We start from the raw sequence: 56,153 nt of genomic DNA on the forward strand, positions 1-56,153 counted from the left end.
CCCAGACGATGGAGCAAGTTCGCGTAACGATGAACATCGTCGAGTAGTTCGGAGAAACTGCGCTGCACCGGCTCCCGCCACCGCGCGCCGTCGGGGAGGACGGTGAGCCCGAGGCGATCCGGCCACTTGCGGGCCGCGCGGGTGAGCAACGCATAGGTGGACTCCGGAAGCCCCCGATCGCGCAGCGGCACGGACTCGATCGTCGCGAGATCCGTGGGCGCCGCGTAATGCGGCCACAGCAGGTCGGTGGTCATCGGGCGTACCTCACCACCGTGCGCTGGCGCCCCAAGTCGATGGTCCCGTCGTCTGTGAAGACGGTGGCTTCGATGAGGTCGCCGTCCTGCAGATAGTTCGAATTCTTGGCCTGGCCCGCGAAGAAGAGCTTCCATTTGACTGCGGGCGGCAGCAGGGAGGAGAGGAGTGCGATCGGCTTCGGTGGGGCGCTCAGTGCCGTCCCGACCGGTGTTCCGGTCAGCAGCAAGTCCCCGGCATCGAGGCGTTGAAACCGGGTCAGCGCCTGCAAAGTCTCGGTCGGCTGGTAGATCATGTCGGCAACGGTCATGTTCTGGCGCGGCTCGCCGTTGACCCAGAGCCGCAGGCGCAGGTCGGTGAACCGCTTCAGTTCGTCGCCGTCCAGCAGTACCAGCGCGGGGCCGACCGGGGTGAACGTCGGGTATGACTTGGCCTCGTAGAACTGCGTTTTGGGAAGCTGGATGTCGCGCGCGGAGATGTCATTGGTGACAACCAGTCCGGCAACGTAATCGGCGAGAGTGTCTGCGGTGATCGCCGTCCCGACCGGGATGTCGCGGGCGAGGACGAGCCCGATCTCCACCTCGTAGTCCAGCAGGCGGACATGGGCAGGACGGATCACGTCGTCGTTGGGGCCGCTGATCGACCCGGAGGACTTCCGAAAGAAGGTCAACGGAATGGTGTCGGGGTTCATCCCGGCGTCCTCGACGTGCGAGGCGAAGTTCGTCATCTGTGCGACCACCCGGCAGGGGGCGGTGACCGGGGAGAGCAACGAGAGAGTCTCGACGGCCACGGTGCCCTCGCTGGACGCCGCTGCCTCGACGGCCGGCCGGTCGGCCAGCAGTTGGGCAGTGGTGGTGGCCTCGGTGTCTACCCGTGTTGCACCAGTGGGTGTGACGACCCACCAGGCATCGACGGTGCGGAGGACGGAGATTGTCATGAGCTGGCAACTTTCAGAAGGCCGCGGAGGCGGTGGAGGTCGAATTCGTTGTCGGCGCGCAGCGCATTGACAATGGCGCGCAATTCCTGGAGTGATTCCCGACCGGGGTTCAATCCGAGGAAGTCTTTGGTGGCGGGCGGCCCCCACTGGGCCAGTCCGGACGCGGTCATCGGTGCCCAGCCCGCGTCGAGTGTGCTGTCGAAAAGATCGCCGTCGCTGAAGTGCTCGACCATGAATCCGTCGGGGTCGCGCCAGTAGTCGAAGATTTGGCTGCCCTGGATGTGCCGGCCGATGCCCCAGGACCGGCGGTAGCCCCGGTCGAGCAGGTATTCGCCTCCTGCAGCGAGGCAGTCGAGGTCGGCGACCTGATATGCCGAATGCACATAGCGGTTGGCCGGGCCGAGAACCATCGCGAGCGTGTGATGGTCGGTGGGCGTGGCGCCCCGGTCGCAGCGGATGAAGCTCATGATCGGGCCCCGGGCCCGTTGACCGGGGTAGTACAGGAAGTCGCTGACGATCAGTCCGAGGTGCTCGAGGTACCAGTTGAGTGTTTCGAGGTACGTCGTCGTCTGGAGCACGACGTGACCGAGCCGTTGCACGGTGGCCGGCGCGCGGGGTGGCCGCTGGGGGGCGTTCACCCGCCCGCGGTCGTGTCCGAAATTCAGTGGGAGCGGGGCCTGATCGGACAGCGCCGGCAACTCGAACGTGTCGGACACGACGCGGACTCCCAAAGCGCTGGGATCTGTGACATCGACCGTGATCCCGCCCAGGCTCTCGGGGAGGGGCACGACCGCACCTCCGACCGCGTCCGCCAATCGCAGCACGTCGGTCGAGTCGGCTGCCCGGAAGGCTGGACCGACGAACCGCGACCGTGGGCCTCGGCGGATGAGCACGCAGGGCGAGCCGGGGTGTGTACCGCGCAACTGCAGTTCGTGTGCGGTGCGGAGCGCCGTCGTAAAACCGAAGGCATGGGCGAACGCCTCCGCCCGCTCGAGGTCGGGCTTCTCGAACTCCAGCCACGCGAGGTCATGCACCTTGATGATCGGCTCGGCGGCCCGCCCCCGGTGTTCGCCCGCCAGGGCGCCCTGCTCACTGTGCAGACCGGTATGCGGGTCATGGTGGACACTCATTGACCACTCCCTTCGATTTATGACGATATCGTCACTTACGACCATATCGTCAGTCAAGAGTATTTGAGGAATTCGTCAATATTGATGACGGGCGCTAGGGTGGGGCGAGGTCAGGCGGATCAGGAGATGAGCGCGCAGGCATGATCGAGCAGGTCGCCGAGCCACTGAAGCGCCTGGAACCGCGCACGACGCGCACCACTTCCGGGCCGAGGAGGAGCTCTTTCACGCGGTAGTGGAGGAGGCCCTCGACCGCCATGGGCAGACGCGTCGTCGACGGGATACGAATGGCTGGAATGGGATTGGTGCAAGGGTTGCTCGGACAAGGCAGATTCGAACCGATTGGCGTGGTGACTGAAGTGACTGGCGGGGCCGGCGAGACGAATCGGGAAGAGATTCCCGTGGAGCATGTCGTCGCGCTCCTGCGGGAGCGTGTGTACGGCGCGATGACGTGTTTGGCGACGCTCGCCGTCCTCGTCCGCTATACGGCTCCCGAGACGAGCCCATGGGCGCGGGTCATGGATGTCTCGGTGGCCACCGGCGGGCTCTGGGCGGCGAGCCTGCTGGCCGACTGGGTAGCACACCTCGGCGCGTACCACCGCGCTCCGCGCGGACGGGCAGCGCTGCGGATGCTCCAGGCTTCCGGCCAGATCGTGGAGGCCGCGGTATTGCCACTGCTGGTATTGGTCGCAGCCGCTTTCGGACTGCTGAGCACATCCACAGCGATGTGGATCGCAATGTGGATCCTCGTCGTCGAACTTGGCGTAATTGCTCTACTCGCCGTGCGAATGGCCCAATTACGTTGGTGGCAACAGCTGTTCACCGTCACAGGTTTGGTCGGTGTGGGCGTTCTCGTGGTCGGGATCAAGATCCTCGGCCATTAGGCTGGACCGATGTGGCGACTGCTCGCGGAGTGGAGTAGTTGCCGAGTTTGAGGAATTCGTCAATATTGATGACGCGCGGGTAATGTAGGGCAAGGTCAGACGGATCAGGAGAAGGGCACGCAGGCATGACCGAGCAGATCGCCGACGCACCGAACCGCCTGGAACGGCGCAAGGCGCGTACCCGCGCCGCGCTCGTACGCGCAGCCCAGTCCTTCATGGCGGCAGGGAAACTGACCGCCCCGATTCTCGAGATCACCCAGGCCGCAGATGTCGGAATGGGGTCGTTCTACAACCACTTTCAGACCAAGGAGGAGCTCTTCCATGCGGCAGTGGAGGAGGCCCTCGACCGTCACGGCGCGGTGCTCGACGAACTGACCGCAGATCTGGACGACCCTGCCCAGATCTTTGCGCAGAGCTTCCGTCTGACCGGACGCCTGCATCGCAGGAATCCCGAACTGAGCAAAGTACTGCTCCGCGACGGGCCGAGTCTGGTCAGCTCGGACAAAGGTCTGGCGCCGAGAGCTCGCCGAGACATCGAGGCAGCTGCCCGTGCGGGCCGGTTCACCGTGCGCGATCCCGAACTGGCCCTGACAATCACAGCGGGGGCCGCACTATGTCTGGGTCAACTGCTGCACGACCACCCCGAACGTGACGACGCGGAGGACACCGACCAGGTCACCGAGGACCTCTTGCGCATGTTCGGCCTCTCGGCCGACGAAGCCCACGAAATCTGCCGACGCCCCCTACCCGACGCCGACGATCAACCCCAAGGCGCAACCGCCACATAGACCGCCGCCGGTGGCTACCGCAGCGGTACCGCGCCCTCCGCGGTCTGCATCCGACCATCACCCGTGGGCGTCGTCCCCGTGCTCCTGGTCCTGGAGACAACTCGGCGGGCCCACTTCTGCCGCGAATTGCCGCCATGACCGGCCCGACCGGAGGACAATGGAGCTCGCCGGAACACTTCACGCGTTGCCCGGGAAGGGAAACGGTCATGTCCGAGGAATCTGTGGTCAAACGCGGTGGGGCGCAAGGATCCGCGATGGGTGGGGCGGTTCTGCTGGTCACCGTCGGTGTCCTCGAGCTACTCCAGGGCCTGTCCGCGATCTCCAAGGACGAGGTAATCGTCACCGGAATCGACTACACCTACCAATTCGACCTCACCGCATGGGGGTGGACCCACCTGGTTCTCGGCGCGATCGTCACCGCCGCCGGAATTGCCCTGTTCACCGGTGCCACCTGGGCGCGAGGGGGCGCCATGGTGATCTGCGCAATCTCGATCGTCGTCAACTTCCTCTGGTTGCCCTACTACCCCATGTGGGCGATCACGATCATCGCCCTCAACGCCGTGGTGATCTGGGCCGTCTCGACCTGGCATCCCGACAGAGACCGAGCCGCACGGCCATATCGGACGGCGAGATAAACGGCTAGCGACAACGAACAGTGCGACAGGCATTTCCGCAACCAAAGAGGACGACGGTGGGACAGGGGATTCATCATGCGAATCGAGGGTTGCGGCCTCACGACACGACCTCGCGCCACGGCGATATCGACCGGGTGTGAGGCGTGGCCGCCATGACGTGGGCGCTGCCCGCGATCGCCGTGGTCCTGCTCGGCTTCGCGGCGATCTCCCGGCGCGTTGCGGGCACGCCGATCACCGCCCCGATCGTCTTCACCGTCACCGGGCTCCTGCTCGGCGTGGAGGCGGCCGGCGTGGTCGACGTGCACGCAACCGCCGAGATCGTCAAACTGCTCGCCGAGGTGACCCTGGCGTTGGTGCTGTTCTCCGATGCTGCACACGTCGACCTGACCGAACTCCGCACCGAGATCTCCTTACCTGCACGACTTCTCGGTATCGGTCTGCCGCTGACCATCGCGGCCGGATTCGGTGCCGCCGCGATCGTGCTCGGCGATCTCGCCTGGCCCGAGGCGTTGCTGCTCGCGGTGATCCTCGCCCCCACCGACGCCGCGCTCGGTCAGGCCGTGGTTACCCTCCCCGTGCTACCGATGCGGATACGCCAGGGCTTGAACGTCGAAAGCGGCCTCAATGACGGTATCTGTGTGCCGTTGTTCCTGATAGTGCTCGCAATCGCGCAAGCTGAAGCGGGCGCGATCGGCGATGGTGCGGCCGCCCGTCTGGTCACCGAGCAGATCGGATACGGGGTCGTCGCCGGGGTCGTGGCAGGCGTACTCGCCGCCACGGTCCTGGTGACGGCCAGTCGGCGCCACGCCCTCGATCCGCTGTGGGCGCACACGGTGCCGGTGACCGCAGCACTGCTCGCCTACACCGCCGCTGTGCCTTTGGGCGGTTCCGGATTCATCGCCGCGTTCGTCGGCGGACTGACCTTCGGCGCACTCCGGCGCCGCGCCGACGTCGACGACGACGCCGGGCACATGATCGACGAGACCGGTGACCTGTTCAGCGCCGTGACCTTCATCGTCTTCGGCGCCGTGCTGCTCGGTCCCGCACTCGGTAGTCTCTCCTGGGCCGTGCTCGGGTACGCCGTCGTGAGCCTGACCGTCGTCCGGATGATCCCCGTCGCACTGTCCCTTGTCGGCACCCACCCACGCGCCCCGACCCTGGCCTTTCTCGGCTGGTTCGGGCCCCGCGGCCTCGCCACCATCGTCTTCGTCATCCTCATCCTCGAAGAACCGGGCGAGCTACCCCACGAAGAACTACTCGTGACCACCGCGGTGATCACGATCGCACTCTCCGTCCTGGCGCACGGACTCACCGCCGCCCCCCTCGCCGCCCGCTACGCCACCTGGGCGCGGGCCCACCCCCGGCCGGAGAACCGACCCGCCCCAGACACTCGAAGGTGATCCCCGCGCCCGCGCGGCCATCTCGATCAGTGCCAACTTCCTGGCTGCTCTGATTGCTCACAATTCACTTGAATAAACACGAGAAACAAAACGAACCTTCACGTGGAATGGCGTATTCAACGATCCATTGTTCAGATCAAGATGGACGGTTGTTAAATTTCAGAATGTGAGAATATCCGGGTTTGGTGAAACGTCCCGCGATCGCGAACGCGATAAATGGAGTAAGCGGCGATCGACGATCCCGTGGATTTTCATCACCAGGAGAGGAGTGAATTCAGATGGGTTCTGCAGGAATCGACTTCAACGTCGCGTTCGAGGCGTTCCTGAAGTGGCTGAGTGTCACTTTCGGCGGCGGCATCGGCCTCGGCTGACCGACGGAGCAATTCGGGACAGCGGTGGCCCGGCTCGCCTGGGGGCAGCCGGGCCGCCGCCCTGATCGGTAGGTATGTGTTTCGGCGGCGGCTCCACCTCGTCGCGAGGACTCGGGCGCACCAGCTCGCAACCTACGCGAAAGAGTCGACATCCCGCCCCAGGGGAGTAACCCGAAATTCGCTAGTGAATCGCGGGGCGGAATAATACGACCGCCACGGATATGCACATGAGACCTCGCGTGCGTTCATCGGGAATATTGACGCACCAGAGGCAGCCTGCATTTTCTTTTCTCCTCGAAGAATGCCTCGCTCGCGGCGTCCTCGACGAGGGATATGCGCGGTTCGAGACGGCGCCCGACGTTTCATGCCCCTCAATCACGATAGGTAGGTGGGGGCGGGCCCGCGACGGGTCCGAGCGGGGCCGCTAGCCACCGGTCGTAGATGCTCGTCCACGTGCCGTCTGCACGTAATCGGTCGAGGGTGCCGTTGACGAACCGCACCAGATCTTCCCTGCCCTTGTTTACACCGATCGCCCAGTGCTCTTCTGCCTCCAGCCGTGGCCCCACGATCTGGAGATTCCGGTCCTGGGAAGCGAGTCCGGCGAGGATCGAGTCGGAGGTGCTGGTCGCGTCGGCCTGCTTCTTCTGCATGGTGACCAGGCAGTCGTCCCAGTCGGGGACCGCGATGATCGTGGCGTCCGGCGCGACCCGTTGGACGGTGCCGAGCGACGTGGTGTCGATGAAGGTGCAGACCCGTTTTCCGGCCAGGTCCGCCGGTCCGGCGATGTCGGAACCCCGAGGGACCAGAATGCGTTGAAAGGCGCGGACATACTCGGTGGAGAAGCCGACAAGTTGTGCACGTTCACACGTGATCGAGAAGCCATGGACGACGACGTCTACGTCATTGTTCTCGAGTGCGGAGAACCGGCCGGCGGAGGTGAGCAGCCGGAACTCGATCTTGGTCGGATCGCCGAAGATGTCGCGGGCGATCTCCTTCGCCACATCGACGTCGAACCCCTGCAGGGTGCCCGTGGTCGGGTCTCGGAAGCTGAAGAGATTGGTGTTCTGGTCGACGCCGACGATCAACCGGCCCCGTCCCGCGATCTCGGCGAGTGATCCCCCGGGCGGCATCTGCCCGGGCGGGGGCTGCGGGCCGGGTCGCAGGCTCGCGAGCGCCCCGCACGACTCAGGGAGCGGCGGTTCAGGCGGCGGACTGTTCGTCGGCGGGATGATCTGTGCGCCTTCCGTCATCGGTCGTGCGGTGTAGGTGCTCGTGATGGGCGGGGTGAGAGGGTCGGGTGCGGCGCAGCCGGCGAGGACAGCGACGGCGAGAACGCCGACGAGGTGCCGGACACACCGTCTTGCCACCGGTCTCGAAAGCCTCACCTGTGTCATCAGTGGTACTCGTTCAATCGCGGCCAGATCCCCCCGCCGACGGCGAATCCGCAGGACACGCCAATAATCATGCTACCGACTGCCAGTGCCGACATCGACCGGTAGACGTCCGTCACCGCGCTGGCCTCGTCGTCGCGGAGTCGCTCGATCGCGTTCCTCAGGGACTCGTCCAGGGCGGCGAACTGCGTCGACGATGTGCCCGAGCCGGATCCGGCGGCGATCGCCGCAGCTGTCGGGTAGTCACCGCGCTCGAGGGCGCCCTCGATGTCCCGGTGCGCGGCCAGCCAGCCGTCGCGAGCCGTCACGGCGTCGCGGAGGTGTTGCTCGGCGGCGCGACCATGCGAGCTCTCCAGCTGCCGGGTGAGCTCGTCGGACAAGGCCTGGGAGTGCCGCGCGTAGTCGACTTCCGACTGGGTGTCGGACCCGCGTTGCAGGATGGCGAGAGTTTCGTCGGCGCGGGCCTGCTGCGCCAGGATGCGAGCGCGGGCAACCGCGTTGATGGGTTGCGTTCCTTCGGTTCTCGCGTGTTCACTCGCCGATGTCGACACCAGGCTTCCGGCGATCAGCCACAACAGAAGCCCGGCCATCAGCAGGGTGGCGACAGCGAGGCCGGGGTTGAACCGGCGCTTGCTCTTCCGGATGAGGTACAGCTGGGCGAGAACGAGGGCGACGAGGGCGGCCGCCGTCACCGTGAAGGCGGCCGCGGGCAGCTGGGCGGTGTGCGTCTGGGTTTCGGCGACCGCCTCGGCCTGATGGACGTAGAGTCGCTCCGCCAACGGGAGGATGGTGTCCTGCATGAGCGCGGACGCATCGGCCAGATACGCCACCCCGACCGGGTTGCCGGCCCGGTCGTTCGCCTGAGCCGTGGCCACGAGGTTGAAGTACTCGGCGAGGTCGCGCACCACGTCCGACAGCAGCGCCAGCGATCCGGCGTCCTGCGACGACACCCCGTTGGTCGCCGTGACCAGCGCGTTCGACGCGTCCCCGATCGCCTGGGTGAACTGCTCCGCGCCGGTAGACGACTCGACACCACCGCCACCGGAGATGAAGGACGTGATAGCGGCGGCATCGGCGATCGACAGCGAGCTGTAGAGGGCCTGGGCGGCGTTTGCCAGGGGCTCGGTGTGGGTGCGCAGTGTCTCGACGCGCTGTTGCCGCGCGCCGACCGCCGCCGAGGTGACCGCGCCCGCCGCGATGACCGCGGCGATGAGCGCGATCCCCAGCATGGACAGCCGTCCGGGCGTGGACGCGAAGAATTCGACCCACGGGCGGCGGCGGGCTACGGGCTCGACGAGCAGGTCCTCGTCGAGCGTGGGAGCTTCGGTGACGGCATGCTCGCCGCGGTGGAACATCCGGTCCTCCTGCACCGCCTCCGCGGTTCCGGTAAGAGCACCGATCCGGGCCGCGGGGCTGAGTTCAGTGTGCACCGACGGTGCCGATCGGCGCACCGACTCGGGACACCGACACCGTAGGAACCAGATTTCCGGTGACCGGGACGGCTGAGCCCGGTGGAACCGGGTACTCGCGCGGTATGAACAGGTGGGTGTGTTGCTCCGCGCTGTCGCTGTTGGTAGCCGGGCTCGTCGCGTTCGCGTCCGGAATGACGGCTCACTCGGCGCCGACGCCCGACAGGATCGATGAGGTGCCGGCGCGGACGGCGCTGTCGTTCATGCACAGCCCGAGCGGAACCCGCGTCGGGACGGCTAATCAGGGGGAAGCCAGGCCGGGATTGTCGATCGTGAAACTGTATGTAGCCGACTACCTGCTCCGGCACGGCGACGGCTCGCCCGAGGACCTCGCTCTCGGGCAGCGGATGATCCGTGACAGCGACGACAACGCAGCCTCGCAGGCGTACGCCAAGTACCCGCAGTCGATCGATGTGATCGCCGCCGAGTATCGGCTCACCAGTACCCGGGGATCCGGATTCTGGGGCGACGCGGTGACCAGCACCGCGGACACCGTGACGTTTCTCGAGGCGAAGAAGACCATCGATCCGGACAGCCAGATTCTGGAGTGGATGGCCACCGCGGCCCCCGCCGCCGCCGACGGAACCCATCAGAACTGGGGCACCGGGCGGCTGCCATCGGTGACCGGAACCAAATGGGGCTGGTCGGACTACGGGCCCAGTGTTGTCGCTTCTGCATCGTTCGGGCCTGATTTCTCGGTATCGGCCAACACGTACGGCACCGCCGAACAGCACACCAGCGACGTGCTCGGTGCCTTCGCGCAGGACCCGGTGTCACCCCCGCCGCAGGTGGCGCCAGATCCCATCCAGGATTTGATCGACCGTTACCTGCCCCCGGCGATTACACCACGATGATCGACAACCGGGGCTGCTCCCGAGGGAACAGCCCCGACCCGGTTGGTGGGGTGACGGCCTGGGTAATCGGGTCTCATGTTGCCGCCAACGGACGAAACACCGAACTCCGGATCCGGTCTCCCGACAGGACACCCGCCTGGTGGTGAGGTGCCGTCCTCCGACCCGCGTCCCCACGACGCGGGTTCCGGGGTGCCGTCGGACGTGGCGAGAGGCAAGGGGATCAAGCACACCCGTACCGGGGCCACCTGGACTGGTCTGGTCATCGGCATCCTCGTCCTGGTCCTGCTTCTCGTGTTCATCCTGCAGAACCTCGACAGTGTCGTTCTCGAACTGTTCGTCTGGGAGTTCACGGTCCCGCTCGGTGTCACCCTGCTGTTCGCGGCCATCGCGGGCGCGGTGATCATGGCGCTCGTCGGCGGTGTCCGGATCCTTCAGATCCGGCGGGCAGCGAACCGGCAACGGAAACTGACCACCTGACCGTTGCTCGTTTCCGTGTTCGCTCGATCGATGCGTCGACCGGTCAGGCCCTCGGCCGAGAGATTTCGAGTAGTCGACTACTCGGTTCAACTGTTGAATCTCCTCATACGGTCGGTCCTGTATCGCATTCGTGATTCGACGAAAGGACACCGAAATGGCTTGGTCGACAACCCCTCAGGGGCTTTTTCTCGCCGCTGGGCAGGCGAATCAATTCTCCTTCTCGTTTGGAGACATCTGGAAGGGGCCACAGTTGGCGACTGCGAGACTCGATGCCAGCCAGGGTGGTGGTGGCACGAAGATCCTGATGACGCAGTGGCAGGGCACCGCCGCCGCACCGGTGTTCGGCGGCCCCAGCAAGCAGTACTACGTGCTCGGCATTCACAACAGCTCCACTTCGGGCGTGTGGTTCCATCTGGAAGGAGGCGTCCTCGCATGACGACACAGGAATCACCACGGGTTTCCCAGATGCAGATCCTGGCGGACGAACAGGGCAGCATTCTCGCCGCTGTCCTGCGAACTGCGGACGTGGTGTCGGGCTCGGCATCGGGTGAGGACGTTCCGCCCCAGGTTTCGCTTGTTCCTTCGGAAGGCCAAGCGTTGCATGAGCTCTCTGTTCCCGGTGGACCGTCGGGGGACGAGATGTTCGAGTCGCTGGATCAGTGGATGGTTCGGGTCGACGCCGGCGTACCGGCGTTGGTGCGACGCGCGGGCGCGTAGTCGCTGGCCCGGAAAAGCCATCAAAATCACCTCGAGAGCCACTTTGTCAGCACAAACGATTGACTTCGCTCCCGGCGCGCAGCACTGTCGTAGAGACACACGCCGCCCGATCAGTTCCGGAGTCGATCTTGACCAACGTCAACCCCACCGAAATCGCAGTAGCCGTCGCCGGATTCGGCTGGATGGGCCGAGTGCACACGAACGCGTATCTCCGTCAGCGCCACCACTTCCCGGAAGCGCCGCCGATCCGTCTGGGCGCCGTCGCCGACGAGGTACCCGGCCGCGCCGAGGAGGCCGCCGCCCAATTCGGGTTCGGCGTAGCGCTGACCGACTGGCGTGACATCGCCTCCGACCAGAACATCGACGCAGTCAGCATCACCGCACCGAACTTCCTACACCGCGAGATCGGTGTCGCGATGGCCGAGGCGGGCAAGCACATCTGGATCGAGAAGCCGGTCGGGCTGTCATCCGAGGATGCGAAGGCAGTGGCCGCCGCCGTCGAGAAGGCGGGCGTTCAGTCGACCGTCGGATTCAACTACCGCAACGCACCCGCTGTCGCGATGGCGCACGACCTCATCGCGTCGGGCGAACTGGGCACCATCACGCACTCGCGATTCCGCTTCCTCAGCGACTACGCCGCGCATCCGGACGGGGCGCTGAGCTGGCGTTACGAGAACGCGCGCGGTGGGTCGGGCGTTCTGGGAGACCTTGCCTCGCACGGTGTCGACCTGGTCCGGTACCTGCTCGGCAACATCGACGCAGTCGTGGCCGACACCGCGATCTTCATCCCCCAGCGCGCTGTCCCGACGGGTGCCACCAGCGGGCATGCGCGCGCGACGGGCGGCAAATTGGGGCCGGTGGAGAACGACGACTTCGTCAGCGCGCTGGTTCGCCTGTCGTCCGGCGGACGGGTAACGCTGGACGCAAGTCGCGTGGCCGTCGGCGAGCAGAACAACTACGGGTTCGAAATCCACGGCACCAAGGGTGCGGTGTACTGGGACTTCCGCCGGATGAACGAACTCGGAACGAGCCTCGGGAGCAAATACCAGGACCAGTCGATCACCACGGTGTGGGTGGGCCCCGACGCCGGAGCGTATGCCCGTTTCCAGCCGGGTTCCGCGTCCTCGATGAGCTACGACGACCTCAAGGTCATCGAGGGGAACAACTTCATCGCCTCGATCGTCGACGGAAAGCCCCGGGGCGCAACGATCGCCGACGCCGTGGCCGCGGCCGACACTCTCGACGCCATCACGGCATCGGTCGCATCCCGTGGGTGGGTCGACGTGCGCTGATCCGATCCGCAGAGCCAGGTCCCGGAGTTACGCTTTATCGATTAGCGGGTCAATTCCCGTAGGCGCCTTTCTCCGCGGAGGTTGGTATGAAGACCACACCGTTCGGCTTGGGCTTTGCGATTCTCGCGTTGGCAATTTCGGCGGTCGCCTGTTCCTCGGGCAGTTCCTCTGACTCCGAAGACAATTGCGTGCGCGCGACAGACAGTGAACTGGATGCGCTCTTCACGAGTTGGAATGACGCACTGGAAAGCGGTGACGCGAGCAGGGTCGCCGCGTTGTACCGGCCGGATGCGGTGCTGCTGCCGACCCTGTCGGTGCCTATCGCCGACACTCCGGAGGAGATAACGGAGTATTTCGTCAACCTGATCAAGGCCGATCCCATCGCCCGCATGGAGGAAAGTGTCAAGTATTCGGATTGCAACCTCGCCTACAACGTGGGCCGCTGGGTCATCAACGCCAACGGTCAAGATGTGGCGGCAAGGGTGACGTGGGTCTATCGGTACGAAGACGGAAAGTGGCTGATTGCCAACCACCATTCGTCGGTGAACCCCTAGCCGTGACCGCCGGTCGACCGTGAGGTCGTCCGGCGGTCACGGGGAACCACCCGTCTAGGACGCCTTGGCTTTTCGGCCTGCGACGTAGACCTCGGAGATGGACGTGTCGCGTATCCCCATCAGCAACGCGAACAGGGTCTGATCGCGGGCCAGATCGGGATCGGCGGCGCGAACGGCGTTGCGCAGCAGGCCGTCGAGCGCAGGCGTGCCGGACGGGTCGACGACGACGAAGTCGGCTTCCTTACCCACGTCGAAATTGCCGAACCGGTTCTCCATGTCCAGTGCCCGGGCGCCGCCGAGGGTGCCGACGAACAGCATCTCGGCCGGATGCATTGACACCCCGTCGTCACCGGCCTCGGTGATGTGCACCTTGAACGCGTCGCCGAGCACCCGGGGAATCAGCCATTCGTCGCCGCCGCCGAAATCGGTTCCCACCGAGATGTTGACGCCCGACGCGACGGTGCGCTTCCACGGCATCGTTCCGGATCCCAGGAACAGCTGCGAGATCGGGCAGTGCGAGACGGACGTGCCGGTCTCGGCCATCCGTTCGAGCTCGACATCCTGACAGTGCACGCAGTGCGCGAGGATGGTGCGTCGGCCCAGCAGGCTCTTCCCGCCCACTTCCGAGCCGGGCAGGAACTTCCCGTCGTACGTGTCCAGGTATGAATTCACCTGATAGGTCTCTTTGGTCGAGTCGACCTCGCCGGTGCCGGGCCGATTGTTCTCGTTGAGGTGCGAGTGCACGTACACCCCGCGGTCCCGGACCTCTTCGTAGAGTTCTCCGAGATTTTTCAGGGTCTCGGGGGTCACCGACAGCGAGAACCGCGGGATGATTGCCACGTGCAGCAACGCCGTGGCGACATCGCCGGTGTCGGCGCCGTGCCATTTCTCGATCTCCTCGCGGGTGAGCCGGATCGCGTCCTCTTCGGAGGTCATCAGCGGCTGAGCGGTTTCGCCGCCGACGGTCTGAATTCCGCGGCCGCTGACGATCCGCAGACCGGCCTTCTGCGTCTCGGTGAACAACGCGTCCTGCGCATGTGGGAACGCCGACCCGAACACCATGGCGGCCGTGGTGCCCGCGGAGATGCGCCGGTTGGTGAACTCGACGGCCGCCTGCTGCGCGAACTCCGGGTCGGCGAACTTCGTCTCCGACGGGAACATGCACAGGGTCAGCCATTCCAGCAGCTGGCCGCCGCCGTAGGAGTCGCCGGCGTAGGTCTGCGGGAAGTGGATGTGGGTGTCGACGAACCCAGGCAGCAGAAAGCCGGGCCTGTGGTCGTGCACGGTGCCGGACTCGTATTCCGACGGGATCTCGGCTCTGTCACCGCAGAACACGATTCGCCCGCCGTCGTCCAGCACCAGGGCGCCGTCGGGAATCGATACCAGGGCGGCCGCGGCTTCGGTCACTTTCGGTGTGCCGGCGATGTGGAAGATGTGTCCGAGATGGGTGTGCGTGGCCATGCGATGAACTCCCGTCGAGTGGTAACGGATCATGCCTTCTGCAATGAACTTCGGCGGCTGGACGAAGCCCAGCCGAGTAGCACCTGTGCGGCCGTGCCGCACCCACGATGAGATAACAGCCCGTACTCACAATGCCACCGATCAGACCCGGGTCGCGGCCGAACAGGCCAAGCGCCCGCGGCAAATCACTGCCGGCTCGGTGCTACTGCGGGGGTGTGCGGTCGTCGACGAATCGACGGATGACCTTGTCCCAGCCCAATGACTCGAGAAGTTCCGCGGCGGTGGCCCGCGACGTGAGCGGCCGGAGCACGTCGATGTCGAGGTCGCCGCTGGTGCCCAGGACGTCGTCGAGGCGCAGGCAGTCGACGTACCCGTGATCCGTCAGGGTTCGACGTGGCCGTCCCAGTCCGCGGTGTCGGCGTACGGCCCGCCGAGACGCAGCTTCCCGCTGCGGTGGATCATCACGTACCGCGGAACCACCTGCATCGTCTCGTTGGCAGTCGCCAGGGTCACCTCGGGGTCGGCGGCGGGATCTGCGCCCGCGAGCCGGCGCTCGTAGGACGCCGTCTTGACCGTTGCGACCTCGACCAGCGCCCGCACGTAGACCCATCGCGCCCGCTCGATCGAGCCCGCCCACGCCGATTCCTCGTCTGCGCAGGAGAAGACGTTCTCGGCCGGGGTTCGTATCAGCAGCCGCGTCCCCACCCGTTCGTGATCGACAACCAGGTCTCCGTCGACGACGAGTTCGTCGTCGTACTCGCGGACCCCGGTGATCGTCGCCACCGCGAGCACCTCGTCGTCCGGCGCGGTGACGAACAGTTCACGCCCGGACCGGACGCTGTCGGCATCACCGGGAAACGGGCCACGACCTCTGGCGAACGCTTCGGGCTGGGTCAAGGCGGCGCGAAACCCGGTCTCGGTCATCCCCAACGGATGATCGCGCACCTCTCGCAGGTTGCCGAGCCGAACCCTCGACACCACAGGTCGATCCTCCCCGTTTCATCTCCGGCGCACCGCCGGGTGATCCTATGATAATAGCTGTTGACCTGCGGTGATGCCTCATCAGCGTAACCACGGCTTCCCCAGTAGGGTCGCAGTATCGATACGACCGACCGAGGGGGACCGGTGACGGGTTCTGCGTCCGAAAAAATCGTCTCGCCCGCATCACGCGCGTTCTGGGACCGAAGTTTCGCGGGCCATCGCGCGATGTTCGAGGAGCTTCGTCAGCGAACGCCGATCGAGTTCCACGCGGAAACAGCCGGTCCGGGCTTCTGGTCGGTCGTCGGATACGACGACGTGGTCGCGGTCAGCCGGAACCCGGAGGTCTTCTCCTCGGCCAAGGGCTTCACCATCGACGACGTCCCGGCCGAGATCCTCGAGTTCGCCATGTCGATGATCGCCATGGACGACCCCCGGCACCGGCGTCTGCGCGGCATCGTGCAATCGGCGTTCACCGCGGCGTCGGTGCGGGGCATCGCCGAGCGAGTGCGCGGCTACGCTGCGCAGATCGCCGCGGACCTTCCCCGAGATGCCGAGTTCGACTTCGTTCCCGACGTTGCGACCCGGTTGCCGGTGCAGGTGATCTGCGAGCTGCTGGGGATCCCGGAGAGCGACCGGCCGATGATCCTGGCCGCGGCGGCCGACGTCATCGCCGGAGGTGGTGATCAGGAGTTCGTCACCGCACCCGGCGGAGCGGCCGGCCTGGGCCAGATCTACGGGTACGCCCTCGAACTGGGTGAGAGGCGCAAGACGGATCCCGGCGAGGATCTGACGTCCCGGCTGGTGTCGACGGTGGTCGACGGCGAGACCCTCACACCGACCGAGTTCGGTTCGTTCGTCATCCTGCTGATCACGGCCGGTTTCGAGACCACCCGGCAAGCGTTGGCCTGGGCGCTGCATCTGCTCACCGAGCACCCCGACCAGAGAGAATTGCTGCTCGCCGATTTCGCCGGCCACATCGACGACACGATCGACGAGGTGATCCGCTTCGCCTCCCCGGTGCCCTACATGCGGCGCACCGCGACCGTCGACACCGAGCTCGGCGGCGCCCACATCGCGGCGGGGGACAAGGTCGTCCTGTGGTACCTGTCCGCGAACCACGACGGACGCATCTTCGACGGTCCGGGCCGGTTCGACATCACCCGGGCGAACGCCGGCAAGCATCTCGGTTTCGGTGCGAAGGACATTCACCACTGCCTGGGTATGAACCTCGCACGGCTGGAGCTGCGCGTCATGCTCGAAGAACTCTTCACCGCCCACCCCGCACTCCACGCGGTGGGTGAACCGGCGCTGCTGCTCTCCGCGTTCATCAGCGGCATCGCCGCACTGCCGGCCCGGACACGTGACGGACGGTGAGGTTCACGCAGGCCGACGCCCGGAAATCATGACGAGTGGCATCTCGGCGATGCGGGAGACGTGCTCGTCGACGAGATCGAGTCGGCTCGCGAGATCACGCGCCTCGTCGAGACTGATGGAGCGACCGGCGATCCAGGTGTGGAAGATCGCGAGATTGATGCTGCCGAGGACGCGCGGCGCCTTGTAGTTCTCGACGAACTTTTCGGCGTCCTCGAAACTCGTGCTGCGGTCCGCATCGGTGATCAGCAGCGGGCCACCCGGTTTGAGGACACGCACGCACTCGGCGAGTCCGGCCTCGCGCGACGACCAGTGCTTGATGGAGCCGTAGCTGATCACACCGTCGAATGTCTGGTCGGGGAAGTCGAGCCGCGTGGCGTCGCCGACGTCGAACCGGACCCGGTGGCCGTAGTGACGCATGCGTTTGGTGGCGCGCTTGATCTGGGCTTCCGACAGATCGAGGCCGAGAATGTGCACGTCGGGGCGCTGGTCGGCGATGTAGTTCGTGAACAGTGCCCCGCCCGATCCGACGTCCAGAATGCGGGCGTTCGGTGGGAGATGCGGCAGAAAGTACTCGTCGATGACGTGGCGTGAGCGGTAGACGGCCGGGGCCACGATGGTCTCGTACATCCAGGCGTGAGCCGGCGTGTAGATCGCGGTGATGGGGTCGAACGGTGCCATCGGCATGGTCGCGCTCCTCGTTGATATCCGTGTTCCCACGGCCCTCGAACCGTGCGGGTCGACTTCCCGTTCTCGATTCGAGATTAACGGGTGTGCGGTCTGTTTTGCACCGATCACCGCGTGCGTGAGGAGGCTGATCAGGGGTGATGACGGGGTCGGTCCCGGTGCAGACCTTTCCTGCGAGCGTGAATCCGGAAAACGCGTCACTATTCCGGACTCCGAAAATCCAAACATAGACACAGCGTCCATTTATAGATACTGTCGCCAGCATTGGCTCCTGTGATTCGGACCACACGCATTGCAGGGTGACTCGTCGAGAGGACGCAGATGGCACTGGACGTCTCCACCACGCACACGCTGACGGCCGGCAGGCGGACCCGGGGGAAGAACCTGGGTCTGCTCACGGCCTCGACCGCGATGGACAACGCCGAGAACAGCATCACCACGGTCTTGTTCCCGCTGATGCGGGAGGCGTTGGGGCTCTCGTCGTCGGCGCTCGGCGTCATCGTGGCGGTGTCCAAGGCGGTGGGCATCTTCGCCGCGGTTCCGTGGGTCTTCCTCGCCAAACGGTTCTCGCGCCGGGCCGTGCTTGCGACGTGTTCGGGCTTCTGGGGTGTGTGGGTGATCCTGGCGGGCCTGTCGAGCAGTTTCACCCAGTTCGTCATCCTGTACGGCATCGCGGCTGCAGGCTTCGCGGGCGCGGGGCCCATCGCTCTCGAGATCATGGGCGATCTCTACGACGACAGACGGCGCGGCCGGGCCACCGGGATGCTGTACGGCGGCGTCGCCATCATCACCGGCGTGAGCGCCCCGCTGTTCGGTCAGCTGTCGGGGTTCGACGACGGCTGGCGGTACGGCTACGTCCTCTCCGGCTGTATGTGCATTCTGATCGGTGTTCTCGTCGTCGTGTTTCTCGACGACACACGGCCCGGCGGGGGCGAGAACAGGGCCGGCGGTGCGGCAATGAAAGCGGAGGAGAAGGCGCAGAACGTCGTCGCCGGTGTGCGGGAGCTGCTGCGCATCAAGACGTTCCGTTACATCCTGGTGCAGCGGCTGTTCTCGGGGCAGAACGTGATCATGAGTTTCGGCATCGTGTTCCTGGTGGAGGAGCGGGGATTCTCGACGGCCACCGCAGCGATCGTCGCTACGCCGTTCGCGATCGGGTACCTGCTCGGAACCGTGGTCGGCGGCCGTCTCAACGACGCCGTCCACCGCCGGTGGCCCGCGAGTGGACGGGTGATGATGCTGCAGGCCAGTCAGTTGGCTTTCGCGGCAGCGGTATTCGTCGAGCTGCAGATGGCGACGTCGTCGATCGGATTCTTCGTCGCGATCTTCGCGGTGGTCGGGTTCCTGCAAGGGCAGGTGCCGGTGGTCAACCGTCCGCTGATCATGGCGGTGGTGCGCCCGGAACAGCGGGCCCTGGCCTTCGCTGTGTCGGTGTCGACGGTGGAGGCGCTCGCATACGCGGGATATGCGCTGCTGGTCGGCTATCTGGGCGAAGCGATCGGGTTGCAGGGAGCGCTCCTGCTCGTGACCGTGGCGCTCACCGTCGTCAACGGGTTGTGCTCCGGCCTGCTGTACCGGCCGTACGCACGAGACAGTGCCGCGGTGCGCGACTATCCGGTGGCGCCGTCGTCCTACGAGGGTGAGCCGTCGAAGCCGGATGCCCAGTAGCGTCCACGCAGCGACAGCTCCAGCAACATTTCGGTCACGGCTTCCGGTGTGAGCGGTGGTGGATCGGATTCGAGCCACCACTGCAGCACCGTCACCTGCTCGCCCACCCACGCCCGCGACAGCACCTCCATGTCGATGCGGGGTGTGACCCCGTTCGCGTCGGATCGGGCCGAGAAGATCTGGGCGGCAAGGGCAGTCCGTTCGTCGACGAATCGGCGCAGTGCGCGCCCGTCGCCCTCGCCGCGCAGTACGACGCGGTAGGCGTCGCGTTCCTCGGCGGCGTGCCGGAACATTTCGAGCACCGGCTTGCCGGTGAACCCCACCGAGGAGTCGGACACGAGGGGCCGCAGCCGCTCCTTCAGGTCCTCGCCGAGGTCGGCGACGATCTGGCCGAGCAGTTCGTCCTTGTCCGTGTAGTGCGTGTAGAACGTCGCGCGGCCGACGTCGGCACGTTCGGTGACGTCTTCCACGGTGACTGCGGAATATCCCCGTTCGAGCACGAGCGAGACGAGTGCGTCACGCAGCAGCCGCTTGGTGCGGCGCACACGCCGGTCTTCGGTGGCCACGGTGACTTCCGCCCTTCGTCTCACGTCAGCAGTCCCGTCAGCATAGTGCACCCTTGACATCGCGCCCGATGCTGGACACTATGTCCAATAACGATCAACACGTCGATCTTGGAGACTGTATGAATCTCGGTACCTACCTCACCCGGAGCGCGAAGTTCCGGCCGGACAGCGAGGCCGTGGTGTGCGGCGACAGTCGCCTGACCTACCGGGAACTCGACGACTCGACCAACCGTCTCGCCTCCGCGCTGATGCGCACCGGCCTCGGGATCGGCGACGCGGTGGCCACTTTCGCCGGCAACTGCGGAGAACTCGTCGTGACCGAGATGGCCGTGTGCAAGGCGGGATTCGTGCGCGTTCCCGTCAACGCGCGCCTGGGAGCCGACGAACTCGGCCACGTCCTGCGCGACGCGAACGTCAAGACGCTCTTCGTCGACCCCGCGCACGCCGACGTCGCGTTGAAGGTCGTCGCGGATCTGGGCCTCGACATCGCCGTCTACGACTACGGGAACAGCGCACCCGGTGCGGACCGGTACGCGGATCTCCTCGCCGACGGACTCGGCGATCCCGTCGCCGTCGACGTCACCGAAGGCGCGCCCGCCGTCCTCAACTACACGTCCGGGTCCACCGGAAAACTCAAGGCCGCCGTGCAGACGTACGGAAACCGACTGGCCAACATGCGCAAACGCTTGATGAGCCCGACCGGCGCGCCCACCGACACGGACCGGTATCTCGCCCCGGGACCGATCACCCACGCCTCCGGAATGATGATGCTCGGCGTGCTCGCCCGCGGCGGCGCGGTCGTCGTCCTGCCTGCCTTCGACACCGAGTTGTTCCTACGAACCATCGAGAAGGAACGCATCACCACCACCTTCGTCGTTCCGACGATGCTGAACATGCTGATGGACCATCCGGCCGCGAACGACGTCGACCTGTCGAGCTTGCGGTGCGTCGGCGTCGGCGGCGCCCCGGTCTCACCGCAACGGCTACGCGACGCCGTCGCGATGTTCGGCCCCGTCGTCATGCAGGGATACGGTCTCGGGGAGACGACGAGTGGCATCACCGTGCTCACCTACGACGACGTCGTGCGAGGCGTCGAATCGGATCCGGAACTGCTGATGTCGTGCGGGCGCCCGGTATTCGACACCGAGGTTCGCGTGGTGGACGACGCAGGCAACGAACTGCCGGCAGGCGGGATCGGCGAGATCGTCGCGCGCGGCCCCGACTGTGTGCGCGAGTACTGGCACGAGCCGGCGCTGAGCGCGGAGACGTTCGTCGAGGGCTGGGTCCACACCGGGGATGTCGGGTACTTCCGCCACGACGGATATCTGTTCATCGTCGACCGCAAGAAGGACATGATCATCTCGGGCGGGTTCAACATCTACTGCAGCGAGGTGGAAGCCGCGCTGTACGAGCACCCGGCCGTGTCCGGCGCGTGCGTCGTCGGGGTTCCCGACGAGAAGTGGGGGGAGGCAGTCAAAGCCGTCGTCGTCACGCGGACCCCGGTGACCGAGGACGAGCTGATCGAGCACTGCGCCGAACGCCTCGCGCGAATGAAGAAGCCCCGCTCGATCGACTTCGTCGACAGCCTTCCCGTCAACCGCAACGGCAAGATCGACCGCAAGTCGGTGCGCGAATGCTACTGGGCGCAGGCCGCCCGCCACGTCAACTGAAAGCAGAGCCTCCGATGACCTTCACCCTGAACCCCACTTACGACGACAACCCTCGCCTGCACGACCTCGTCGCACGGCTGCGTGACTACCTGGACGGCGAACTCGCCGACTACGAACGCGAACTCGGCCTCACCTCCGGGAGTGTGTACACCCGCGAGACGCTCGAGCCGGTGTGGCGACGTAGCCGCGACCTCGGCTTCTACGGTGTCAGCCTGCCCGCGGACCTCGGCGGCGCGGGACTGTCGTTCACCGAACTCGCCGCCCTGAAGGAAGAAGTGGGCGCGTCACCGCGGGTCCTGTCGACCTCGGTACTCGGCGACATGGGCGGACCGCTGCGGGTGGGCAGCATCTTCCAGTACGCCACCGAGTACCAGATCGAGAAGTACCTGCTCCCCGTCACGCGCGGCGAGCGCGCGTGCTGCTTCTCGCTCACGGAGAACGACGCCGGCTCCGACGTGCGCGGCATGCTCACCACCGCCACCCCGGACGGCGACGGGTGGCGCCTGACCGGGCACAAGGTGTTCTCCACCGCCGGACCGTTCGCGGACTTCTCCATCCTCATCGCGAAGATGGCAGACGACGACGACGGCGGCCCGCATTACTCCGCGTTCCTCGTCGACCTGGACACCCCGGGATGCACGGTGCAGCAGGGCGAGACCCCGATGTCGGGCCAGCACATCGAGTCCGACATCGTTCTCGACGACTGCTATGTCGGACCGGAACAGTTGCTCGGTGAGGCGGGGCAGGGTCTGAAGATCGGGCTCGGTCGCGTCACGGTCAACCGGCTCCTGCATTGCCCGACGGCGCTGGGCGGTGCACGCCGAGCCCTGGAGTTGTCCGTCGGCTACGCCGGCAGCAGACAGGTGCAGGGCGCGCCGCTCGGCATGCTGCAGAGCATCCAGCACCGGCTGGCGGACATGGCAACCGACTACTACGCGGCTCGGTCGATGACCTACGACGCACTCGCCGCGCTCGACCGGGGCGAGCGGCCGCGGATCGAAGCCTTCATGTGCAAGCTGTTCGTGGCGGAGAAGGCGTTCGCGATCGCCGATGCCGCCGTGCAGATCCACGGCAAATCGGGTGTCGTCCGCGGCCGCGAGGTGGAATCGCTGTTCCAGCGTCTGCGGATGTTCCGGATCCTCACCGGATCCTCCGAGATCCAGAAGAACGGCATCGCCCGATTCCTTCTGCTCCCGTGAGCGCCGACACGGAGACGGAGCCGGACTACCGATTCACGCTCGCCAACGAACGGACCTTCCTGGCCTGGATCCGTACCGCGCTCGCTCTTCTCGCGGGCGGGGTCGCGGTCAGCCAGTTCTACCTGCCGCGAGGCGGATCCGAGTTCCACGACACGCTGGGTGCGGTCTGCATCCTGCTGGCCGCGCTCGTCGCGGTCGGTGCGCTGCTGCGGTGGCGGTCCGTGCAGTCCGCGATGCGCCGGGCCGTGCCGCTACCGGCATCGCGTCTGGCCCCGGCCGTGGTCGCGGGTGTGTGTCTCGCTGCCGCGCTCGGCGTCGTCTGGGCGGCGACGTGACCGCGCCGCCACCGGGGTTGCAGGCCGAACGTACGGTGCTGGCGTGGGGCCGCACGTTACCTGCGGTCTGCCTGTGCCTCGCCGCAGTCGTCCGTTCCTCGATCGCCCACCCGCACCTCGCGCACGTCGTTGCGGTGGCCGGAGCCTGCGGCGCTGCCGCGGCGGTGGGAGCGGGTGCCGTGACGCGGCAGCGCCGATACCGCCGGCGCGCCGACGACCCCCGCCCACTCGGCCTCCTGCTTCCCGCCGCTGTCAGCCTCGCCGTTTTCGCGACGGCAGGCGCCGCCCTTGCCGCACCGGCCTGAAACTCGATGTTCCCCAGCACGTGTCCCGATCCGACAGAGGAGATCCGCTGTGTCGCAATTGCCACTCGCAGAACTGAAATGGACGCTCGGATTCACCGACCCGGCGCAGGTCCGCCGGCAGGCGACGGCCGTCGGCGAGACCGGTCCCACGCGTCGAGTGTGGCGCGGCGACGGTCCGCGCCGGGAACTGCCGGAGCAGTTGCAGGACCTCTCACGGCTCGCCGTCGAGTCCGGAGGCGGGGGAGCGAGCACGCTGTACCAGTTCCTCGTCGACTCGCATTCGGACGGGATGATCGTGCTGCACCGCGGCGCGGTCGTCTACGAGCAGTACCTGCACGGCCTCCGTCGTCAGGACCTGCACCTGACTGCGTCGATGGCCAAGGCGTTCATCGGCCTGCTCGCCGGATGCTCGAGGACCAGGGCTTGTTCACGCGGGACGATCAGGTCTTCACATACGTTCCCGAGTTGGCGGGAACGGCGTTCGGTGACGCTACTATTCGTCATCTGCTCGACATGACGACACAGGTGGCCTACGGGGGACGAAAGTTCCATCGTGAGGTCGAGGCACACCGGTGGTGGGCAGTCGTGGCCCCCGGGATGCGGCCCGACGGATACGACGGCCCGACCACCCTGCTCGACCGATTGAAAACGGCCCGCGCGACCGGCCCGTACGGCGAGGTCTTCCACTACGAGAACGGATGCTGCGAGGCGATGGGCGCGCTGATCAGCCGCGTCACCGGCGCGACCGTCTCGGACCTGATGAGCGAGTTGATCTGGTCGAAGATCGGTGCCGACGAGGACGCCCGGTACATCCTCGACGCCGCCGGCGTCGAAACCGCATGCGGAGGCTACGCGGCCACCCTCCGGGACATCGCCAAGGTGGGGGAGATGCTTCGCTGCGGCGGCGCTCTCGGCGACCGCCAGATCGTCCCGGCGTCGGTGGTGCGTGCGATCAGCACCGTCCCCGAGGGAGCGACCGCTCAGGTGCGGTTGCCGCGAGCGTCGGCGAATTCGCCTGCCACGATGAGCTACCGGGACTACTGGTGGATCCTCAACGATCCGTTCGACTCCTTCATGGCGAGTGGAATCCACGGCCAGCGGTTGTTCGTCTCCCGCGAACTCGACCTCGTCGTCGCACATTTCGGATCGCAGATCATCTCCTCGTGCGTTGCGACACCACCGTTCCCGGAGGTGTTCACCCGGCTCGGGAGGCAATTGTCGATGGCGGGTGTCTGATGTAAACGAACACCCTTGCCACGACGCCCTCGACACCTCCCGCTGACGGATTGCGCACCTGACGGACGTGCCGGGGCGGCGGACGCACTTACTCTGGGCGGACAACGGCCTCGGACGGGCACTCTGCCGAGTGCCCGTCCACAGCATGACATCTGGACTGTGACCAGAGAGCGTCAGCCGTTACGACGGGATGACGTTCCAGATGATCGGGACCTGATCGGTGGGCATGTTCTCGGCCCTGCGTTCCTGACGCTGGTCGCGTTGCCGATCGCGGGTCCGATCGTCGTTGCCGCCGGGGATGTCGCGGCCGGTGTCAGGGGCGGCCACTGCGGCGACCAGGTGTTCCGCGGCCGGGGCAACCGCGCCCGCGACGCCGACGGGAAGGACACCGAGTGCGGCTGCAGCCACCACCACGGTCACGATCCGCTTCCGCAGCGAGCCGCGGTGGGTGCGTCGGTCGTCTTGGTGCGAATGTGTGGCGTTCATGGTCTGAATTCCTGTCCGAGTGCCGCGAACCCGACGTTCACGGCTACTCGAATGGTGTCCGCCAGGGCGCGAAACGTTACACCCCGCCGGACATTATTTGCGGTGAGTTCTCCGCCGCTAGCGCCAGTCGCGGAACGCGGCGAGCAGGCGGTCCCGCAACGCCGGATCGAGCTCGTCCGGGGGGAGCGCGCCGAGGGTGTGCACCGTCTGCTCGATCTGTTCGAGATAGGTGGCGCAGCCCGGGCATTCGCCCAGATGGGTTTCGAATCGGACTCGGGCATCGGGATCCATGTCATCCTCGAGGTAGGCCGTGACGAGTTCGACGAGGTCCTGGCAGTCCATATCTCACGCTCCCGTTCCAAGATAGTCCTCGAGGGCCTGGCGCACGTGTGCGCGACCCCGATGCAGCAGCACCCGCTGGTTCGCCGGGGTGATCGACAGCATCGCGGACACTTCCCCGGCGTCGTAGCCGAGGACGTCACGCAGAACGACCACGATCCGCTGGCGGTCGGGTAGGTGCTCGAGCTCGCGGCCGGCGACGTCGAGGACCTCCGCACCGAGGACCGACCCTTCGGGGGTCTCCGGCCAGCTGGTCGGCGGTGTCGCCCAGTGGTGTGGATCCTCCGGGGAGGATGCCGGCAGGAACCGGGCCGGGTCCACGGAGGCGCTGCCCGTGTAGGCGGCCAGTGCGGCGTCGACATCGTGCCGGTCCCGCACTCCCCGTTTCTTGGCGATGTTGACGAGTATCCGGAACAGCCAGGTACGGAGGGTGGAGCGGCCTTCGAATCGGTCGATGCCCTGGAGGACGGCGATCCAGGTTTCCTGTACGACGTCCTCCGCGACCTCGGCGCTGGCCACGTACCCTCGCGCCACGCGCAGCATCATCGGTGTGTGCAGGTCGACCAGTTCGACGAACGCCGACTCGTCGCGTGCACGTAAAGAGTCGACGAGGCACTGCTCGTGCGAGGTATCGATCTCCGTCATCCGCTCCTCCTCGGTGATCGAGGCGCTCCGGAAGCGTGGCCGCGTGACACGGCCGGATGACATCCAACCCTACTGATCTCGACGGCAGCCGTCGATCAGGCCGCATCCGGGCGCGCGGTGGTAGGGCCGAACGGCCCTGTCTCGGCTTCGCGGCGCGAGGAAGACTCGATGCGGAGGGGTGGCGGGCCGCGGCGACGCGGAAACGGTCGCCGCGGCCCGGGTGCCCCAGGAAACGACTGCACCTGGCAATTCGGGAAGGGCGACGCATGGATTTTCGGCGAACTCCGCTGGCGCGTTCGGAGAATTACTGGGAGCAGCTGGGTTCAGTGGAAGCTCGCCACGTGGACGGAGCCGAGCAGGACCGGCCGCCGGCCCCGGATGAACAGGTCTCGCTCGTCGACCACTGTCGAGGTGCAACGCCCGACCCGGCGTGAGGAGGGTGAGCGCGGAGAGAAACGCTAGGCAACTCCGGTGCGACGTGGCACGATTTCGTGTGTGACGAGCAGTACCGCTGAGAACCAGCGCCTACGCGACCTCGCGCTGCTGCGCCGCGTCCGTGACCGGATCGATCGAGAGCACGCGCAACCGCTGGACGTCGAGTCGCTCGCCCGTGGCGTGAACATGTCGGCCGGGCACCTCAGCCGCCAGTTCCGGCTCGCGTACGGCGAGTCTCCGTATTCGTACCTGATGACGCGGCGCATCGAGCGGGCGATGGCGCTGCTGCGTCGCGGCGACCTCAGCGTCACCGAGGTCTGCTTCGCGGTCGGCTGCTCGTCTCTGGGCACCTTCAGCACACGGTTCACCGAGCTGACCGGAGTCCCGCCCAGCACCTACCGGCGCCAGGAGGCGGACGCGACGGCGGGCATTCCGTCGTGCGTGGCGAAACAGGTCACCAGACCGATCAGGAATCGAGAAGCGCAGGTCGCTGATTCGTAATTATCGTGATCCCATGGACATCACAATTCACCAGACCTACCTCCCGCAGGACGACCCGGACGCCGCGTTGGCCTTCTATCGCGACACTCTCGGCTTCGAGGTCCGCAACGACGTCGGCTACAACGGGATGCGCTGGATCACGGTCGGCCCGGCCGACCAGCCCGGCACGTCCATCGTCCTGCATCCGCCGGCCGCCGACCCCGGCATCACCGACGACGAGCGCCGCACCATCACCGAGATGATGGCCAAGGGCACCTACGCAGCGATCAACCTGGCCACCAGGAATCTCGACGGCGTCTTCGAGAAACTGCAGGCCAGCGACTCCGCGGAGGTCGTCCAGGAGCCGACCGAGCAGCCGTACGGAGTCCGTGACTGCGCCTTCCGCGATCCCGCGGGCAACATGGTTCGCATCCAGGAACTGCGCTGATCGACGCCGACGGAGACCGCGAAGGCGGCTCCGCCCAACAGAGGGAGACACGATGAGCACGGCCACGAAGGCGGGTACGACGGGGCGAGCGAAGCGACGGGAAGATTCAGGGTCGCCGGATCTGCACCTTGCCGACAGTCACGATCTCATCCGCGTGCACGGCGCGCGCGAGAACAACCTCAAGGACATCAGTGTCGAGCTCCCGAAGCGCCGGCTGACGGTGTTCACCGGTGTCTCCGGCTCGGGCAAGAGCTCGCTGGTGTTCGCCACGATCGCCGCGGAGTCGCAGCGGATGATCAACGAGACCTACAGCGCCTTCGTGCAGGGCTTCATGCCCACACTGGCGCGACCCGACGTCGACGTTCTCGACGGGCTGACGACGGCGATCATCGTCGACCAGGAGCGGATGGGCTCGAACCCCCGCTCCACCGTGGGCACCGCCACCGACGCCAACGCGATGCTCCGCATCCTGTTCAGCCGGCTCGGGAAGCCGCACATCGGCTCACCCCAGGCGTTCTCCTTCAACGTCGCGTCGATCTCCGGCGCGGGTGCGGTCACCATCGAGCGCGGTGGCCAGCAGACGAAGGAGCGGCGGAGCTTCAGCATCACCGGCGGCATGTGTCCGCGATGCGAGGGCCGGGGCGCGGTCACCGACTTCGACCTGACGGCGCTGTACGACGACAGCAAGTCGCTGAACGAGGGCGCGCTGACGATCCCCGGTTACAGCATGGAGGGCTGGTACGGCCGCATCTTCCGGGGCTGCGGCTACTTCGACCCGGACAAGCCGATCGCGAAGTTCACCAAGAAGCAGTTGCAGGACCTGCTCTACAAGGAGCCGACCAAGATCAAGGTCGAGGGCGTCAACGTGACGTACGAGGGTCTGATCCCGAAGATCCAGAAGTCGTTCCTGGCCAAGGACGTCGACGCCATGCAGCCGCACATCCGCGCGTTCGTGGAGCGGGCGATCACGTTCGCCACCTGCCCCGACTGCGACGGCACCCGACTCAGCGAGGGGGCGCGATCGTCGAAGATCAAGGGGAAGAGCATCGCCGACGTCTGCACGATGCAGATCAGCGACCTCGCCGACTGGGTCCGGGACCTGAAGGAGCCGTCGGTGGCGCCGCTACTCAGTGGGCTGCAACATCTCCTCGACTCGTTCACGGAGATCGGGTTGGGGTACCTCTCACTCGACCGGCCGTCGGGCACCCTGTCCGGAGGAGAGGCGCAGCGCACGAAGATGATCCGGCATCTCGGTTCGTCGCTCACCGACGTCACCTACGTCTTCGACGAGCCGACCATCGGCCTGCACCCGCACGACATCCAGAGGATGAACGGCCTGCTGCTGCAGTTACGCGACAAGGGCAACACGGTGCTGGTCGTGGAGCACAAGCCGGAGGCGATCGCGATCGCCGACCACGTCGTCGACCTCGGACCGCGCGCCGGCACCGAGGGTGGCCAGGTGGTGTTCGAGGGCACCGTCGAGGGTCTGCGGTCCAGTGACACGCTCACCGGGCGGCACCTGGACGACCGCGCGTCGCTGAAGCAGTCGGTGCGCACACCGTCGGGCGCGCTCGAGGTGCGAGGCGCAGACAGCCACAACCTGCGCGGCGTCGACGTCGACATCCCACTCGGCATGCTGGTGGTCGTGACCGGTGTGGCGGGTTCGGGCAAGAGCTCGCTGATCCACGGTTCGGTGTCCGGGCGGGACGGCGTGGTGTCGATCGACCAGGGCGCGATCAAAGGCTCCCGGCGAAGCAACCCGGCGACCTACACCGGATTGCTCGAGCCGATCCGCAAGGCGTTCGCGAAGGCCAACGGCGTGAAGCCGGCACTTTTCAGCTCCAATTCCGAGGGTGCCTGCCCCACGTGCAACGGCGCCGGTGTCATCTACACCGACCTGGGCGTGATGGCCACCGTCGAATCGCCGTGCGAGGAGTGCGAGGGGAAGCGGTTCCAGGCCGAGGTGCTCGAGTACACGCTGGGCGGCCGGAATATCGCCGAAGTGCTCGCGATGCCGGTGGCCGAGGCCGAGGAGTTCTTCGGTTCCGGCGAGGCACGGATCCCGGCGGCTCACAAGATTCTGCAGCGGCTCGCCGACGTCGGGCTCGGCTACCTGAGCGTCGGACAGCCGCTGACCACGCTGTCCGGCGGCGAACGGCAGCGGCTCAAGCTGGCCACCGCGATGGCCGACAAGGGCGACACCTACGTCCTCGACGAGCCGACCACCGGCCTGCACCTCGCCGACGTCGAACAGCTGCTCGGGCTGCTCGACCGGCTCGTCGACTCCGGTAAATCGGTCATCGTCATCGAGCATCACCAGGCGGTCATGGCGCACGCCGACTGGATCATCGACCTCGGCCCGGGCGCCGGCCACGACGGCGGCCGGATCGTGTTCGAGGGCAGGCCGGAGGATCTGGTGTCTGCCCGCTCCACCCTCACCGGCGAGCACCTCGCCGCCTACGTCGGCACCTGATCGAGGCGAGCGTCGAGGTCGGCCCCCGGTTGCCACGGCAGCCGGGGGTTTCCTCGTTCGGTGCCACACCTGGTCGCAGCGCAACTGTGACGCCCGCCACCCGGATTGTGCCGAACCGAGACGTGCTGTGCCGATCTGAGACGTCGCCACCCTCCACCCGGCCATAACGTCACGTTCGATCAGTGACCACAGACACGACAGGAGAGTGGGATGTCCGATCTCAACGCCGCGCTCGGCAAGGTTCTCGACAGCGTGACCGAGGATGATGCGCCGCGCGTGCCCGGAGTGGTGGCGATGGTGACCGATCGCGACCGCACGGTGTTCGAGGGTTCCGCCGGGGTGCGGTCCCTGGCCGACCGCGAGCCGATGACCGCCGACACCGTCTTCGCGATCTTCTCCACCACGAAGGCGATCACCGGGACCACTGTGCTGCAGTGCGTCGAAGAGGGTCTGCTCGACCTCGACGCGCCGGCCCGCGAATACGTTCCGGAGCTCGGTGACATTCAGGTCATCGAGGGATTCGACGGCCACGGTGATCCGGTGCTGAGGGCGCCGAAGCGGGACATCACCACGCGGATGCTGTTGTTGCACACCGCCGGGTTCGGGTACGACTTCTTCGACGAGACCTACAACCGGTTGGGTGTGGAGCACGACCAGCCCGGCGTGATCACCGCGACACGGGCGTCGCTGACCACACCGTTGCTCTTCGACCCGGGCGAGAAGTGGCAGTACGGTACGAACATCGACTGGGCTGGTCAGGTGGTCGAGGCCATCCGCGGCAAGCGGCTCGGCGAGGTGATGGCCGAGCGGGTGTTCGCGCCCCTGGACATGCACGACACAGCTTTCGCCCTGACCGGATCGATGGCGGCCCGGCGCGCGACCATCCACCAGCGGGAGGAGGACGGCCGGCTCACTCCGTTGGATCTGGTGCTGCCGCAGGATCCCGAGATTCACATGGGCGGGCACGGCCTCTACTCCACCGTGGGCGACTACCTGAAGTTCCTGCGGATGTGGCTGAACGACGGAGACGCGCCCGGTGGGCGAGTTCTGCGGGCGGACACCGTGCAGGCGGCCGTGTGCAACGGCCTCGAGGGACAAGAGGTGGGGATGCTGCCGGCCGTGATACCCGCCCTCACCAACGACGCCGAATTCTTTCCCGGACAGCGAAAGTCGTGGGCGTACACGTTCATGGTGAACGAAGAGGACGCGCCCACCGGCCGGCCCCGGGGGTCGCTCGGGTGGGCCGGGCTCGCCAACTCGTACTACTGGATCGATCGTCGCAACGGAATCGCCGGGTACTGGGCCACCCAGATCCTGCCGTTCGCCGACCCCGTGTCGTTCGGCGGCTACCTGGACTTCGAGACGACGGCGTACCGTCACGCCGCGCTTGCCTCACCCGTCTAGGTCAACCGGTCGTTGCTCGTCAGCGGAGGTCTGCGAGCTTACGCCCCAGCACCGTCCGCTCGCGCTCGTTGCCGCACAGCCGGACGGCCGCCTCGAATTCGGTGCGCGCCTCGTCGGTGCGTCCGAGGCGGGTGAGAAGTTCGCCGCGAACGCTCGGCAGCAGGTGCGAGTTCGACAGCGCCTGGGCGGCCACCAGTTCGTCCACGATCGGCAGCGCCGCGGCCGGTCCCTGGGCCATGGAGATCGCCACCGCCCGGTTGAGGTCCACCACCGGTGACGGCGCGAGGCGGCCGAGTGCCTCGTAGATGAGGACGATTCGCTCCCAGTTCGTCGCGTCGACCGACGGCGCGACGGCGTGGCATTCGGCGATCGCCGCCTGCAGGCCGTAGGCGCCCAGGCCCCGGCCGACCTGTTCCGCTCGGGCGAGGGCGGCGCGTCCCCGCCGGATCGCGGTCCGGTCCCAGCGGCGGCGGTCCTGGTGCTCGAGCAGCACCGGCTCGCCGTCCGGCCCGGTGCGGGCAGGGAACCGCGCGGAGGTCAGTTCGAGCAGCGCCAGCAGGCCGTGGACCTCGGGCTCGTCGGACACCAGCCGAGTCAGCACGCGAGCGAGGCGCTGCGCCTCGCTCGCGAGGTCGAGGCGGATCAGATCGTCACCGGAGCTGGCCGAGGACCCTTCGGTGAAGATCAGATAGATCACGCTGAGCACCGAGCCGAGTCGCTCGGTCCGCTCTGCGGCGGGCGGCACCTCGAACGGCACCCGGGCCGCCCCGAGGGTCTTCTTCGCCCGGGTGATCCGGGCCTGCACGGTGGCGGTCGGGACGAGGAACACCTTGGCGATTTCGTCGCTGGTCAGACCGCCGACCACCCGCAGGGTGAGCGCGACCCTCGCCTCACGCGACAGCACGGGGTGGCAGGAGATGAACATCAACGCCAGCATGTCGTCGTCGATCTGGTCCGGATCCCACAGCACGTCCCCGGTGCCCTCGGCCGGATCGGCGGGCGCGCTGCCCGAGACGGCCCCGCCCTCGCCTAGATCGTGGGCGAGGACGGCGTACCTCTCGTCGAGGGCGGAGCGTCGGCGGAACGCGTCGATCGCCCGGCGGCGGCCGACGGTGAGCAACCATCCCGCGGGGTTGTGGGGGATGCCGTCGCGTGGCCAGCTCACGAGCGCCTCGGCCAGCGCCTCCTGGGCGAGGTCCTCGGCCAGCGCGAAATCGCCGGTGTACCGCGCGAGCGCACCGACGATCCGCGCCGACTCGATCCGCCAGACGGCGGCGACGGCCTCACGCCCGGTGTGGCCGCCCGCCGTCGACCCGCTCAGAGCTGACCGGTCGCTTCGCGCCACGCCCGCTCCTTCTGGATCCACACGTTGTCCTGCGGGAACTCGTCGATCGTCGCGACCCGGCGGATCTCCGCCTTGGAACCGGGACCAGCCATCGGGGCACGCTTGGCCCACTCGACTGCCTCCTCCTTCGATGCCACGTTGAGCATCCAGAAGCCGCCGAACAACTCCTTCGTCTCGCCGTAGGGGCCGTCGGTCACCACAGGTGTCTCGGACGAGTAGTCGACCACCACACCCGACTCGGGGTCGGGGTCCAGTCCCTCGGCCGCGAGCAGCACACCGGCGCGGATCATCTCGTCGTTGAACTTGCCCATCGAGTCCATGATCTCGGTGAAATCAGCGTCCTGGAACGCCGCGAAGGTCTCGTCGGTGGCGCGCATGATCAGCATGTACTTCATGGTTCCGTCTCCTTGGATGTCGGGGTCCCTCTTGGACCTTCTCATCCTCAGGTCGAACGGGGAGTGACATGGATCGACACACTCGCCGAAATTCTTTTCCGAACCTATCGGGCCCGACCGGCTCTGCGCCGGTCGGTTTCCGTGGTGCCACCCCATATTCCGTGGGTCTCGCGGTGTTCGGTTGCGTGTGCGCGGCATTGCCGGGCGACGACGCACCCGTCGCAGATCTGTTTGGCGCGTCGTTCGCGCCTGATCCGGGCGCCGCGTCGTTCGCCGTCCGGTGCGAAGAAGGCGGAGGGTTCGGTGGTGCGGCAGTGGGCGCGGTATCGCCATCCCCAGCGTTCGGCGGCGGTCGTGGGCAGGTCGTCGTGAAGTGTCGTGTGGTCGATCATCGGGTGTCCCGGGGGATTCGGGCGGTGGACGGTGGTTACCCGTCCACCGCTGTGGCTGCACCGACTCAGTGCAGGTGGCTGCCGCCGTTGATGTCGACGGTGGTGCCGGTGAGGTACGCGGCGTCCTGCGAGGACAGGAAGGTGATGACGGCGGCGACCTCGGTGGTGGTCGCGACCCGGCCGAGGGGGATGTCGCGGCAGAGTGCGGCTTCCTGTTCGGCGGTGCTGCCCACGCGGATGCTGGTGTCGACCGCACCGGGGGTGACGGCGTTGACGGTGACTCCGCTGTCGCCGAGTTCACGTGCGAGGGACTTGGTGAAACCGAGGATCGCGGCTTTGGCGGACGAGTAGGGCACCTTCCCGAAGACCCCGCCACCACGCTGGGCGGAGACGGATGACATGTTCACCACACGTCCCCAGCCGTTGTCGATCATGGCCGGCAGGAACGCGCGGGTGACGAGGTAGGTGCCGGTGGCGTTGACCGCCATCACCTTGTTCCACAGTTCCAGGGTGGTCTCGAGGAACGGCACCGGCGACGTGATGCCGGCGATGTTCGCGAGCGCACCCACGGCGGGGAGGTTGCCGCCGGCGACTTCGGCGGCGACGGCGTCGTGTGCCCGCTGGACCGAGTTCTCGTCGGCGACGTCGATGTCGTGACCGAAGGCCGGGACACCGAACTCGTTCCCGATCTCGGCGGCGACCTTCGCGGACTTTTCCCCGTCGAGGTCGAGAACGACGATCGCCCAGCCCTCTTCGGCGTAGCGGCGGGCGGTGGTGAGACCGATCCCGCGCTCGGAGGTGGCGCCGGTGACGACGGCGGTGCGCTGGATGGACGACATGATCGCTCCTCTTGTTGCTGGAATCGCGCGTGCCGTCCGGTGCGGTGGAGAGCAGGGGAGGCGGTCGACGACGCGGTAGGTGACTGCCACCACAGTAAGCCGATCGACTGTTAACAGTCAACCGTCGGCGGGTAACGGTTGACATATTGGCGTGGCTCGCATCACACTGTTGGAACCGCACTGTTGACAGTCAACAAATCGGCGGCAATCGTAGAAACCGGCATCTCGAAGAGGAGTCCCCATGAGTACCGAAACACTCAGGATGCGAGGTCCCGTCCATGGCACGAAGGACGCCAAGCGCGTAGCAATCGGCTCCTCGGTGGGGGCCGTCATCGAGACGTACGACTTCATCGGCTTCGGCACGGCCGCCGCGCTGTACTTCGGTACCGCCTTCTTCCCGGGCGCCGACCCGGTCACCGGAACACTCGCCGCGTTCGCGACGCTGGGTGTCGGCTTTGCTGCGCGCCCGCTCGGCGGGGTGCTCGGCGGACATCTCGGGGACAAGCTGGGCCGCAAGCCTGTACTGGTGGCATCGCTGATCGCGATGGGTCTTGCGACCTTCGCGATCGGCCTGCTGCCCACCTATTCGCAGGTGGGGCTCATCGCGCCGGTGCTGCTGGTCCTCGTCCGCGTCGTCCAGGGCCTCGCGTTCGGTGCCGAGTGGGGCGGCGCGATCCTGATGAGCTACGAGCACGCCCCCTGGAAGTCCAAGGGCAAATTCACCGGCATCGTGCAGGCCGGCTTCCCCGTCGGGCTGCTGCTGGCGAACCTGGTGTTCCTGTTCAGCGTGCATCTCGGCGGCGACTGGGCCTGGCGGGTACCGTTTCTCGCCAGCATCGTCCTGGTGATGGTCGGCCTGGTCATCAGGTCGAAGGTGCCCGAGTCCCCGGTCTTCGAGGACGTCAAGAACGAGGGTGACATCGTCAAGTCCCCGGTGCTCGAATCCATCAAGTACGACTGGCGAAACATTCTGCGCGGAATCGCTCTTCGGGTAGCCGAGACAGCCGGGTACGCGGTGTCGATCACCTACATGATCTCCTACCTGCACAACCAGGGTCTCGCCGGGAAGTCCGAAACCCTTGTCGCCCTGTGCATCGCGTCCGCAATCGGCGTCTTCGCCACCGTCGCCTGGGCACGACTCACCGACCGTATCGGACGACGCCCCGTCTACATCGCGTCCTGCGCCTTCGCGGCACTGTTCGGAATCCCGATGTTCCTTCTGGTCAACACCGGTCTCTTCATCCTGGTCATCGCCACCATCGTGATCGCCTACGCGGTCTGCCAGAACTCGATGGCGGGAGCGCAGGGTGCGTGGTTCCCCGAACTGTTCGACGCCTCGCGCCGTGCCTCGGGAGCGTCCCTCGCCTACCAGATCTCGGCGATGGTCTCCGGCTTCACCCCCTTCGTCACCACGCTGCTGTTCGTCTCCTTCGGCTGGTGGGGTCCGGCGCTGCTGTTCAGCACGTATGCCCTGATCGGGCTGTGGGCGGCGTTGATCACCAGGGAGACCTGGGGACCGACCGAACGGCGCCTCGCCGCCGAGGCCGCGGCGCGCGCCGATTCCAAAAGCGCCGACGCGCCGACGTCCACCGGCACCACGCCCACGATCCGCAAGGAAAAGGAACTCCTGTGACCATCACAACCGCCACCACCGCGGCCGAAGACACGACCAGTGACGCGTCGCGCATCGCGAACGTCGAACAGTTCGCCTATCGCATGCGGCACAACGTCATCGACATGGGTGAGGAACAGGGCCAGGGATACGTCGGGCAAGCGCTCGGGGCCGCCGACATCTTCGCCACCGTCTACGCCGACCAACTGCGCTACCGCGCCGACGATCCCGCATGGGAGGGACGAGACCGGTTCCTGCTGTCCACCGGTCACTACGCGATCGGCCTCTACGCCGCACTCGCCGAGGCCGGAATCATCGACCGCAGCGAACTGGAAACCTACGGCTCCGACGACTCACGCCTCCCGATGTCGGCAATGTCCACGTACACCCCCGGCATGGAAATCTCCGGCGGCTCCCTCGGCCACGGCCTGACCATCGCGGTCGGGATGGCCCTCGGGCTGCGTCACCAGCACTCCACCGCCCGCGTCTTCAACTTCCTGTCCGACGGCGAACTCGACGAGGGTTCGACGTGGGAGGCGGCGATGGGCGCCCATCACCACAGTCTCGGCAATCTCACCGCGGTGGTCGACATCAACGCCCTGCAGGCCGACGGTGCGACCTCGACGGTGCTGAGCACCGAACCCGTGCACGACAAGTGGGCGGCCTGCGGGTGGCACGTCGAACGCGTCGACGGCAACGACGTCACCGCACTGGTGCGCGCATTCGACAACGCCGCAGCCGAATCCGACGGCAAACCGTCGATCATTCTCTGCGACACCCGCGTCGGGAAGGGTGTGCCCCTGCTCGAGTCCCGGGAGAAGGCGCACTTCATGCGCATCGACGAACACGAGTGGCAGATCTGCCGCGACCAACTCACCGCCGGCTTCGACCACAAGGACGCCTGACATGACCACCGCCAGCAAGCCGAAGCTCAAGACCTCGGCCATGATCGCCTCGTTCGTCGACGACGGCCAGAAGACCACGTCCGCACCGTTCGGGCACGCCCTGGTGAAGGCTGCCCGGGAGAACGACAAGATCGTCGGCCTGTCCGCCGACTTGGCCAAGTACACCGACATGCACATCTTCGCGCAGGAGTTCCCCGACCGGTTCTTCCAGATGGGGATGGCCGAGCAGCTCCTGCTCGGAGCCGCCGCCGGAATGGCCGAGACCGGCCTGGTGCCGTTCGCATCCACGTATTCGGTGTTCGCCGCGCGCCGCGCCTACGACTTCCTGTGCCTCGACATCGCCGAACCGAACCTCAACGTCAACATCATCGGCGGCCTCCCCGGACTGACCACCGGCTACGGGCCCAGCCATCAGGCCACCGAGGACATGGCCATCTTCCGGGGCATCCCCAACCTCACCATCGTCGACCCGTGCGACTCGATCGACATCGAACAGGCCGTCCCGCAGCTCGCCGCCTCCGACGGTCCCACCTACCTGCGGCTGCTGCGGGGGAAGGTCGCGACCGTGCTCGACGAGTACGACTACACGTTCGAACTCGGCAAGGCCAAGGTGCTCCGCGGCGGCAACGACGTCGTGTTCGTCACCAGTGGGCTGATGACGATGCGCGCGCTGCAGGCCGCCGACCGACTCGCCGCGCACAACGTCGACGTGGCGGTCGTGCACACGCCGACGATCAAACCGTTCGACGCCGAGACCGTCCTCGCGGAGGTGAACACCGACCGCCTGGTGGTCACCCTGGAGAACCACACCGTGATCGGCGGTCTGTTCGAGACGGTGGCCGCCGCCGTCGTCACGGCCGGACTCGGCAAGCGCGTCGTGCCGATCGCCCTGCCGGATCAGTTCCTCGACGCCGGTGCCCTGCCCACCCTGCACGAGCGGTACGGCCTGAGCACGGACCGGATCGTCGCCAAGGTTCTCGGCGAACTGGCATGACCAGCGCGTACGGCCCACGCCGCAGGCCGGGCGGCGCGGGCCGTACGATGGCTGTCAACAGGTTGCTGTCAACAGACCACTGTCGACAGTTGATCGCTGACCCCACGGAGGCACCCATGGCCGGACAACCCGCCGCACTGCTCGGGCTGGAGAAGACCAGCCTCCGTCAGCAAGCCGTCGCCGCCCTGCGGGTCGCGATCACCAGCGGGGAACTCGCGCCGAGCAGCCCGCTCGTGGAGACCGAACTGTCCGAGATGCTGCAGATCAGCCGCGGCACGCTCCGCGAGGCGATGCGGCAACTCCAGCAGGAGGGATTGATCTCCGCAGGTGCGCGGGGCCGGCTGTACGTCCGGCACCTCGATTCCAAGGAGATCCGCGACATCTTCGCCGTCCGCGCCGCACTCGAGGCACTTGCCGCCCGGGAACTCGCCGGCCTGGCCGACCGCACCACCGTCATCGCGGAACTGCGCGCCGCCCTCGACGTCATGGACACCGCCGTCCTCGAAGCCCGCATCGAGGCCGACCTGAACTTTCATCGCACCATGTGCTCTCTCACCGGCAACGACACACTCCTGCACTCGTGGATCTCCCTCGAAGGATCCATCCGGATGTCGATCATGTTCGCCGGCCTGGACCGCGCCGTCGGCAACATGGACGTCGGTCGCCACAGCGCCATCGTCGACGCCATCGAGACCGGCGACGCCGACGAAGCTGCCAAAGCGATTCAGACACACATGGACTGGGCCTCAGCGAATCTGGTGTCCTGACCCCAGGTGAGTGGGAAAGAGTGCGGGCACACGCTTTGCCGCTCACGTACCCGGGACAGGCCGCCGTGTCACTCGCCGACGACGCAGGCGGTCTCGGTGGCGTCGAGCGTGGTCCACGACCTTCGGCGGGCGTCGATCGGTGTGCCGGCGAGGATGCGGGCACGGCGGTGCTCGGGTTCGAGCAGCACTGTCGCGAGGGTGGCCCAGCGCTGACCGAAGACCGCATCCGGGCCGGGGACGCAGCACAGCTGGGGCTGCCCCGGATCGGAGTACAGGTACTCGACGAGGTGATCGGCGACGGTCGGCTCGGCGTACCGCTGCTGCCGGGAGGCGATCAGACCGTAGCGGTCCTGCGAGTCCGGCTCGTACAGACCGGTCTTCTCGCGGGCGGCGTTGGCCGGGTCGAGGAAGTGATTGGTGTGGGTGAGGAATCCGTCGCTCGGGCGGAGCGTCGCGACGCCGACGGGGCTGACCTCGGCACACGCCACGGTGTCGGCGTCGATCAGGGTCAGTGCGCCCGACGTCGCGATCGGTGCCGAGCGCAGCAACTCGAGGGCTTCGTCGACGGTTCCGGCTTCACCGAGGACCGCCGCCGACAGGACGTGCACGGGCACGCCGGCCGGTGCGTCGTCGCGGTGGCCGAGGATGTTGAAGAACACGCCGAGACCCGCGCTGTTCACCCCGATCTTGCCGAGGATGCCGTGCTCGGTCAGCCCCACGTAACTGTGGCGGGGTCCGCGCACCTGATGGGTGTGCCAATACGGGTCCAGTTCCTCGTGCCAGTCCCAGCTTTGGATGCCGAACGGCGCCGACGGACGATCCGCGGGTGCGTAGGCGATGGTGGAGCACTCGCCGGGGCGGGCCGCGGTCGCCTGCGACAGGATCTCGGTCCGGCCGTTCAGCGCCATCACGTGCCAGGGCTCGAGCCCGGCGCCGGCAGCGATGCCCTCGATCTCCTCGAGGTACCCGGGTCCCCACGCCGCAAGGACATCCGCGAGGCGGTGCGCGCTGTCGCGGGTCCGGGGCTCGCTCACACCGACCGTGTCGAACAGGCGCAGATACAGTTCCACGGACGCGGGTAGGTCGGTGCGCAGCTGCGTGCCGCGGGCGATGCCGCGTTCGCGCGGCCGGGTGTCGTCCACGCTGACGTGGGAGTGGGCAGTGCTGGTCTCGGTCATCGTCGTCCTCGTCGTGGTTCCGGTGTGAATAGTGCTGTGTGCGCGCCGATCACAGTCGATCAGCGGGTTCGGTACGAGCGCATCAGCACGACGTACAGTGCTGCGGAGACGATCAATCCGACCGGCAGCGACAGGTCCACGGCACCGACCGCGTTCGCGATCGGCCCGGTGTAGACGGGCGCGGCGACGCAGAGCGCGGCGGCGGCGATGCCGGTGAAGACGGCGACCGTTCCCGCCCAGTTGATCCCACCGCTGTACCAGTAGGGGCTGCCGCTGGTTTCGTTGCCGAGCTCGACGCCGTCGTAGCGGTTGCGGCGCCACAGGACGTCGGCGACGTACACGGCCATGACGGGACCCATCACGCTCACGACGAGCTGCATCATGTTGCTGACGGTGTCGAGAAAGTTGGAGACGAGCAGGGCGTACAGCGTCATGGCCACACCCATCAAACCGTCGAGCAGGACGCTGCGCGAGCGGCGCAGGCGCAGGCCCACCGACTGCAGGGCGAGCCCGGAGCTGTAGGCGGTCATCGCGTTGTTGGCGATCGTGCCGACGATGACGGCGAGCAGGAAGATCGGCGTGAACCACGCCGGGAGAATGGTCTCGAGTGCGATCTGCGGGTCGGCCATGTCGAGTCCGGTACCGGCGAGTGCGCCGAGCGAGGTGAACAGCACGCTGGGGACGAACGCGCCGAGCGCCGTCCACACGGCGACCGAGACCGGCGAGGTGGTCGCAGGCAGGTAGCGGGCGAAGTCCGCGCTGTTGGTGTAGGACAGCGGAGCCGACGCCACGATCGACACACCCGCGGCCACCGTCGCCCACAGGCCGATTCCGTGGAGTGCCTCCGCCGGCTGGTAACCCCAGTCGGCGTTACCGAGGACGTACCCGGCCATGACCACGAAGATCAACGTCAGTACCAGGGCCAGCGGCTGGTAGAGCCGCACGATCGTCGCATGCCCGTACACGCCGATGGCCAGCGTGACGGCGGCGATCGCCAGGATGATGACGACCTTGACAGGGGTGGTCGCCTCGATTTCGAACCGTTCGACGAGCCTGAACGCCGTGTACGACGCGGCCGCCCAGTTCAGAGCCAGGTAGCAGACGCTGATGAACCAGCTGGTCACGAGGATGTTCACGCGGTTTCCGCGGATGCCGAAGATCGCCCGCGTGATCACCTCGCTGGGCGTGCCCGACGCCGGTCCGCTGGCGGCGACGATCCCGGTGAGGATCGAGAACAGGTTGCCGGCCACGATCACCGCCAGCGCCTGCCAGAAGGACAGGCCCATCAGGATCAGTGCGCCGCCGACGACCAGGGCCAGATAGCTCACGTTGGGCGCCGCCCACACCGCGAACAGGTCCCGGGCGCGGCCGTGCCGTTCGCTGTCGGGGATGAAGTCGATGCCGTGTGTCTCCACCCGCCCGGCGCGGTCGGCCTGCGGTGTTTCGCGGGGCATCGCCACACGCGGGTCTGCTTTTGTCGATGCCATGGGGTCCTCCGGGTAGATGAGCACGGATGTGCGGCTGGTGGGCGCAATCGCCGATCTGGCGTGACCCCGGTCACCGTACGGAACCAAATCGATTTGGACAAGAACGTCGCGAGGCAATTTGCAAATCGATTTGGTGCAGGTCGGCCTGTTGGTAGCCTGAGTGCGTGACGGAGAAGCGATCGAGGCCCACCATCGCCGACGTGGCACGCCACGCGGGGGTGTCGACCACGACGGTGTCGCACACGTTCAGCGGCAAAGGCGTCGTCGCCACCGCGACGCGTGAGCGTGTCCGCTCGGCCGCCAAATCCCTCGGCTACCGACCGGACGTGGTGGCGAGAAGTCTGCGGAGCAACCGTCTCGGCGTGATCGCCCTCGTGCTTCGGCCACTGGAGACACTGGATTCGTCTCTCCCCGAGGGTGTCGACTACTTCCTGCGGTTCGCGGGTTCGGCGGCTCTCGCCGCGATGGATTTCGGATACGGGCTCATGCTGGTGTCCGATCCGTCGCGCGACGAGTCGCCCGCCGCCGCCCTCGCCTGCGACGGGTTCCTGATCACGGAACCCGTCACGAACGACCCCCTCATCGAGATGCTCCTCGGGGAGGGCGTGCCGTTTCTGTCCGTCGGGAAGGACCCGGCGAGGGCCGAGTACGACGCCTGGCTCGACACCGACACCGAACTCATGACGGACCGAGTGCTGCGGCACCTCGAGGACGCGGGGGCGACGCGAGTGGCTCTGGTTGCCGGAACCGATCCCAATTCGTGGAACCTGGGCGCCGAGACCGCCTACCGCACGTGGGCGGCGAATCACGGTCAGGACGCCCTGGTCGCCATCCGGCCCGAGACCACCGGCGAGGCAGGCGGACGCGAAGCCGCGGACGAGCTGTTCGACCGGAACGACCCACCGGACGCGGTGTACTGCCTCACCGGCAGGCACGCGGCGGGGGCGCTCGCGCGGGTTCGGGAACGAGGACTCGACGTCCCCGGCGACGTGCAGATCGTCGGCGGATCCGACTCGGAGCACACGCGATCAGCCGTCCCCCCCATCACCTCGGTGGACCTGCAGCCCGAACACCTTGCCCGCGTAGCCGTCACGCTGCTGGTCAACCGCCTCGACAACCTGGACCGGCCGGTCCCACCGGGGCATCTCCACGGACGCCTCGTCGTGCGGGGCTCCACCCGGTAGCCACGCCGATGGCCCCGAAATACACGTGCTCGCCGGCGCGCCGTCAGTGATTCGAGCTGGGCCAGAGCATCTTTGATCAGCGGCAGACCCGAGCGGCTGTGATCGCTGGGCAGGTCGTCGAATCGGGCGCCGCCTCGCGTGGCGAAGCGACGGGCGAGAGCTTCCTGACGGGAGCCGAGGACGGACACGGCGAACGAGCCCGCGGCTTCCACGGCCTCGGTGGTGCGGGAGCCGTGGGTGAGCGAGACGAGCAGGATCCCCAGTGGTGAACCGGCCCATGCTTCGTCGCATGTCCGTCGGGGTGGGCGCGTGGAATGCCGGAAGGGTCATCGTGGGCCTACTTACTGTGGTACCGGACTTCGAAGGTGACAACGCCCTCGTCCGTGCTCCAGGGGCCGCGCGGCATACCCGGCGGCCGGCAGGCGTACATCCCCGCGGTGAACGTCTCGCCGAGGGTCAGATCGGTGAACGACCCCTCGAGGATGTAGACCTCCTCTCGCCGAGCTTCTCCTGAACGCTGGGGATCTTGTCCACCCCGTTGACCTGGGTGACCCGACGCGCAGCGCCCGCAGTGAATTAGAGCTTCGTCGCGAAGCGGATCTGCGCCTGCCAGTTGCCGAGAACGTGGGCGCCCGTCTCGAAGAACTGACGGCGGACACCGGTGGTGTCGCGGTCGACGAACACTCGGTCCCACGGCACGAGGACGTCGTCGAAGACGAGGAGCGAATCGGGCTCGTCGTAGCGGCAGGTCAGTGGGTAGTCGAATGAGCTCGTCGCGGCCGGGATGTACGGGCGGCGGACGTACTGCTCGAGACCGGGGACGTTGGTCGGGACCACGAACCCGACGGCGAAGTCCTTGTCGTCCGGGCCGAGCGGCTGATGCACGAGACGAAGATTTCGTCGGCGATCGCCCCGCCGGTGGCGAGCATCTGCGAACCACGGATGACCAGACCCTCGGGGGTCTCCTCGACCACGCCGGCCTGCAGGTACTCGCCCTCCCAGCCCGACGCCGTCGTCGCGCGTGAGACCTGTGGCGGGATGATCGCGTACGAGACGTAGAGGTTCTCGTCGAGCAGGCGCCGGTACAACTCGGACACGTTCGCCCCGAAGTCGTGCCCACCCTCGGCCGCGAACACCTCGGGACGCGCGGCGAACGCGGCAAGGAACGTTCCCACATGATCGGGGCTACGACCGATCCAGCCGTGCGTGTGCTTCGCCCACCGCTCGATCGCCTCCCGCCGCTGCGCGAGCTCCTCCCGCGACCGTCGAATCGAGAACACCCGGTGGCCGCGTTCCCGGTTTCGGGTGCGACGTACTGCATGCCGTTGGCCTCGTCCGCGGCCAGATCGAACAGCTCGGCAATCGTCCGGGTCACGGGAGCAAAAGCCGGACCACCATCCCCAACCACTTCGGCGCCGAACTCATCGACGGCTACGACACCAACGGCGCCGTGTCCTACCTCGTCGAGCGGTTGAACGACACCCCGATCGCCGAGGGCTGCAGAGTGAACTGACACCGGTGGGTCTTCGATCGCGAAGACGACGCGACGCCAGGGTGGTCACGGCACGAGGCCGCGACCACCCTGGCGCTCACCGAGGGTGTGTCAGAGCGACGCGTCGGCGACAGCGCGGGAGTGCTCCAACTCGTCGGGGACGGAGAGTTCCGCCGCGAGGGCGTCGGGATCGGGGGCACCGGGCCCGAAGTGGGCGTACTTTTCGATGTGCTGGTCCAGGGACAGCGGGCTCGGGGTGCCATAGGTGAAATACGACTCCCACGGCAGCTTGGCGCCTCCGACGGCCAGTCCGGTGTCGATGTCGGACATCTGCCAGGTCTTGGTCTCGGCGTCCGGGTCCAAGTGCAGGTAGCCGGCCTCGCCGAACAGCTCGATGCGGTTGCCGCCCGGTTCGAAGACGTACAGGAACTGGCTCTGCGTGATGCCGTGCTTGTCGGGGCCGGCTTCGATCTGAATGCCGTAGTCGCGGAACATCTCCACGGCGTCGATGTTGTGCTGCCCGGTGCCGTAGAAGAACGCGAGGTGGTGCAGCTTGCCGTGCCCGCCGGTCATGTCGCGCATGCAGGCGACCTCGTGACCGAGCAGGTTCGAGCTCATCCACGCCCCGATCTCGACGTTGCCGTCGACGACCCGCTCGGTGGTCCGGAATCCGAGGTGCCGTTCGAAGGAGTCCTTCACCGCGGTCACGTCGGACGACATCAGGTTGAGGTGGTCGATGCGCTTGACGGGGATACCCTGCAGCGGCTTCTTGGACGGCCGGGTGAGGATCTTGCTCCGCAGTTCCGGGGGAGCGACGTACTTCTCGGCTTCCCACACCAGCTGCAGATTGTGCCCGTCGGGTGACTGGTACTCGAAGGTCTTGCCGTACCCGAACTGGTCTTCGCTCCACGTGCCGTCGACGTTGCCGTCTGTCAGTGACTTGGCCCGTCGCTCGAGCGCTTCGGGAGAACTCGTCCGCATCGCGGCGTGGCCCATCCCGGCCTCGGGTGCTTCGGTGATCTTCAGGCTCCACTGATACGGGTCCTCGTATCCGCGCAGGTACACCGACTGCCCTTCCCTGTGGGTCACGTACATCCCGAGGAACTTCGTGAAGAAGTCCAGCGTCTCCTGCGGCTTGGGGCTGAACAGTTCGGCACGGGCGAGGTGCGCGATGTCGAAACGAGCGTCACTCATGGCTTCTCCTGGTTTCCGACGTCCGGGCCTGCTGCACCGGTTGTGGTCGATGTCACGAGCGTGGCGGACGGGGTCCGGGGCGGTCAGCGCTTTTCGTGATAGCCGAACAGCGGTCGCGTGATGGCGTTCGCTGTCCGGCACAGCCGAATCGCCGGTCCCGGACCTGCGAATTCTTCCTAGCGTCGACCGCATCACCCCGCCTGCCCAGGGAAGGCCTAGAAGATGAGTCGATTGAAAGCCGCGATCGTCGGATCCGGGAACATCGGTACGGATCTGATGTACAAGCTGCTGCGGTCCGAGCACGTCGAACCCGTGTGCATGGTGGGCATCGACCCCGACAGCGAGGGATTGGCCCGGGCCCGCCAGGAGGGCCTCGAAGCCTCCGCCGGCGGACTCGACTGGCTCCTGGCCCAGCCGGAACTGCCGGACTTCGTGTTCGAGGCGACGTCGGCGAAGATCCACGCCGCCGCGGCGCCGCGCTACGCGGACGCCGGAATCACCGCCATCGACCTCACCCCGGCCTCGGTCGGCCCGTACGTCGTCCCCGCGGTCAACCTCGACGCGCACCTGAGCGCACCCAACATGAACATGGTCAGCTGCGCCGGCCAGGCCACCATTCCGATCCTCTACGCCATCAACGAGGTCGCCGACGCCTCCTACGGCGAGATCGTCGCCGCCATCGCCTCCCACAGCGCCGGCCCCGGCACCCGGCAGAACCTCAGCGAATTCAGCGAGAAGACCGGCCGCGCCCTCGCCCAGGTCGCCGGCGCCGACTGCGCCAAGGCGATCTCGGTGATCAACCCTGCCGAACCGCCGATGAACATGCGCGACACCGTCTACGCCAAGGTCCGCAACCCCGACCCGGCCGCCATCGAACGCGCCGTGGTCGACATGGTCGCCAAGGTCCAGCGGTACGTCCCCGGCTACTCGCTGCGCCTGGTCGACGTCGACGGCGACCTGGTCACCGTGATGCTCGAGGTCGTCGGCGCCGGCGACTTCCTCCCCACCTACGCCGGCAACCTCGACATCATCACCGCCGCCGCCGTCCAGGTGGCCGACGTCATGGCCCAGCAGAACCTCGTCCAGGGAGCAGCACAGTGAGTAAGAAGATCACGATCGTCGACACGACCCTGCGGGACGGCATGTCGTCCGTGTCGCACCAGTTCACCCCGCAGAACGTCGCCGACATCGCACGCGGCCTCGACAAGGCCGGCGTGCCGACCATCGAGGTCGCGCACGGCATCGGACTCGGCGCCTCCTCGATCCAGTACGGGTTCGCCGCCGCCACCGACCCCGACTACGTGCGCGCCGCGGTCGACGCCGTCGAGAACGCCGACATCGCCGCCCTCTACGTGCCCGGCATCGCGACCCTCGCCGAACTGCAGCAGGCCATCGACGCCGGCATCACAACGGTCCGCGTCGCGGTGCACTGCACCGAGGCCGACTGCGGGCAGCAGCCGGTCGAGTGGGCCAAGGAGCAGGGCCTGACGGTGATGACGTTCCTGATGATGAGCCACAAGCTCGACCCCCAACCCCTCGCCGAGCAGGCCGCCAAACTCGACTCCTACGGTGCCGACGTCGTCTACGTCGTCGACTCCGCCGGTGCCATGGTTCCCCGGCACGCCGGTGACCGGGTCGCCGCTCTGCGGCAGGCCATCACCGCCGACATCGGGTTCCACGCCCACAACAACCTCGGTGTCGGGATCGCCAACGCGCTGACCGCCGCGGAGAACGGGGCCACGTACATCGACGGGTCCCTGCGCGGTCTCGGCGCCAGCGCCGGCAACGCGCAGACCGAGGTCCTCGCCGCTGCGTTCGAACGCGCCGGCTGGGACACCGGGGTCGACCTTTTCCCGCTCATCGACACCGCCGAACACATCGTCGCACCGCTGATGAAGGAACCGCAGATCGTCGACGAGACCGCACTGGTCCTCGGCTACGCCGGTGTGTACTCCACGTTCTTCCACCCCACCAAGCGGGCCGCGAAGAAGTTCGGGGTGCCCGCCCGCGACATCCTCATGGAACTCGGTCGTCGCGGTGTCATCGGTGGTCAGGAAGACATGATCATCGACGTCGCCTCCGAACTCGCAGGCCGCACCTACGAGACCCCGGCCCCGGCCGGGGTCTGACAGGCAAGGAGCACCATGACCACGACGGAATCCGTACCCGGGGTGACCGAGGTTCGTCACCTCATCGGTGGCGACTGGGCGGCCGCCTCGGACGGGGCGACCTTCGAAACCCGTGATCCGCACGACGGTTCACTGCTCGGGACGGTCCCCCGCGGAACCGCCGACGACGGCGAGGCCGCGATCACCGCGGCCCGCACCGCATTCGATGACGGTCCGTGGCCGCGGATGTCGCCGAAGGAGCGTGCGAAGATCCTGCACGCAGTAGCCGACAAGGTCGACGAACACCGTGAGGAACTCGCGCTGATCGAGACCCGTGACGGCGGCAAGAGCATCAACCAGTCCTTGCATGCCGAGATCCCGCGGGTGGCACACAATCTGCGGTTCTTCGCCGACTATGTGTCGATGGCCGCCAACGAGGCCTACCCGGACGGCGACCTGCTCTCCTACGTTTTGTACCCACCCGCCGGGGTGGTGTCGGCGATCAGCCCGTGGAACGCGCCGCTGATGCTCGCGACGTGGAAGATCGCACCCGCGTTGGCCTTCGGCAACACCACCGTTCTCAAACCCGCACCGCAGACGCCGCTCACCGCGCACCGGTTCGCGCAACTCGCCCTCGAGGCCGGCCTTCCCGAAGGCGTGCTCAACGTGGTCCACGGATTCGGGGGCGAGGCCGTCGCCGGTCCGCTCACCGCGGACCCGAGGGTCGACCGGATCACGTTCACCGGTTCGAGCGCCACCGGCGTGCGGATCCTCCAGGCCGCCGCGGTGAACCACACCCCGGTCTCGGCGGAGATGGGCGGCAAGTCCGCGAACATCGTCTTCGACGACGCCGACCTCGACGTCGCTGTTCCGATGGCGATCCGGGCGATCTTCGGCGGCAACGGGCAGGTGTGCCTGTCCGGCTCCCGCCTGCTGGTGCAGAACTCGATCATGGACGAATTCCTCGACCGGTTCACCGAGGAGGCGAAGAAACTCACCGTCGGCGACCCGAAAGACCCGTCGAATTTCCTCGGCCCGCTGATCGAGCAAAGACACCTCGAGAAGGTGCACGGCTACGTCGAACTGGCCCAGGAGGAGGGCGGCAAGGTCGTCACCGGTGGGTCGCGGCTCACCGACGATGCGCGGGCGAAAGGCTTCTATTACCCGCCCACGGTGATCACCGGGCTCACCAACGACTCGCGCACCGCGCGTGAGGAGATCTTCGGGCCCGTCGAGACCGTCCTCGGGTTCGACACCGAGGACGAGGCGCTGCGCATCGCGAACGACTCGCCGTACGGGTTGGCAGGGATTCTGTTCACCGACAACCTCAACCGTGCGCACCGCATGGCCGCACGGTGGAAGGCCGGCACGGTGTGGATCAACACCTTCTTCGAGCGCGACCTCCGACTGCCGTTCGGTGGCGAAGGCAGCAGCGGCCTCGGACGCGAGGGCGGCCAGTACTCCCGCGAATTCTTCACCGAGCCCCGAGCGGTCACCATCCGCCTGCGGAGCTGATCGAACTCGTCCACCAGTGGCCGGGGCGGTACCCACCGTCCCGGCCTTCGTCTTCCCGAACCGAGGAGAACTGTGCTGTGACTACACCCGACCTTTGTGTCGTCGTCGGTGCGACCGGTGCGATGGGCACCGAAATCACCCTGCTACTGGCCCGCCGCGGGCTGCGAGTGCTGGCCGTCGCCCGCAGAGGCGACGAACTCGAGAAGCTCGCGATCTCCGACGAGCTGATCACGCCGTGCGTGGCCGACATCGCCGACGACACTGCAATCGACACGATCTCTGCGTGTATCGACTCGCCCATTCGGATGGCGCTGTTCGCCGCCGGCCTCCCGGTGCGGGGTTCCGTCGACACGATTCCACCAGGCGATCTGGCCGTGGCGACGAACATCAAGGTGGGCGGACTCGTCCGCCTCCTGCACGCCGTCCGCGACCATCTCGTCGACGGCTCCCGCTTCGTCACCATCGCCGGCTCCCTCGGTCTCGAACCGGGTCCGCTCGATGCGGCGCCCGGCACGGCGAACGCGGCGGTCTTCAACCTCATGCGCCAACTCAGTGCCCTCTACGGGCCCAAGGGTGTCACCACCCACACGATCGCTCCCGGACCGGTGGACACTCCGAGGCTGCGTGCCTTCGTCGAAACCGAATCCGCCGAAACCGGGCAGGATCCGGAGAAGATCTGGAACCGCTACCGCGCCAAGACCAGCCTCGGTCGGCTGCCGACGCTCCAGGAGATCGGCTGGATCGTCGAGACCCTGCTTGCTCCGGAGGCCGCGGTGCTGCACGGCTCGGTGATCAACGTCGATGCCGGAACCCGCCACGGAATCCACTGACCGACTCCCGAAAGGATTGTCACCTATGCCTGTCGCCCACTTCCACCTCGTCGACGGCGCCTACACCGCCGAGCAGCACCGAGAACTGCTCACCGCCGCGAGTCGGTGCTACTCCGAGGTTCTCGACTCACCGATGGACCGCGTAAGGGCGTTCATCGTGCGATACCGGCCCGACGATGTCGCTGTCGCGGGAACCACCGTTACAGACGGCGCGCCCGCGGCGCCCTATTTCACGGCGATCGTGCTCGCCGGACGCCCCGCCTCGCAACGTCAGGAACTTGCGGCGCGGTTCACCGATCTGATCGTCGACATCCTCGGTGCGGAGCGTGCGCTCGTGCGCGGACAGATCATCGAAGTCGACCCGGCGAACTGGGCGATCGCGGGGACCGCGGCCGCCACGACTCGTGCCGGTGAGATCGCGGCTCGTGCCGAGGCCGTGCCCTGAGCTGCACCACACATACGTATGGGCGGCCGCGACATTCGTCGCGGCCGCCAGCCGTCGGCACTCGGTTCAGAACCCCCAGGGCTCGTCGCGCCCGAGGAGTTCCAGCGACCGGAAACTGCCGGTGTAGAAGACGAGCGGGTGCCCGTCGTCGTACCAGAGTTGCTCGACCCGGCCCACGTGCAGCGTGTGGTCGCCCGCGGGGTGCGAGGCGACCACGGTGCACGCGAGATGTACCAGAGCGCCTTCGAGGAGCGGCACGCCCCTGCGCCACACGAACCGAACCCGATCCGGTTCGTGTGCCGCGCCCGCGAAGTGCAACGACACAGGTTCCTGGTCTCCGGCGAGAATCGAAACGCCGTACGTCCCGGTCTCTCTGATCTTCGTGTCCATCTTCGCGCGTGTGGAGATGGACACGAGCACCAGCGGTGGGTCCAGCGACACCGAGGTGAACGCATTGGCGGTCATCCCATGCACCGAGTCCTCGTCTTCGCATTCGGCGGTGGTCACGATGGTGACACCGCTGGCGAACCGTCCCAGCGCCTTCCGCAGGTGTAGCGGCGTCACCTCGGGATCGAGTTCGCCCACTGTCTCGGTCATGGCTGCGCTCCTCGTCGTCGGTCCGCTCAGCCCCGGACGATCCTCAGATCGGCGTTGCCGATCAGGTCGGGCCGGGTCCAGCCGTCCACGTCGTACTCGGACATGCACTGTTCGGCGAATCCCTTGAGCGCCAGATCCTGTCCGGTCGCCTGGTAGGCGAACAACGTCTGGAAGCGGACGGCCTCGTGATCGCCGCCGTAATTGCGCTCGTAGAGTTCGTGCCGCCCACCGAACTCGGTGCCGACGGCGTCCCACAGCAACTTGAGCAACTGGACGCGGTCGATCGCGGCGACGCCGTTCGATCCGCGGACATACTGGTCGAGGTAGGGACGCATGGCCGGGTTCGCCCAGTCGCTCGCATGGGAGTTCAGGTAGATCAGCCCGCTGCCCAGCACCTGCTGGATGATCTCCTTGACCCGCGGATACCCCACACCCATGAAGGTGCGATAGGCGAGGCCGTAGTTCAGGTTCGGCTGGACGGCGCCGTTCACCCACTGTTCGGGTGACTTGGCCATCGCGTCGGACAGCCCCCAGAACATGTCGCGCCAGTTGAGGATCTCCCCGATCTGCATCTGCACACCGCGGAATCCCGCGGAGCCGGTCATTTCCACACCCTTCATCACACAACCGGCGATGAAGTCGAGCTTCACCGCGAGCCGAGCGCATCCGTGGAACATGAAGCGGGTGAGAAATCCCGACTTCATGACGAAGCCGTTCGCGGTGTCGGTGTCGTAGGCGAAGACGTTCTCCCATGGCACCAGCACCCGGTCGAACACCATGATCGCGTCGTTCTCGTCGAACCTGCTCGACAACGGATAGTCGAACGGCGTGCCCATCACCGCAGCGTTCATCTCGTAGGAGGTGCGGCAGAACAACTTCAGTCCTGGCGAATCCATCGGCACCGTGAAGATCAGGCCGTATTCCTTCTTGCGCAGCGGCAGTCCGTAGTGGGCGATGAAATTCGCGTTGGTGATCGCCGATCCCGTCGCGACCACCTTCGCTCCGGACACGATCAGACCCGAATCGGTCTCCTCGACGACGTGCACGCACACGTCGGCGGTTTCGTCGGCCGGCTTGTCGCGGTCGATCGGCGGATTGACGATGGCGTGGTTGAGGTAGAGCATCCGCTCCTGCGCGTGCTTGTACCAGCGCACGGCGTTGTCGCGGTACGGGCCGTAGAAGTCGGCGTTGGCTCCCAGCGTGCCGAGGAACGAGGCCTTGTAGTCGGGCGACCGGCCCAGCCAGCCGTACACCTCACGCTGCCAGGCCACGATCGCGTCACGGGCGAGCACCAGGTCGTCCGCACTACGAGCGGTCTTGAAGAAGGGGTGCGTGAAGCCGCCGTTTCCGGTATCGGTGGGCACCGTCAGCACGCCCTTCGCCTCCGGCTGGTGCAGTGCGTCGTACATCCGCGCCACCGATCGCGCCGAGTTACGGAAAGCCGGATGGGTGGTGACGTCGTCGACGCGCTCTCCGCGGAAGTAGACCTCGCGGCCGTCGCGCAGTGACTCGAGGTACTCGTCGCCCGTCATGGGCCGGACGTCGTTCGGAACTCCGACGCGATCGTCGACGAATGCTGATGTGGTCATGGAGGCACTCCTGGTCTCGTTGGGCAGGAACCTGTTTCGGAAGGCGAGGATGTCGGCGGGCCTCGGTCACCGCTGTCGTGTCGTACTCGACGGGGTGGGGTATATTGACCCGAACGCCAAGTTCCTGTGATCTGGAACACTATTAGGCGGAGGTGTGGTGGAACATGGCTGAGCGCGAACAATCGAATGACTCCGCGCGCACCGACGTGCCCGCGATCGTCTCTCTGCGAACACGGGAGCTCGATACCGGGGAGGGCCGTATGCAGTGGGCGAGCACGCTGGAGCGGCTCTACTGCGAGACGGACGTGGCGTGGCCGGAGCCTCGGCGTCACTTCGACGCGGAGTGGGGCGGGAGGCCGTTCGGTGATCTGCATGTCAGCACGATCCGGGCCGACGCGCACACCGTCGTCCGATCGCCGGCGATGATCCAGTCCGATTCGGGGGAGGGGTATTTGGTCTGCCTCGTCACGGACGGAAGCGTGGAGGTCCGGCAGTCCGGCCGGGTCACGGTGGTGGAGCCGGGTTCCTTCGCGCTCCTCGACTGCGCCGCACCGTTCGTGTTCCACTCACCCGCCCCGTTCCGACAGGTCGTGGTTCGATCCCCCCGCGAGGTACTCATGTCGCGCCTTCCGGGACGAATCGTCGAACACGGCACGGCGCGCTCGATTCACGGCGACACCGGGGCTGGCGGACTGGTCGGTCGGTTGTTCGTCGATATCGCGGACATGGGCGCGCCGATGTCGCAAGGTGCTGCCGTGTCGTTCGCATCCTCCGCCGTCGACATGCTTGCCACGGCCCTGACCGAGGGCCTGTTGGCGACCAGCGCTGCAGACCTGCACCGCACGGAGGACCTCACGCGGGTTCAGCGGGTGATCGAACAGAATCTCCACGACGCCGACATCACGCTGTCGGACATCGCCGCGGCAGCGGGTATGTCGCTGCGCACCGTGCACAAGCTGTTCAATGCGGAGGGCACCACGACGCGGGCCTGGCTGTACCAGGCCCGCCTCGAGGCTGCGCGAAAGTACCTGCTCACCACGGATCTGTCCGTCGCCGACGTCAGCGAGTGCGCCGGCTTCCGCGACGTGTCCCATTTCAGCCGGTTGTTCCGCAGCACCTTCGGCTCGAGCCCAGGCCTGTACCGGAAGGAGCACGCGCGCTGAGGTTCGTGATGCGCTGCGCCAACAAGTACGGTCAGGGAAGAACGGTGTCCTCGTTGCTGAAGAGCATCGTGACACCACCGGTGGCGAAGTTCGCGAGATCTCCGGCGGCCGTCTGCCCGGCCGGTGACGACAGAGCCTGCGCGGCGGCATCCTTGGAGTCGAAGAACAACTCGGCGAGCGCGTATCCCGCGGGAGTAGTGCCGTCGAGGGTCTCACACTTGCCGGCGGCGAATCGGACGACCCCGGGCACCTGCCGGACCAGCGGCAGGTGTTTTGTGGCGTAGTACTCGTCGAATTCCGCCGGGTCGGTCGGCGGGTTGTAGATGATGCTCACTCGGTACATGACATTCCTGTTCTCGGCGTCGTAGGTCGGGTTGGGGGACAGTGGGATCACACGGCCTCGGCCGCCGGCCGCGGAGCGTTCACGGTGAACTCCTCCTTGAAGATCAACCGCGGCGACATGCGGCGGCGTTTCAAGGCCTTGACGGCGGCGGCGACCATCGCGGGCGGTCCGCACAGGTATGCGCTGTGGCCACGGCAACTGGCGAAGTCACCCAGCACGGCGTCGGTGACCATTCCCGTTGCCCCGTCCCAGTTCTCCTCACTGAGGACCGGGTGATAGTGGAATCGGGAATCGGTCGCCTCCATCGCGCGGAAGCACTCGACGTCGTAGAGGTCGGCTTCCCGGCGACCACCGTGGTAGAGGTGAATCGCCGGTAGCAGATCGTGGTCCAGTGCATGCCGGACAATCGATTTGAGCGGTGCGAGCCCGGTGCCTCCGCCGATCAGGATGGCCGGCTCCTCCCGGGCTTCGACGACACCGAACTGGCCGAGCGGTCCACGCAGATCGATGCGGTCACCCACCGCGAGTGAGTCGAAGATCCAGCCCTCGGTGGCGAGGCCGCCCGCCGTATTCCGGACGTGGAACTCGAGCAGCCGTTGCTCGGACGGCGGGTTCGCCATCGAATACTGGCGCGCGACACCGGAGCCCGGCACGATGAGTTCGGCGTACTGACCGGCGTCGAACTCCATCGGCTCGTCGAGTTCGACGACGAGCCTGCGGGTCTGCCGAGCGATGTCGGACAGCTCCCGTACTGTGCCTGTGTAGTCGCGGAGGGAGTGCATCGGCCGGCCGGGGTCGGCGTCGTTCACGGGGGCGATGGCCAGGTCTCCGTGCGGTTTCGACTGGCAGGCCAGCGCGAGTCCCGACGAGCGTTCGTCGGCGGAGAGGATGGTCTCGTCGGCGGCGCCGTGGTCGACCTCCCCGGAGAGAACCCGGATCTTGCACGTGCCACAGGTCCCCTGTGAACAGGCGTGCGGAAGCCAGCGATTCGCCCGCAATGCGGCTTCGAGGACCGACGTGCCGGGTGCGACCGGGAACGCCCCGTCCTGCCCCGACACCGTCACCATACGGTCCATCGGTCAGACCTCCCAGGTGACGTGCAGGCCCTGCGGTCCGCGGAACGTCCATCCCCAGAACTGCGGGGCGCGGTCGGGATCGGGCTCGATGTTCGGGATCGTCTCGAACAGTTCCTCGAGTGCGATCCGCACGATCGCGGTACCGAGATACATTCCGGCGCAGGCATGGTTTCCCGCTCCGAACGCCAGATGCGGCATGATGGGCCGGTCGATCTCGTAGGCCTCCGCGTTCTCCCAGACGGACTCGTCTCGATTGGCCGAACCGTATGCCAGCATGACCGGTGTTCCCGTCGGCAGGTCGATGCCGCCGATGGTGACATCGCGGCCCGCGACCTTCACCGCGGCACTCCAGATCGGGGCCACCCAGCGCGCGCCCTCGTTGACGGCGCGCGGAATGAGGGTGGGGTCGTCGATGACGCGTTCGAGCTGGTCGGGGTGCTGGAATAGCCCTGCCAGGGTGGTCGTCATGACGTGCCCGGGCTCCTGAAGGGCGCCGAGCAGGAACACGTAGATGTTCGGGTAGATCTCGGACCGGTCGCGGACCTGGCCGTCGGGCGTCCCGTCGTGCAGCCAGTGCGAGATCAGGGTGTGGTCGGGATGTTCGGTCCAGTGGTCGAGCATCGGGCCGACAGCGGCGACGATCTCGGCCTTCACCCGGTCACCGGCCTCGAACGGCCCGGGATTGGCGAAGTTTCCGTTCTCGTCGACTTCCGCGTTCCCGTACGACTGCGCCAGCGTCTGGAACCAGCGCACCAATGTCTCCGAAGGGATTTCGGTGAGACCCATCAGGTCCCCAACCGAACGCACACTGATCGGCGCGAAGTAGGCCTCCTGGATGTCTGCGGCACCCAGATCCTCGATCCCTTCCAGGAGGCTGCGCGCCTGCGGCCGGACCAGCGCTTCTACATAGGAGTCCACTGCACTGGGCCGCAATTGGGGATCGATCCATTCGCGAATTTTCTCGTGCTGTTCACCGTTGGCGGCGAGTACGGTACCTTTCCCGAAGGTTCGTCCACCCGAGGGCGCGATCACCGTGGACCAGGTCTCGGAATCCTGCGCGATCTGCAGACAGAGGTCGCGCGACGACACGACGTGCATCCCTACCGCGGGTACGAACGCAATCGGGGCCTCGCGCCGGAGCCGGTCGTAGATCGGGTTCGGATCGCGGTCGAGTTCCTCCATGGTGATCGATTCGATCCACGTGGTGCTGGTGGTCATGGCGCTGTCTCCTCTGAAGTGGTTCGCAAGATTCGAAGTGGGCGCGGCCCGGAGCCTTTCGGGGATCGTCCGCGCGGGGAGTGCCTGTGATCTGGAACACTAGGAGGCGGAGGTGCGATCGAACATGACCGACAGTGCACAGAAGGAT

The 56,153-nt window shown here is 66.8% G+C and carries 57 protein-coding genes and 3 pseudogenes (2 of these 60 only partly in view); 34 read left to right on the forward strand and 26 right to left on the reverse strand.

What is annotated here, in order from left to right; all coding sequences use genetic code 11:
• The 3 genes in view from FND50_RS01345 to FND50_RS01355 are tightly spaced (each overlapping or abutting the next) and all read right to left on the reverse strand, a layout consistent with a single transcriptional unit that may run on beyond the window.
• Positions 1-254, reverse strand: the 5' portion of a protein-coding gene (locus tag FND50_RS01345) for an acyl-CoA synthetase (RefSeq protein ID WP_144284494.1). Its footprint begins 1,636 nt before the window's first position; 254 of the gene's 1,890 nt are visible here — the first part of the coding sequence; its start codon is at positions 252-254; the stop codon falls past the left edge of the window.
• Positions 251-1,189, reverse strand: a complete 939-nt coding sequence (locus FND50_RS01350) for a fumarylacetoacetate hydrolase family protein (RefSeq protein ID WP_144284495.1) — start codon at positions 1,187-1,189, stop codon at positions 251-253. The genes FND50_RS01345 and FND50_RS01350 overlap by 4 nt, the downstream gene beginning before the upstream one ends.
• Positions 1,186-2,319: a VOC family protein gene (locus tag FND50_RS01355; protein ID WP_144284496.1), complete on the reverse strand. Its 1,134-nt coding sequence runs from the start codon at positions 2,317-2,319 to the stop codon at positions 1,186-1,188. Before FND50_RS01355 ends, FND50_RS01350 begins: the two co-directional genes overlap by 4 nt.
• A 293-nt stretch (positions 2,320-2,612) precedes the next feature.
• On the opposite strand from FND50_RS01355, the gene FND50_RS01360 reads away from it, so the two are divergent.
• The 4 genes from FND50_RS01360 (at position 2,613) to FND50_RS01375 (ending at position 6,023) form a co-directional block, all read left to right on the forward strand.
• The gene (locus tag FND50_RS01360; protein ID WP_144284497.1) at positions 2,613-3,200 is read left to right on the forward strand and encodes a hypothetical protein; all 588 of its coding nucleotides are present in this window, start codon (positions 2,613-2,615) and stop codon (positions 3,198-3,200) included.
• Positions 3,201-3,325: 125 nt separating this feature from the next.
• Positions 3,326-3,988 carry a TetR/AcrR family transcriptional regulator gene (locus FND50_RS01365; protein ID WP_054246608.1) on the forward strand — a complete coding sequence of 221 codons (663 nt, stop codon included), beginning with the start codon at positions 3,326-3,328 and terminating at the stop codon, positions 3,986-3,988.
• Between the two features lie 206 nt (positions 3,989-4,194).
• Positions 4,195-4,623: a hypothetical protein gene (locus FND50_RS01370; RefSeq protein ID WP_144284498.1), complete on the forward strand. Its 429-nt coding sequence runs from the start codon at positions 4,195-4,197 to the stop codon at positions 4,621-4,623.
• A gap of 152 nt (positions 4,624-4,775) precedes the next feature.
• Complete coding sequence (locus tag FND50_RS01375) at positions 4,776-6,023, forward strand: sodium:proton antiporter (RefSeq protein ID WP_144288950.1); 1,248 nt, start codon at positions 4,776-4,778, stop codon at positions 6,021-6,023.
• A 742-nt stretch (positions 6,024-6,765) separates the two neighbouring features.
• On the opposite strand, the gene FND50_RS01380 is transcribed toward FND50_RS01375, so the two are convergent.
• Both FND50_RS01380 and FND50_RS01385 read right to left on the reverse strand, forming a co-directional pair.
• Complete coding sequence (locus FND50_RS01380; protein WP_144284499.1) at positions 6,766-7,788, reverse strand: glutamate ABC transporter substrate-binding protein; 1,023 nt, start codon at positions 7,786-7,788, stop codon at positions 6,766-6,768.
• Positions 7,788-9,236: a hypothetical protein gene (locus FND50_RS01385; protein WP_144284500.1), complete on the reverse strand. Its 1,449-nt coding sequence runs from the start codon at positions 9,234-9,236 to the stop codon at positions 7,788-7,790. The genes FND50_RS01380 and FND50_RS01385 overlap by 1 nt, the downstream gene beginning before the upstream one ends.
• An 83-nt stretch (positions 9,237-9,319) precedes the next feature.
• Between FND50_RS01385 and FND50_RS01390 the strand changes: the two genes are divergently transcribed.
• The 6 genes from FND50_RS01390 (at position 9,320) to FND50_RS01415 (ending at position 13,148) form a co-directional block, all read left to right on the forward strand.
• Positions 9,320-10,108 (forward strand): hypothetical protein, encoded by a 789-nt coding sequence (locus tag FND50_RS01390; protein ID WP_144284501.1) that lies wholly within the window; start codon positions 9,320-9,322, stop codon positions 10,106-10,108.
• Between the two features lie 75 nt (positions 10,109-10,183).
• The gene (locus tag FND50_RS01395; RefSeq protein WP_037205170.1) at positions 10,184-10,585 is read left to right on the forward strand and encodes a lipopolysaccharide assembly LapA domain-containing protein; all 402 of its coding nucleotides are present in this window, start codon (positions 10,184-10,186) and stop codon (positions 10,583-10,585) included.
• Positions 10,586-10,835: 250 nt separating this feature from the next.
• Positions 10,836-11,021 carry a hypothetical protein gene (locus FND50_RS01400; protein ID WP_260850866.1) on the forward strand — a complete coding sequence of 62 codons (186 nt, stop codon included), beginning with the start codon at positions 10,836-10,838 and terminating at the stop codon, positions 11,019-11,021.
• Positions 11,018-11,302 (forward strand): hypothetical protein, encoded by a 285-nt coding sequence (locus tag FND50_RS01405; protein WP_144284503.1) that lies wholly within the window; start codon positions 11,018-11,020, stop codon positions 11,300-11,302. Before FND50_RS01400 ends, FND50_RS01405 begins: the two co-directional genes overlap by 4 nt.
• A 128-nt stretch (positions 11,303-11,430) precedes the next feature.
• Positions 11,431-12,594, forward strand: coding sequence for a Gfo/Idh/MocA family protein (locus FND50_RS01410; protein ID WP_144284504.1), 1,164 nt, complete (start codon positions 11,431-11,433; stop codon positions 12,592-12,594).
• Positions 12,595-12,680: 86 nt separating this feature from the next.
• Positions 12,681-13,148, forward strand: a complete 468-nt coding sequence (locus tag FND50_RS01415; RefSeq protein WP_144284505.1) for an SgcJ/EcaC family oxidoreductase — start codon at positions 12,681-12,683, stop codon at positions 13,146-13,148.
• Between the two features lie 54 nt (positions 13,149-13,202).
• Here FND50_RS01415 and FND50_RS01420 read toward each other — a convergent pair whose 3' ends face one another.
• Together FND50_RS01420 and FND50_RS01425 are read right to left on the reverse strand one after the other, a co-directional pair.
• Entirely contained in the window at positions 13,203-14,609 is a 1,407-nt protein-coding gene (locus tag FND50_RS01420; RefSeq protein WP_144284506.1) for a guanine deaminase, read from the reverse strand.
• A gap of 202 nt (positions 14,610-14,811) precedes the next feature.
• Positions 14,812-15,590 (reverse strand): annotated as a pseudogene (locus tag FND50_RS01425) (hypothetical protein).
• 144 nt (positions 15,591-15,734) lie between these two features.
• Here FND50_RS01425 and FND50_RS01430 point away from each other — a divergent pair.
• Complete coding sequence (locus FND50_RS01430) at positions 15,735-16,964, forward strand: cytochrome P450 (protein ID WP_144284507.1); 1,230 nt, start codon at positions 15,735-15,737, stop codon at positions 16,962-16,964.
• A 3-nt stretch (positions 16,965-16,967) separates the two neighbouring features.
• Here the strand turns inward: FND50_RS01430 and FND50_RS01435 are convergent, their stop codons facing one another.
• On the reverse strand, positions 16,968-17,648 hold the full coding sequence (locus tag FND50_RS01435; protein WP_144284508.1) for a class I SAM-dependent methyltransferase: 681 nt from the start codon (positions 17,646-17,648) through the stop codon (positions 16,968-16,970).
• 321 nt (positions 17,649-17,969) lie between these two features.
• On the opposite strand from FND50_RS01435, the gene FND50_RS01440 reads away from it, so the two are divergent.
• Positions 17,970-19,316, forward strand: a complete 1,347-nt coding sequence (locus tag FND50_RS01440; protein WP_144284509.1) for an MFS transporter — start codon at positions 17,970-17,972, stop codon at positions 19,314-19,316.
• On the opposite strand, the gene FND50_RS01445 is transcribed toward FND50_RS01440, so the two are convergent.
• Positions 19,280-19,882 (reverse strand): TetR/AcrR family transcriptional regulator, encoded by a 603-nt coding sequence (locus FND50_RS01445; protein WP_005566148.1) that lies wholly within the window; start codon positions 19,880-19,882, stop codon positions 19,280-19,282. The genes FND50_RS01440 and FND50_RS01445 overlap by 37 nt on opposite strands.
• A 119-nt stretch (positions 19,883-20,001) precedes the next feature.
• On the opposite strand from FND50_RS01445, the gene FND50_RS01450 reads away from it, so the two are divergent.
• Genes FND50_RS01450 through FND50_RS01470 form a run of 6 tightly spaced genes read left to right on the forward strand, consistent with a single transcriptional unit; the run spans position 20,002 to position 24,627 of the window.
• Positions 20,002-21,552: a long-chain fatty acid--CoA ligase gene (locus tag FND50_RS01450; protein ID WP_144284510.1), complete on the forward strand. Its 1,551-nt coding sequence runs from the start codon at positions 20,002-20,004 to the stop codon at positions 21,550-21,552.
• A 14-nt stretch (positions 21,553-21,566) separates the two neighbouring features.
• Positions 21,567-22,751 carry an acyl-CoA dehydrogenase family protein gene (locus FND50_RS01455; protein WP_144284511.1) on the forward strand — a complete coding sequence of 395 codons (1,185 nt, stop codon included), beginning with the start codon at positions 21,567-21,569 and terminating at the stop codon, positions 22,749-22,751.
• On the forward strand, positions 22,748-23,086 hold the full coding sequence (locus FND50_RS01460; RefSeq protein WP_144284512.1) for a YidH family protein: 339 nt from the start codon (positions 22,748-22,750) through the stop codon (positions 23,084-23,086). The genes FND50_RS01455 and FND50_RS01460 overlap by 4 nt, the downstream gene beginning before the upstream one ends.
• The gene (locus FND50_RS01465) at positions 23,083-23,391 is read left to right on the forward strand and encodes a DUF202 domain-containing protein (protein ID WP_144284513.1); all 309 of its coding nucleotides are present in this window, start codon (positions 23,083-23,085) and stop codon (positions 23,389-23,391) included. Before FND50_RS01460 ends, FND50_RS01465 begins: the two co-directional genes overlap by 4 nt.
• A 49-nt stretch (positions 23,392-23,440) precedes the next feature.
• Complete coding sequence (locus FND50_RS36585; RefSeq protein WP_260850867.1) at positions 23,441-23,908, forward strand: hypothetical protein; 468 nt, start codon at positions 23,441-23,443, stop codon at positions 23,906-23,908.
• A complete protein-coding gene (locus tag FND50_RS01470) occupies positions 23,797-24,627 on the forward strand; it encodes a serine hydrolase (RefSeq protein WP_260850868.1) in 831 nt (276 codons plus the stop codon). Before FND50_RS36585 ends, FND50_RS01470 begins: the two co-directional genes overlap by 112 nt.
• A 180-nt stretch (positions 24,628-24,807) precedes the next feature.
• Here FND50_RS01470 and FND50_RS01475 read toward each other — a convergent pair whose 3' ends face one another.
• From FND50_RS01475 to FND50_RS01485, 3 genes are all read right to left on the reverse strand, one after another.
• Positions 24,808-25,113, reverse strand: a complete 306-nt coding sequence (locus tag FND50_RS01475; RefSeq protein WP_144284514.1) for a hypothetical protein — start codon at positions 25,111-25,113, stop codon at positions 24,808-24,810.
• A 117-nt stretch (positions 25,114-25,230) separates the two neighbouring features.
• Entirely contained in the window at positions 25,231-25,455 is a 225-nt protein-coding gene (locus FND50_RS01480; protein ID WP_005260758.1) for an anti-sigma factor, read from the reverse strand.
• Between the two features lie 3 nt (positions 25,456-25,458).
• On the reverse strand, positions 25,459-26,160 hold the full coding sequence (locus FND50_RS01485; protein ID WP_144284515.1) for an RNA polymerase sigma factor: 702 nt from the start codon (positions 26,158-26,160) through the stop codon (positions 25,459-25,461).
• A gap of 432 nt (positions 26,161-26,592) precedes the next feature.
• Between FND50_RS01485 and FND50_RS01490 the strand changes: the two genes are divergently transcribed.
• From FND50_RS01490 to FND50_RS01510, 4 genes are all read left to right on the forward strand, one after another.
• Complete coding sequence (locus tag FND50_RS01490) at positions 26,593-27,033, forward strand: helix-turn-helix transcriptional regulator (protein WP_005260757.1); 441 nt, start codon at positions 26,593-26,595, stop codon at positions 27,031-27,033.
• 13 nt (positions 27,034-27,046) lie between these two features.
• Positions 27,047-27,460: a VOC family protein gene (locus FND50_RS01495; protein ID WP_005260756.1), complete on the forward strand. Its 414-nt coding sequence runs from the start codon at positions 27,047-27,049 to the stop codon at positions 27,458-27,460.
• Positions 27,461-27,512: 52 nt separating this feature from the next.
• Positions 27,513-29,933 carry an excinuclease ABC subunit UvrA gene (locus FND50_RS01500; protein ID WP_144284516.1) on the forward strand — a complete coding sequence of 807 codons (2,421 nt, stop codon included), beginning with the start codon at positions 27,513-27,515 and terminating at the stop codon, positions 29,931-29,933.
• 210 nt (positions 29,934-30,143) lie between these two features.
• Positions 30,144-31,337: a serine hydrolase gene (locus tag FND50_RS01510; RefSeq protein ID WP_144284517.1), complete on the forward strand. Its 1,194-nt coding sequence runs from the start codon at positions 30,144-30,146 to the stop codon at positions 31,335-31,337.
• 19 nt (positions 31,338-31,356) lie between these two features.
• Here FND50_RS01510 and FND50_RS01515 read toward each other — a convergent pair whose 3' ends face one another.
• The 4 genes from FND50_RS01515 to FND50_RS01530 all read right to left on the reverse strand — a co-directional run bounded on the left by FND50_RS01515 (position 31,357) and on the right by FND50_RS01530 (position 34,308).
• A complete protein-coding gene (locus tag FND50_RS01515) occupies positions 31,357-32,682 on the reverse strand; it encodes an RNA polymerase sigma factor (RefSeq protein ID WP_144284518.1) in 1,326 nt (441 codons plus the stop codon).
• Positions 32,655-33,077: a YciI family protein gene (locus FND50_RS01520; protein ID WP_005237862.1), complete on the reverse strand. Its 423-nt coding sequence runs from the start codon at positions 33,075-33,077 to the stop codon at positions 32,655-32,657. The genes FND50_RS01515 and FND50_RS01520 overlap by 28 nt, the downstream gene beginning before the upstream one ends.
• Before the next feature lie 104 nt (positions 33,078-33,181).
• Positions 33,182-33,469, reverse strand: a complete 288-nt coding sequence (locus FND50_RS01525) for a WhiB family transcriptional regulator (protein WP_144284519.1) — start codon at positions 33,467-33,469, stop codon at positions 33,182-33,184.
• A gap of 65 nt (positions 33,470-33,534) precedes the next feature.
• Positions 33,535-34,308, reverse strand: coding sequence for an SDR family NAD(P)-dependent oxidoreductase (locus tag FND50_RS01530; RefSeq protein WP_005260751.1), 774 nt, complete (start codon positions 34,306-34,308; stop codon positions 33,535-33,537).
• Positions 34,309-34,549: 241 nt separating this feature from the next.
• On the opposite strand from FND50_RS01530, the gene FND50_RS01535 reads away from it, so the two are divergent.
• The 4 genes from FND50_RS01535 to FND50_RS01550 all read left to right on the forward strand — a co-directional run bounded on the left by FND50_RS01535 (position 34,550) and on the right by FND50_RS01550 (position 38,586).
• A complete protein-coding gene (locus tag FND50_RS01535; protein ID WP_144284520.1) occupies positions 34,550-35,941 on the forward strand; it encodes an MFS transporter in 1,392 nt (463 codons plus the stop codon).
• Entirely contained in the window at positions 35,938-36,825 is an 888-nt protein-coding gene (locus FND50_RS01540; protein ID WP_144284521.1) for a transketolase, read from the forward strand. Before FND50_RS01535 ends, FND50_RS01540 begins: the two co-directional genes overlap by 4 nt.
• Position 36,826: 1 nt before the next feature.
• Complete coding sequence (locus FND50_RS01545; protein WP_120659992.1) at positions 36,827-37,819, forward strand: transketolase family protein; 993 nt, start codon at positions 36,827-36,829, stop codon at positions 37,817-37,819.
• Positions 37,820-37,935: 116 nt separating this feature from the next.
• Positions 37,936-38,586, forward strand: coding sequence for a GntR family transcriptional regulator (locus FND50_RS01550; RefSeq protein WP_144284522.1), 651 nt, complete (start codon positions 37,936-37,938; stop codon positions 38,584-38,586).
• Between the two features lie 68 nt (positions 38,587-38,654).
• Here FND50_RS01550 and FND50_RS01555 read toward each other — a convergent pair whose 3' ends face one another.
• Positions 38,655-39,764, reverse strand: a complete 1,110-nt coding sequence (locus FND50_RS01555) for a C45 family peptidase (RefSeq protein WP_144284523.1) — start codon at positions 39,762-39,764, stop codon at positions 38,655-38,657.
• Between the two features lie 59 nt (positions 39,765-39,823).
• On the reverse strand, positions 39,824-41,251 hold the full coding sequence (locus FND50_RS01560) for a cytosine permease (protein WP_144284524.1): 1,428 nt from the start codon (positions 41,249-41,251) through the stop codon (positions 39,824-39,826).
• Between the two features lie 164 nt (positions 41,252-41,415).
• On the opposite strand from FND50_RS01560, the gene FND50_RS01565 reads away from it, so the two are divergent.
• Entirely contained in the window at positions 41,416-42,435 is a 1,020-nt protein-coding gene (locus FND50_RS01565) for a LacI family DNA-binding transcriptional regulator (RefSeq protein ID WP_144284525.1), read from the forward strand.
• Between the two features lie 107 nt (positions 42,436-42,542).
• Here the strand turns inward: FND50_RS01565 and FND50_RS36590 are convergent.
• The 3 genes and pseudogenes from FND50_RS36590 to FND50_RS01585 all read right to left on the reverse strand — a co-directional run.
• Positions 42,543-42,647, reverse strand: a pseudogene (locus FND50_RS36590) (flavin reductase family protein); the annotation flags it as partial.
• A gap of 247 nt (positions 42,648-42,894) precedes the next feature.
• Positions 42,895-43,825: pseudogene (locus FND50_RS01580) on the reverse strand (4-hydroxyphenylacetate 3-hydroxylase N-terminal domain-containing protein); the annotation flags it as partial.
• Between the two features lie 213 nt (positions 43,826-44,038).
• On the reverse strand, positions 44,039-45,121 hold the full coding sequence (locus tag FND50_RS01585; RefSeq protein ID WP_144284526.1) for a VOC family protein: 1,083 nt from the start codon (positions 45,119-45,121) through the stop codon (positions 44,039-44,041).
• A 222-nt stretch (positions 45,122-45,343) separates the two neighbouring features.
• Here FND50_RS01585 and FND50_RS01590 point away from each other — a divergent pair, with 222 nt between their 5' ends.
• The 5 genes from FND50_RS01590 to FND50_RS01610 all read left to right on the forward strand — a co-directional run bounded on the left by FND50_RS01590 (position 45,344) and on the right by FND50_RS01610 (position 50,019).
• Entirely contained in the window at positions 45,344-46,222 is an 879-nt protein-coding gene (locus FND50_RS01590) for an acetaldehyde dehydrogenase (acetylating) (RefSeq protein WP_144284527.1), read from the forward strand.
• On the forward strand, positions 46,219-47,250 hold the full coding sequence (dmpG, locus tag FND50_RS01595; RefSeq protein ID WP_144284528.1) for a 4-hydroxy-2-oxovalerate aldolase: 1,032 nt from the start codon (positions 46,219-46,221) through the stop codon (positions 47,248-47,250). Before FND50_RS01590 ends, dmpG begins: the two co-directional genes overlap by 4 nt.
• 15 nt (positions 47,251-47,265) lie before the next feature.
• A complete protein-coding gene (locus tag FND50_RS01600; protein ID WP_005260742.1) occupies positions 47,266-48,744 on the forward strand; it encodes an aldehyde dehydrogenase in 1,479 nt (492 codons plus the stop codon).
• Between the two features lie 77 nt (positions 48,745-48,821).
• A complete protein-coding gene (locus FND50_RS01605; RefSeq protein ID WP_144284529.1) occupies positions 48,822-49,574 on the forward strand; it encodes an SDR family NAD(P)-dependent oxidoreductase in 753 nt (250 codons plus the stop codon).
• A 25-nt stretch (positions 49,575-49,599) separates the two neighbouring features.
• A complete protein-coding gene (locus FND50_RS01610; protein WP_144284530.1) occupies positions 49,600-50,019 on the forward strand; it encodes a tautomerase family protein in 420 nt (139 codons plus the stop codon).
• A 66-nt stretch (positions 50,020-50,085) separates the two neighbouring features.
• Here the strand turns inward: FND50_RS01610 and nphA are convergent, their stop codons facing one another.
• Positions 50,086-50,616 (reverse strand): NADH-dependent flavin reductase, encoded by a 531-nt coding sequence (nphA, locus tag FND50_RS01615; RefSeq protein ID WP_005572670.1) that lies wholly within the window; start codon positions 50,614-50,616, stop codon positions 50,086-50,088.
• A gap of 26 nt (positions 50,617-50,642) precedes the next feature.
• A complete protein-coding gene (locus tag FND50_RS01620; RefSeq protein ID WP_144284531.1) occupies positions 50,643-52,205 on the reverse strand; it encodes a 4-hydroxyphenylacetate 3-hydroxylase family protein in 1,563 nt (520 codons plus the stop codon).
• A gap of 164 nt (positions 52,206-52,369) precedes the next feature.
• Between FND50_RS01620 and FND50_RS01625 the strand changes: the two genes are divergently transcribed.
• Entirely contained in the window at positions 52,370-53,368 is a 999-nt protein-coding gene (locus FND50_RS01625; protein WP_144284532.1) for an AraC family transcriptional regulator, read from the forward strand.
• Between the two features lie 31 nt (positions 53,369-53,399).
• Here FND50_RS01625 and FND50_RS01630 read toward each other — a convergent pair whose 3' ends face one another.
• The 3 genes from FND50_RS01630 to FND50_RS01640 are packed head-to-tail and all read right to left on the reverse strand — an operon-like array spanning position 53,400 to position 56,005.
• Entirely contained in the window at positions 53,400-53,762 is a 363-nt protein-coding gene (locus tag FND50_RS01630) for an EthD family reductase (protein ID WP_144284533.1), read from the reverse strand.
• A complete protein-coding gene (locus FND50_RS01635; protein ID WP_144284534.1) occupies positions 53,759-54,787 on the reverse strand; it encodes an NADH:ubiquinone reductase (Na(+)-transporting) subunit F in 1,029 nt (342 codons plus the stop codon). The genes FND50_RS01630 and FND50_RS01635 overlap by 4 nt, the downstream gene beginning before the upstream one ends.
• A gap of 3 nt (positions 54,788-54,790) precedes the next feature.
• Positions 54,791-56,005, reverse strand: coding sequence for a cytochrome P450 (locus FND50_RS01640; RefSeq protein ID WP_144284535.1), 1,215 nt, complete (start codon positions 56,003-56,005; stop codon positions 54,791-54,793).
• 124 nt (positions 56,006-56,129) lie between these two features.
• On the opposite strand from FND50_RS01640, the gene FND50_RS01645 reads away from it, so the two are divergent.
• A protein-coding gene (locus FND50_RS01645) for an AraC family transcriptional regulator (protein WP_144284536.1) crosses the window boundary here: on the forward strand, positions 56,130-56,153 show its 5' end (the start). Its footprint extends 999 nt past the window's final position; 24 of the gene's 1,023 nt are visible here — the first part of the coding sequence; it begins with the start codon at positions 56,130-56,132; its stop codon lies beyond the right edge, outside the window.

Origin of the sequence: Rhodococcus sp. WB9 (genome assembly GCF_007558985.1) — a bacterium.
Lineage (GTDB): Bacteria > Actinomycetota > Actinomycetes > Mycobacteriales > Mycobacteriaceae > Rhodococcus_F > Rhodococcus_F opacus.

Bases quoted from the DNA above. Each gene is read 5' to 3' on its own strand.
- FND50_RS01635 (WP_144284534.1), bottom strand. From the start codon at position 54,787: ATGGACCGTATGGTGACGGTGTCGGGGCAGGACGGGGCGTTCCCGGTC.
- FND50_RS01545 (WP_120659992.1), top strand. From the start codon at position 36,827: ATGACCACCGCCAGCAAGCCGAAGCTCAAGACCTCGGCCATGATCGCC.
- FND50_RS01530 (WP_005260751.1), bottom strand. From the start codon at position 34,308: ATGTCGTCCATCCAGCGCACCGCCGTCGTCACCGGCGCCACCTCCGAG.
- FND50_RS01625 (WP_144284532.1), top strand. From the start codon at position 52,370: ATGGCTGAGCGCGAACAATCGAATGACTCCGCGCGCACCGACGTGCCC.
- FND50_RS01555 (WP_144284523.1), bottom strand. From the start codon at position 39,764: ATGACCGAGACCAGCACTGCCCACTCCCACGTCAGCGTGGACGACACC.
- FND50_RS01640 (WP_144284535.1), bottom strand. From the start codon at position 56,005: ATGACCACCAGCACCACGTGGATCGAATCGATCACCATGGAGGAACTC.
- FND50_RS01390 (WP_144284501.1), top strand. From the start codon at position 9,320: ATGAACAGGTGGGTGTGTTGCTCCGCGCTGTCGCTGTTGGTAGCCGGG.
- FND50_RS01600 (WP_005260742.1), top strand. From the start codon at position 47,266: ATGACCACGACGGAATCCGTACCCGGGGTGACCGAGGTTCGTCACCTC.
- FND50_RS01415 (WP_144284505.1), top strand. From the start codon at position 12,681: ATGAAGACCACACCGTTCGGCTTGGGCTTTGCGATTCTCGCGTTGGCA.
- FND50_RS01585 (WP_144284526.1), bottom strand. From the start codon at position 45,121: ATGAGTGACGCTCGTTTCGACATCGCGCACCTCGCCCGTGCCGAACTG.
- FND50_RS01480 (WP_005260758.1), bottom strand. From the start codon at position 25,455: ATGGACTGCCAGGACCTCGTCGAACTCGTCACGGCCTACCTCGAGGAT.
- FND50_RS01370 (WP_144284498.1), top strand. From the start codon at position 4,195: ATGTCCGAGGAATCTGTGGTCAAACGCGGTGGGGCGCAAGGATCCGCG.
- FND50_RS01560 (WP_144284524.1), bottom strand. From the start codon at position 41,251: ATGGCATCGACAAAAGCAGACCCGCGTGTGGCGATGCCCCGCGAAACA.
- FND50_RS01440 (WP_144284509.1), top strand. From the start codon at position 17,970: ATGGCACTGGACGTCTCCACCACGCACACGCTGACGGCCGGCAGGCGG.
- FND50_RS01525 (WP_144284519.1), bottom strand. From the start codon at position 33,469: ATGATCGACCACACGACACTTCACGACGACCTGCCCACGACCGCCGCC.
- nphA (WP_005572670.1), bottom strand. From the start codon at position 50,616: ATGACCGAGACAGTGGGCGAACTCGATCCCGAGGTGACGCCGCTACAC.
- FND50_RS01420 (WP_144284506.1), bottom strand. From the start codon at position 14,609: ATGGCCACGCACACCCATCTCGGACACATCTTCCACATCGCCGGCACA.
- FND50_RS01610 (WP_144284530.1), top strand. From the start codon at position 49,600: ATGCCTGTCGCCCACTTCCACCTCGTCGACGGCGCCTACACCGCCGAG.
- FND50_RS01510 (WP_144284517.1), top strand. From the start codon at position 30,144: ATGTCCGATCTCAACGCCGCGCTCGGCAAGGTTCTCGACAGCGTGACC.
- FND50_RS01550 (WP_144284522.1), top strand. From the start codon at position 37,936: ATGGCCGGACAACCCGCCGCACTGCTCGGGCTGGAGAAGACCAGCCTC.
- FND50_RS01360 (WP_144284497.1), top strand. From the start codon at position 2,613: ATGGGATTGGTGCAAGGGTTGCTCGGACAAGGCAGATTCGAACCGATT.
- FND50_RS01405 (WP_144284503.1), top strand. From the start codon at position 11,018: ATGACGACACAGGAATCACCACGGGTTTCCCAGATGCAGATCCTGGCG.
- FND50_RS01375 (WP_144288950.1), top strand. From the start codon at position 4,776: ATGACGTGGGCGCTGCCCGCGATCGCCGTGGTCCTGCTCGGCTTCGCG.
- FND50_RS01395 (WP_037205170.1), top strand. From the start codon at position 10,184: ATGTTGCCGCCAACGGACGAAACACCGAACTCCGGATCCGGTCTCCCG.
- FND50_RS01450 (WP_144284510.1), top strand. From the start codon at position 20,002: ATGAATCTCGGTACCTACCTCACCCGGAGCGCGAAGTTCCGGCCGGAC.
- FND50_RS01590 (WP_144284527.1), top strand. From the start codon at position 45,344: ATGAGTCGATTGAAAGCCGCGATCGTCGGATCCGGGAACATCGGTACG.
- FND50_RS01485 (WP_144284515.1), bottom strand. From the start codon at position 26,160: ATGTCATCCGGCCGTGTCACGCGGCCACGCTTCCGGAGCGCCTCGATC.
- FND50_RS01620 (WP_144284531.1), bottom strand. From the start codon at position 52,205: ATGACCACATCAGCATTCGTCGACGATCGCGTCGGAGTTCCGAACGAC.
- FND50_RS01455 (WP_144284511.1), top strand. From the start codon at position 21,567: ATGACCTTCACCCTGAACCCCACTTACGACGACAACCCTCGCCTGCAC.
- FND50_RS01365 (WP_054246608.1), top strand. From the start codon at position 3,326: ATGACCGAGCAGATCGCCGACGCACCGAACCGCCTGGAACGGCGCAAG.
- FND50_RS01470 (WP_260850868.1), top strand. From the start codon at position 23,797: ATGCTCGAGGACCAGGGCTTGTTCACGCGGGACGATCAGGTCTTCACA.
- FND50_RS01495 (WP_005260756.1), top strand. From the start codon at position 27,047: ATGGACATCACAATTCACCAGACCTACCTCCCGCAGGACGACCCGGAC.
- FND50_RS01475 (WP_144284514.1), bottom strand. From the start codon at position 25,113: ATGAACGCCACACATTCGCACCAAGACGACCGACGCACCCACCGCGGC.
- FND50_RS01355 (WP_144284496.1), bottom strand. From the start codon at position 2,319: ATGAGTGTCCACCATGACCCGCATACCGGTCTGCACAGTGAGCAGGGC.
- FND50_RS01500 (WP_144284516.1), top strand. From the start codon at position 27,513: ATGAGCACGGCCACGAAGGCGGGTACGACGGGGCGAGCGAAGCGACGG.
- FND50_RS01380 (WP_144284499.1), bottom strand. From the start codon at position 7,788: ATGACACAGGTGAGGCTTTCGAGACCGGTGGCAAGACGGTGTGTCCGG.
- FND50_RS01435 (WP_144284508.1), bottom strand. From the start codon at position 17,648: ATGCCGATGGCACCGTTCGACCCCATCACCGCGATCTACACGCCGGCT.
- FND50_RS01520 (WP_005237862.1), bottom strand. From the start codon at position 33,077: ATGAAGTACATGCTGATCATGCGCGCCACCGACGAGACCTTCGCGGCG.
- FND50_RS01350 (WP_144284495.1), bottom strand. From the start codon at position 1,189: ATGACAATCTCCGTCCTCCGCACCGTCGATGCCTGGTGGGTCGTCACA.
- FND50_RS01535 (WP_144284520.1), top strand. From the start codon at position 34,550: ATGAGTACCGAAACACTCAGGATGCGAGGTCCCGTCCATGGCACGAAG.